The sequence below is a fragment of the Streptomyces sp. NPDC007164 genome, from assembly GCF_040634135.1.
GTDB lineage: Bacteria > Actinomycetota > Actinomycetes > Streptomycetales > Streptomycetaceae > Streptomyces > Streptomyces sanglieri.
In genome coordinates this window covers 56971-113505 of the sequence record NZ_JBEYFB010000020.1, presented here as the reverse complement: position 1 = coordinate 113505, position 56535 = coordinate 56971, and the positions used below count along the sequence as shown (strand labels likewise).

Annotated in this window: 48 protein-coding genes and 1 pseudogene (2 of these 49 cut by a window edge); 29 read left to right on the top strand and 20 right to left on the bottom strand. The window is 72.7% G+C overall.

Annotation, left to right across the window (positions count from 1 at the left end; translation table 11 throughout):
* Together ABZ622_RS24195 and ABZ622_RS24190 are read right to left on the bottom strand one after the other, a co-directional pair.
* A protein-coding gene (locus ABZ622_RS24195; RefSeq protein ID WP_360546399.1) for a MoxR family ATPase crosses the window boundary here: on the bottom strand, positions 1 to 1013 show its 5' portion. Its footprint begins 262 nt before the window's first position; the window shows 1013 of its 1275 coding nt (coding positions 1–1013); it begins with the start codon at positions 1011 to 1013; its stop codon lies beyond the left edge, outside the window.
* Positions 1014 to 1065: 52 nt separating this feature from the next.
* Positions 1066 to 2466, bottom strand: coding sequence for a hypothetical protein (locus ABZ622_RS24190; protein WP_360546397.1), 1401 nt, complete (start codon positions 2464 to 2466; stop codon positions 1066 to 1068).
* 211 nt (positions 2467 to 2677) lie between these two features.
* Between ABZ622_RS24190 and ABZ622_RS24185 the strand changes: the two genes are divergently transcribed.
* The gene (locus ABZ622_RS24185) at positions 2678 to 3718 is read left to right on the top strand and encodes a competence protein CoiA family protein (RefSeq protein ID WP_360546395.1); all 1041 of its coding nucleotides are present in this window, start codon (positions 2678 to 2680) and stop codon (positions 3716 to 3718) included.
* A 178-nt stretch (positions 3719 to 3896) separates the two neighbouring features.
* Here the strand turns inward: ABZ622_RS24185 and ABZ622_RS24180 are convergent, their stop codons facing one another.
* Complete coding sequence (locus ABZ622_RS24180; protein WP_360546393.1) at positions 3897 to 4937, bottom strand: DUF3533 domain-containing protein; 1041 nt, start codon at positions 4935 to 4937, stop codon at positions 3897 to 3899.
* A gap of 187 nt (positions 4938 to 5124) precedes the next feature.
* Between ABZ622_RS24180 and ABZ622_RS24175 the strand changes: the two genes are divergently transcribed.
* From ABZ622_RS24175 to ABZ622_RS24160, 4 genes are all read left to right on the top strand, one after another.
* Positions 5125 to 8616 carry a DNA polymerase III subunit alpha gene (locus ABZ622_RS24175; RefSeq protein WP_360546391.1) on the top strand — a complete coding sequence of 1164 codons (3492 nt, stop codon included), beginning with the start codon at positions 5125 to 5127 and terminating at the stop codon, positions 8614 to 8616.
* Positions 8613 to 9620, top strand: coding sequence for a hypothetical protein (locus ABZ622_RS24170; protein WP_360546389.1), 1008 nt, complete (start codon positions 8613 to 8615; stop codon positions 9618 to 9620). Before ABZ622_RS24175 ends, ABZ622_RS24170 begins: the two co-directional genes overlap by 4 nt.
* 182 nt (positions 9621 to 9802) lie before the next feature.
* Positions 9803 to 10696 (top strand): alpha/beta fold hydrolase, encoded by an 894-nt coding sequence (locus ABZ622_RS24165; RefSeq protein ID WP_360546387.1) that lies wholly within the window; start codon positions 9803 to 9805, stop codon positions 10694 to 10696.
* Positions 10697 to 10806: 110 nt separating this feature from the next.
* Complete coding sequence (locus ABZ622_RS24160; RefSeq protein ID WP_360546385.1) at positions 10807 to 12354, top strand: trifunctional class I SAM-dependent methyltransferase/NUDIX hydrolase/VOC family protein; 1548 nt, start codon at positions 10807 to 10809, stop codon at positions 12352 to 12354.
* A gap of 15 nt (positions 12355 to 12369) precedes the next feature.
* On the opposite strand, the gene ABZ622_RS24155 is transcribed toward ABZ622_RS24160, so the two are convergent.
* On the bottom strand, positions 12370 to 12798 hold the full coding sequence (locus ABZ622_RS24155) for a UTRA domain-containing protein (protein WP_360546383.1): 429 nt from the start codon (positions 12796 to 12798) through the stop codon (positions 12370 to 12372).
* Between the two features lie 6 nt (positions 12799 to 12804).
* On the opposite strand from ABZ622_RS24155, the gene ABZ622_RS24150 reads away from it, so the two are divergent.
* On the top strand, positions 12805 to 14346 hold the full coding sequence (locus ABZ622_RS24150) for a glycoside hydrolase family 3 N-terminal domain-containing protein (RefSeq protein ID WP_360546381.1): 1542 nt from the start codon (positions 12805 to 12807) through the stop codon (positions 14344 to 14346).
* Positions 14347 to 14423: 77 nt separating this feature from the next.
* On the opposite strand, the gene ABZ622_RS24145 is transcribed toward ABZ622_RS24150, so the two are convergent.
* Together ABZ622_RS24145 and ABZ622_RS24140 are read right to left on the bottom strand one after the other, a co-directional pair.
* Positions 14424 to 14918, bottom strand: a complete 495-nt coding sequence (locus ABZ622_RS24145) for a DUF402 domain-containing protein (protein WP_360546379.1) — start codon at positions 14916 to 14918, stop codon at positions 14424 to 14426.
* Complete coding sequence (locus ABZ622_RS24140; protein ID WP_360546377.1) at positions 14899 to 15819, bottom strand: GNAT family N-acetyltransferase; 921 nt, start codon at positions 15817 to 15819, stop codon at positions 14899 to 14901. The genes ABZ622_RS24145 and ABZ622_RS24140 overlap by 20 nt, the downstream gene beginning before the upstream one ends.
* A gap of 80 nt (positions 15820 to 15899) precedes the next feature.
* Here ABZ622_RS24140 and ABZ622_RS24135 point away from each other — a divergent pair, with 80 nt between their 5' ends.
* On the top strand, positions 15900 to 16277 hold the full coding sequence (locus ABZ622_RS24135) for a GntR family transcriptional regulator (RefSeq protein WP_360546375.1): 378 nt from the start codon (positions 15900 to 15902) through the stop codon (positions 16275 to 16277).
* 24 nt (positions 16278 to 16301) lie between these two features.
* Here ABZ622_RS24135 and ABZ622_RS24130 read toward each other — a convergent pair whose 3' ends face one another.
* Positions 16302 to 17405: a DUF5925 domain-containing protein gene (locus ABZ622_RS24130; protein ID WP_360546373.1), complete on the bottom strand. Its 1104-nt coding sequence runs from the start codon at positions 17403 to 17405 to the stop codon at positions 16302 to 16304.
* Between the two features lie 218 nt (positions 17406 to 17623).
* Between ABZ622_RS24130 and ABZ622_RS24125 the strand changes: the two genes are divergently transcribed.
* Complete coding sequence (locus tag ABZ622_RS24125; protein ID WP_360546371.1) at positions 17624 to 18433, top strand: SGNH/GDSL hydrolase family protein; 810 nt, start codon at positions 17624 to 17626, stop codon at positions 18431 to 18433.
* 302 nt (positions 18434 to 18735) lie between these two features.
* Positions 18736 to 18999, top strand: a complete 264-nt coding sequence (locus ABZ622_RS24120; protein WP_206433474.1) for a hypothetical protein — start codon at positions 18736 to 18738, stop codon at positions 18997 to 18999.
* 242 nt (positions 19000 to 19241) lie between these two features.
* Here ABZ622_RS24120 and ABZ622_RS24115 read toward each other — a convergent pair whose 3' ends face one another.
* On the bottom strand, positions 19242 to 20069 hold the full coding sequence (locus tag ABZ622_RS24115; protein ID WP_360546369.1) for an ABC transporter permease: 828 nt from the start codon (positions 20067 to 20069) through the stop codon (positions 19242 to 19244).
* On the bottom strand, positions 20066 to 21043 hold the full coding sequence (locus ABZ622_RS24110) for an ATP-binding cassette domain-containing protein (RefSeq protein ID WP_360546367.1): 978 nt from the start codon (positions 21041 to 21043) through the stop codon (positions 20066 to 20068). Before ABZ622_RS24110 ends, ABZ622_RS24115 begins: the two co-directional genes overlap by 4 nt.
* 64 nt (positions 21044 to 21107) lie before the next feature.
* Here ABZ622_RS24110 and ABZ622_RS24105 point away from each other — a divergent pair, with 64 nt between their 5' ends.
* Positions 21108 to 21815 carry a TetR/AcrR family transcriptional regulator gene (locus tag ABZ622_RS24105; protein WP_360546365.1) on the top strand — a complete coding sequence of 236 codons (708 nt, stop codon included), beginning with the start codon at positions 21108 to 21110 and terminating at the stop codon, positions 21813 to 21815.
* 17 nt (positions 21816 to 21832) lie between these two features.
* On the opposite strand, the gene ABZ622_RS24100 is transcribed toward ABZ622_RS24105, so the two are convergent.
* The 3 genes from ABZ622_RS24100 to hmgA are packed head-to-tail and all read right to left on the bottom strand — an operon-like array spanning position 21833 to position 25296.
* Positions 21833 to 23107 (bottom strand): type ISP restriction/modification enzyme, encoded by a 1275-nt coding sequence (locus tag ABZ622_RS24100; RefSeq protein ID WP_360546363.1) that lies wholly within the window; start codon positions 23105 to 23107, stop codon positions 21833 to 21835.
* A 33-nt stretch (positions 23108 to 23140) separates the two neighbouring features.
* Entirely contained in the window at positions 23141 to 23917 is a 777-nt protein-coding gene (locus ABZ622_RS24095) for a GntR family transcriptional regulator (RefSeq protein WP_266691738.1), read from the bottom strand.
* A gap of 50 nt (positions 23918 to 23967) precedes the next feature.
* Positions 23968 to 25296, bottom strand: coding sequence for a homogentisate 1,2-dioxygenase (gene hmgA, locus ABZ622_RS24090; RefSeq protein ID WP_360546361.1), 1329 nt, complete (start codon positions 25294 to 25296; stop codon positions 23968 to 23970).
* A gap of 155 nt (positions 25297 to 25451) precedes the next feature.
* On the opposite strand from hmgA, the gene ABZ622_RS24085 reads away from it, so the two are divergent.
* The 9 genes and pseudogenes from ABZ622_RS24085 to ABZ622_RS24045 all read left to right on the top strand — a co-directional run bounded on the left by ABZ622_RS24085 (position 25452) and on the right by ABZ622_RS24045 (position 38271).
* Positions 25452 to 27551: a right-handed parallel beta-helix repeat-containing protein gene (locus ABZ622_RS24085; RefSeq protein WP_360546359.1), complete on the top strand. Its 2100-nt coding sequence runs from the start codon at positions 25452 to 25454 to the stop codon at positions 27549 to 27551.
* A gap of 92 nt (positions 27552 to 27643) precedes the next feature.
* The gene (locus ABZ622_RS24080; RefSeq protein ID WP_360546449.1) at positions 27644 to 28447 is read left to right on the top strand and encodes a hypothetical protein; all 804 of its coding nucleotides are present in this window, start codon (positions 27644 to 27646) and stop codon (positions 28445 to 28447) included.
* Positions 28444 to 29727, top strand: coding sequence for a hypothetical protein (locus ABZ622_RS24075; protein ID WP_360546357.1), 1284 nt, complete (start codon positions 28444 to 28446; stop codon positions 29725 to 29727). Before ABZ622_RS24080 ends, ABZ622_RS24075 begins: the two co-directional genes overlap by 4 nt.
* 148 nt (positions 29728 to 29875) lie before the next feature.
* Positions 29876 to 30496 carry a TetR/AcrR family transcriptional regulator gene (locus ABZ622_RS24070; protein WP_360546355.1) on the top strand — a complete coding sequence of 207 codons (621 nt, stop codon included), beginning with the start codon at positions 29876 to 29878 and terminating at the stop codon, positions 30494 to 30496.
* A 281-nt stretch (positions 30497 to 30777) separates the two neighbouring features.
* Positions 30778 to 32205 (top strand): citrate:proton symporter, encoded by a 1428-nt coding sequence (locus tag ABZ622_RS24065; protein WP_360546353.1) that lies wholly within the window; start codon positions 30778 to 30780, stop codon positions 32203 to 32205.
* A gap of 35 nt (positions 32206 to 32240) precedes the next feature.
* Positions 32241 to 33590, top strand: a pseudogene (locus tag ABZ622_RS24060) (MFS transporter).
* A 104-nt stretch (positions 33591 to 33694) separates the two neighbouring features.
* Complete coding sequence (locus ABZ622_RS24055) at positions 33695 to 35596, top strand: ABC transporter ATP-binding protein (protein ID WP_360546351.1); 1902 nt, start codon at positions 33695 to 33697, stop codon at positions 35594 to 35596.
* A gap of 82 nt (positions 35597 to 35678) precedes the next feature.
* Positions 35679 to 37067, top strand: a complete 1389-nt coding sequence (locus tag ABZ622_RS24050; protein WP_360546349.1) for an aldehyde dehydrogenase family protein — start codon at positions 35679 to 35681, stop codon at positions 37065 to 37067.
* A gap of 121 nt (positions 37068 to 37188) precedes the next feature.
* Positions 37189 to 38271: a Zn-dependent alcohol dehydrogenase gene (locus ABZ622_RS24045; protein ID WP_360546347.1), complete on the top strand. Its 1083-nt coding sequence runs from the start codon at positions 37189 to 37191 to the stop codon at positions 38269 to 38271.
* Positions 38272 to 38299: 28 nt separating this feature from the next.
* Here ABZ622_RS24045 and ppk2 read toward each other — a convergent pair whose 3' ends face one another.
* Genes ppk2 through ABZ622_RS24025 form a run of 4 tightly spaced genes read right to left on the bottom strand, consistent with a single transcriptional unit; the run spans position 38300 to position 41731 of the window.
* Positions 38300 to 39340: a polyphosphate kinase 2 gene (gene ppk2 / locus ABZ622_RS24040; RefSeq protein ID WP_360546345.1), complete on the bottom strand. Its 1041-nt coding sequence runs from the start codon at positions 39338 to 39340 to the stop codon at positions 38300 to 38302.
* On the bottom strand, positions 39306 to 40286 hold the full coding sequence (locus ABZ622_RS24035; RefSeq protein ID WP_360546343.1) for a DMT family transporter: 981 nt from the start codon (positions 40284 to 40286) through the stop codon (positions 39306 to 39308). Before ABZ622_RS24035 ends, ppk2 begins: the two co-directional genes overlap by 35 nt.
* Before the next feature lie 33 nt (positions 40287 to 40319).
* On the bottom strand, positions 40320 to 41033 hold the full coding sequence (locus tag ABZ622_RS24030) for a winged helix-turn-helix domain-containing protein (RefSeq protein WP_360546447.1): 714 nt from the start codon (positions 41031 to 41033) through the stop codon (positions 40320 to 40322).
* 23 nt (positions 41034 to 41056) lie between these two features.
* Positions 41057 to 41731, bottom strand: coding sequence for a TetR/AcrR family transcriptional regulator C-terminal domain-containing protein (locus ABZ622_RS24025; RefSeq protein ID WP_360546341.1), 675 nt, complete (start codon positions 41729 to 41731; stop codon positions 41057 to 41059).
* A 65-nt stretch (positions 41732 to 41796) separates the two neighbouring features.
* On the opposite strand from ABZ622_RS24025, the gene ABZ622_RS24020 reads away from it, so the two are divergent.
* The 3 genes from ABZ622_RS24020 to ABZ622_RS24010 all read left to right on the top strand — a co-directional run bounded on the left by ABZ622_RS24020 (position 41797) and on the right by ABZ622_RS24010 (position 44032).
* Entirely contained in the window at positions 41797 to 42948 is a 1152-nt protein-coding gene (locus ABZ622_RS24020; protein WP_360546339.1) for an acyl-CoA dehydrogenase family protein, read from the top strand.
* 88 nt (positions 42949 to 43036) lie between these two features.
* Complete coding sequence (locus ABZ622_RS24015) at positions 43037 to 43327, top strand: YiaA/YiaB family inner membrane protein (RefSeq protein WP_360546337.1); 291 nt, start codon at positions 43037 to 43039, stop codon at positions 43325 to 43327.
* Positions 43328 to 43408: 81 nt separating this feature from the next.
* Complete coding sequence (locus ABZ622_RS24010) at positions 43409 to 44032, top strand: TetR/AcrR family transcriptional regulator (protein ID WP_266916958.1); 624 nt, start codon at positions 43409 to 43411, stop codon at positions 44030 to 44032.
* Between the two features lie 32 nt (positions 44033 to 44064).
* Here ABZ622_RS24010 and ABZ622_RS24005 read toward each other — a convergent pair whose 3' ends face one another.
* Positions 44065 to 44526, bottom strand: a complete 462-nt coding sequence (locus tag ABZ622_RS24005; RefSeq protein ID WP_360546335.1) for a MaoC family dehydratase — start codon at positions 44524 to 44526, stop codon at positions 44065 to 44067.
* A gap of 132 nt (positions 44527 to 44658) precedes the next feature.
* Here ABZ622_RS24005 and soxR point away from each other — a divergent pair, with 132 nt between their 5' ends.
* A complete protein-coding gene (soxR, locus tag ABZ622_RS24000) occupies positions 44659 to 45132 on the top strand; it encodes a redox-sensitive transcriptional activator SoxR (RefSeq protein WP_360546333.1) in 474 nt (157 codons plus the stop codon).
* A 216-nt stretch (positions 45133 to 45348) separates the two neighbouring features.
* On the opposite strand, the gene ABZ622_RS23995 is transcribed toward soxR, so the two are convergent.
* Positions 45349 to 45948: a hypothetical protein gene (locus ABZ622_RS23995; protein ID WP_360546331.1), complete on the bottom strand. Its 600-nt coding sequence runs from the start codon at positions 45946 to 45948 to the stop codon at positions 45349 to 45351.
* A 229-nt stretch (positions 45949 to 46177) separates the two neighbouring features.
* Between ABZ622_RS23995 and ABZ622_RS23990 the strand changes: the two genes are divergently transcribed.
* Positions 46178 to 49000, top strand: a complete 2823-nt coding sequence (locus ABZ622_RS23990; protein WP_360546329.1) for a penicillin acylase family protein — start codon at positions 46178 to 46180, stop codon at positions 48998 to 49000.
* 51 nt (positions 49001 to 49051) lie between these two features.
* On the opposite strand, the gene ABZ622_RS23985 is transcribed toward ABZ622_RS23990, so the two are convergent.
* Complete coding sequence (locus tag ABZ622_RS23985; protein WP_360546327.1) at positions 49052 to 50317, bottom strand: DUF1343 domain-containing protein; 1266 nt, start codon at positions 50315 to 50317, stop codon at positions 49052 to 49054.
* 185 nt (positions 50318 to 50502) lie between these two features.
* On the opposite strand from ABZ622_RS23985, the gene ABZ622_RS23980 reads away from it, so the two are divergent.
* Genes ABZ622_RS23980 through ABZ622_RS23970 form a run of 3 tightly spaced genes read left to right on the top strand, consistent with a single transcriptional unit; the run spans position 50503 to position 53554 of the window.
* Positions 50503 to 51267 (top strand): SDR family oxidoreductase, encoded by a 765-nt coding sequence (locus tag ABZ622_RS23980; RefSeq protein ID WP_360546325.1) that lies wholly within the window; start codon positions 50503 to 50505, stop codon positions 51265 to 51267.
* Complete coding sequence (locus tag ABZ622_RS23975; RefSeq protein WP_360546323.1) at positions 51264 to 52922, top strand: AMP-binding protein; 1659 nt, start codon at positions 51264 to 51266, stop codon at positions 52920 to 52922. The genes ABZ622_RS23980 and ABZ622_RS23975 overlap by 4 nt, the downstream gene beginning before the upstream one ends.
* Before the next feature lie 38 nt (positions 52923 to 52960).
* Positions 52961 to 53554, top strand: coding sequence for a TetR/AcrR family transcriptional regulator (locus ABZ622_RS23970; protein WP_093541408.1), 594 nt, complete (start codon positions 52961 to 52963; stop codon positions 53552 to 53554).
* A 36-nt stretch (positions 53555 to 53590) separates the two neighbouring features.
* On the opposite strand, the gene ABZ622_RS23965 is transcribed toward ABZ622_RS23970, so the two are convergent.
* Positions 53591 to 54469, bottom strand: a complete 879-nt coding sequence (locus ABZ622_RS23965; RefSeq protein ID WP_360546321.1) for a LysR family transcriptional regulator — start codon at positions 54467 to 54469, stop codon at positions 53591 to 53593.
* Positions 54470 to 54543: 74 nt separating this feature from the next.
* Between ABZ622_RS23965 and ABZ622_RS23960 the strand changes: the two genes are divergently transcribed.
* Both ABZ622_RS23960 and ABZ622_RS23955 read left to right on the top strand, forming a co-directional pair.
* Positions 54544 to 54708 (top strand): hypothetical protein, encoded by a 165-nt coding sequence (locus ABZ622_RS23960; RefSeq protein ID WP_164495241.1) that lies wholly within the window; start codon positions 54544 to 54546, stop codon positions 54706 to 54708.
* Between the two features lie 60 nt (positions 54709 to 54768).
* Positions 54769 to 56535, top strand: the beginning of a protein-coding gene (locus ABZ622_RS23955; RefSeq protein ID WP_360546319.1) for a HEAT repeat domain-containing protein. The gene runs 3039 nt beyond the window's last position; only the first 1767 of its 4806 coding nucleotides appear in the window; its start codon is at positions 54769 to 54771; its stop codon lies off the right edge, out of view.

The following is a 56535-nucleotide window of genomic DNA, read 5'->3' as shown; positions in this document are numbered from 1 at the left end:
CCGTCGAGCACCGCCTGACGCAGATCCCCCCGCTCGGGCAGGACCGCGCCCGCCGGGTCGGCGAGCAGCGTCTCGGGGTCCGGCAGGTCCATCCGGTCCAGGCTCGCCAGCAGCTCCAGCCCCGGACCGTCTCCCACCGTGCCCCGCACCAGCAGGGAGAGCACGTCCCTGGAGGAGCCGGCCGCGGTCGCGAACGCGATCAGACAGAGAGTCATGTCCCAGCTCCGGGGCGACGGCCAGGGACCGCCCCGGCGGGTCTCGCCGCTGGGCAGCCGGTGCACGAGCGCCGGGCGGGCGGCGAGGAGTCCGCACACCGCGCGGCGGGCGAAGTCCACGGCCTCCGGCAGCCGTTCGGGGTCGAGCCGGGGCAGTGTCGCCCGGGGCCAGGTACCGCCGAGGCCGCGCACCACCACCTCGTGGTCATGGGCCCACTGGAGGTGCACGAACCGGTTGGCCAGCGGCGGGCTCAGCTCCCAGCCGTCGGCCGCCGAGGAACGCGGATTGGCCGCGGCCACGATCCGTACCCCGGGCGGCAGTCGCAGGGCGCCGATCCGCCGCTCCAGTACGAGACGGAGCAGGGCGGCCTGAACGGCCGGCGGCGCGGTGGACAGCTCGTCCAGGAACAGCAGTCCCCGGCCGGCCCGCACCAGCCGCACCGCCCAGTCCGGCGGTGCCATCGGGACGCCCTGCTCCGCCGGATCGTCCCCCACGATGGGCAGCCCCGAGAAGTCGGACGGCTCATGGACGCTGGCGATGACCGTGGTCAGCGGGAGATCCAGGGACACGGCGAGCTGGGTGAGCGCGGCGGTCTTGCCGATGCCGGGCTCGCCCCACAGGAGTACCGGCAGATCGGCGGCCACGGCCAGGGTCAGGGCCTCCAACTGGGTGTCGGGGCGGGGTTCGGTGGTGGTGTCGCGCAGCAGGGCCGTCAGCGCACCGGCGATGTCGAGCTGGGTGGCGGGGGCCCGTTCGACGGGGGCTTCGGGCATGACGAAAGGGGTGCGTACAGGCATGAATGATCACCTTTGGGGTTCGTGGTGAGGCGTACGGGGATGGGGTTCCGGGTCAGCGGAAGACGGCGTCGCGCGGGCGCGAGCGGCGGCGACGGGGCCGGCCGCGGGACGGGTGGAGGCGGTCGGGTCCTTCGGTCAGGCCCGCCCGGAACAGCCCGTACGTGATCCGCCGCCGCGCTGCCGCCTCCAGCTCGTCCCGCAACTCGCCGCTGCGCAGCAGCGCACCGGGGCCGAGCAGGCCCTCGACGACGGCCAGCGCACCGGTGATGTCGCCGTGGTCCAGGCGTTCGCGCACACCGGTGAGGCAGTCCGGACGCCGGTGTGCCTCGTCGATGGCCTGGAGGCAGGGGAGCGGAGTGCCGGTCAGCGCGACCAGCAGCTCCTCCCGGCGGATCTCGGCGGGGTCGTGGTCCAGTGGTGCCAGCACCCCGTCGACCGGACCGATCCGGTGCAGGGCTCCCCGGCATTCCACGAGGCGTGGCCGGCCCACCGGGTCCGCGGGCCGTGGCGGAGCGGCCGCCGGGTGATCCGGCAGCAGGGCCGCGAGGACCAGCGGGTGCAGCCGTCCGGCCTCGATCGCCCCGGTACGGAGCAGACCGAGGTCGGGCAGTACCCAGGTCGCCGCGTCGGGCAGCACCGGCAGCGCGGAGGCACTGCCGTCCGTGGTCGTGGTCGCGGCCGCGATCCGCAGGGCGGACGGCCCGGGGCCGTCCCCCTCCGGCACCAGGTCCAGCAGCAACCGCCGCCGGGCCCCGAACCGGACGGCGACGGTCCCGGCGGACCGCCCACCGGCCCGGAGCAGGACGCCCGCCTCGTCCGCCCACCGGCCGACGGCGCAGTGGTGCCCCGGAGGCACCGCCTCCAGCACGTCCGGCGGCACCGCGGGCAACGGCACGGACAGGTCGGCCCCGGACCGGACCCGCAGCTCGTCGGAGCTGCGCGCATCCCACAGATGGCGGTGCAGGTCGACGCGGAACCGAGGGTTCGGGCGATGGTGCGGATGGCGGCGGACCGTGGCGCCGGAGTCCGATCCGTCCCACAGCGCCAGCTCGATCCGCTGCCCGGCGTCCGCCCAGGCGGGCGGGGTCCGGACCACCAGGTGTACCGGACGCACGCCGTCGGGCCCCTCGGTGTCGTACCGGGCCAGAGTGATCGTCAGTCCCGGGCGCAGCAGCCCGCGAGGAGCGATCCGTGGCAGGTGCCAGCGCAGCAGGTCAGGAGCCAGATGGCGGAGATCGTCCCGGATCCGGGACGCGAGTTCCCGGCCATGGGTGCGTGCCACGGACCGCGGGCCGAGATCGGTATCGACACCCGCGGCGGCGCAAGCCCCCGCCCAGTCGCCGACATGACGGCGGGCGGTCGCGGTCTCGATCATGGAGGGCGGCACGGCGAACTCTCGCACGCGCGCCCAGAAGGAAAGGCGGGAATCCCTGTTCGCGTCCTGAGTGAGCATCAGCACTCACCTTGCGCGGACGGGGCCCCCAATCTGTTGACAGAGTGAGTTGTCATCGCGGGGCAGCGTAGCTCCCGCCATCTCGATCCGCCAGGTGTTTCCGTCCGGCGCCGATGCGTTCACCGAGGCTGCCTCTGCTGTGAACTAAGTGCATGCTTCAATGATTGCGTTGTGGGAGTGGGTTGTGTGAGGTGTCAGGGGTAGGGGTGTCATGGCTGGACCGGATCGCCGGCTGGTGCAGACCGCGGTCATCGGGAGCGCCGCGTCCGGCTTGGGCATCGTGCTGCCGCAGGGGGCCGACGAGCTCCGGCGGCTGCGGCGGCGGCATCCCGCGTACACGTACTGGTGCGGCACTCAGCTCGGCGGCTGTGGCGGCAAATTGGCCGACCGGCTCTACGCGGACAAGGTCTGCCACTTCGCCCATGCGCCGAACGCCTCGTGCCACCGCAGGGCCAACGGCACGGACAGCGCGGACCACCTCTTCGTCAAGCAGGACCTCGCCCGCTGGGCCCGTGGCGGCGGCATCGACGCGCGGGCCGTGCTGCGTGATCTGGGCTCGGGCCCGGGCGACGCCGTCGACTTCCGGGTCCGCGCCGGCCGGCAGCGGGTGCGCTTCCAGTTCCGGAAGCTGTCGCACCCCGAATGGAGTTCGGCGTGCGAGGAGCTGGAACGGGATGCGGCAAGCCTGGACTGGGTCTTCGGGCCGGGTTCCGCCCATCCGGAGACGGTGCGGGAGATGCGCGAGGCATTCGGTCATGTGCTTCGCTTCCGCTTCGAGACACAGGGCGTTGCGCGGCATGTCCGGATCAGGGCGGAGGAAGCCCGGCGCAGCACCGACTGGGTGCCGCTCGATGCCTGTGCGATGACGCCCGAGGGGCTGCGGGTGCCCGGAGCGCGGAGGCTGACGGGTACGAGCCGCCGCCCCGTCGCCGTGGAGCCGCCGCCGGTGCCTTCGCCGGCCGCCCCCGCTCCCCGGCCCGCCGCCGGGGCGGACCGCCGGTCCGGACGGCGCACCAGCCCGCTGGTGCGGAAGGTCCAGCGCCTGGTGGACGAGGTGAACGCGCTCGCGGCATCGGCGGACGCCGACGTACGGACGACGGCGGAGCGGCTGGACCGCGAGGCCGCCTCGTGGGTCGAGCGGTACGGGCGGCTGACGGGCCCGGACTTCTGGTCCGGCAAGGCCACGAAGACGGCGGCCCAGGGGGACGGGCTCGCCGGCAGGCTGGAGAAGCTGGCGCGGCGGCTGGAGTGAGGGGACCGGGCCCCTGGAGCTTCACCGACGAGCGGGGCGCACGCCGCCCGGCGCAACATCGAGGCGGGAGTCCTGGTCCGTGGCGGTCGGGCACCGCAGCGGGCGGCCGGGCACATGGTGGAGCTCCAGCGGCGGGGGGTGCTCCGGCGTCTTTGCCTGTGAGGGGCGGGGTGGACGGTCAGGGCAGGGGCGTCGAGCCGAACGGCGGCCGCTCGCCGGTGAGTTCCTCCGGTGTGCGGCGCGCGGCGACCAGGAGGGTGATGGTCGTGCCCACCACCGCCCACGCGGACAGCACCAGCAGGGGGCCGGTGACCGCGTTGCCCCTGAAGTAGGCGATCGAGCGGGCCACCCAGGTGCCCGCCCCGGGCGGCAGCGCGGGACCGATCGCCCGCCAGAAGTCCGGGAGCATCGGCAGCGGGTAGGCGCCGCCGGCGCTCGGATTGCCCGCGATCACCACGATCAGGACGGCCAGGCCGATGCCGACGATGCCGGTGAGGGCCTGGAGGGCGAGGGTGATCATGCCGACCGCGAAGACGGTCAGCGCGCCCAGGCCCGACAGGCCCCAGAAGCTTCCGGGCAGGGCGCCGAGGATCGGGCCGATGATGATTGCGCCGCCGATGCCGCCCACGATCGAGTACAGCGCCATGACGCCGGTCCGGATCACCGCGCGCTGACGGTTGGCGGGCTTGGCGCCCGCGCTGATCGCCAGGATCGAGGCGCAGAGGTAGCCGCCGACGCACCAGCCGACGACCAGGTAGAACGACGAGATCCCGTTGAAGTCCTGGTCGGAGGCCGGGGCCAGGTCCACGGCCCGTACGGTGCGTTGCTGGGTCCGGTCGACCTCCGTGACGATCTTGGTCAGGGCGGTGGCCATCGAGGTGCCGCCGCCGGAGGCGACCAGCAGGGTGTCGGCGGTGCCCTTGGGGTTGACGATCAGGGCGCCGTCGATCTCGCGGTCGAGGATCTGCTCGCGGGCCGTGGCCGCGTCGGCGACCGTGCGGGGGTCCAGCGGGCCGCCGGGGAGGTTCTTCAGCTCGGTGAGGAGCTGTGCGGAGATCTGCTGCGGCGCGACGACGCCGAAGGGTACGTCCGTCGGCTTCGGCTTGTGCAGCGCCCCGACGTAGGACGCGATGAACAGCAGCTGCAGCCCGAGCACACCGATGACGAGCAGTGCGGCCCGTGGAGTGACGGCGTTCTTCACCTCGTCAGCGAAAGTCATGCCCCCACGCTCCGGGGTGCCGGTTGTTCGTGCAGGCGGGGCAGGGCCGAATGGCTGACCGGGCCCCTCGCGGGCCGCCGGTCCGGGGGCTGGAGGTTCCACGTCTCGGCTATCGCACGAATGTTCGAAACTTGGTCTATGGTGGAGGCAAGGGGGTGGTGAGTACGGATCGGTCCAGGAGGTGCAGATGCCCGGGTTCACGCATCTGCATACCGTTTCCGGGTTCTCCCTGCGGTACGGGGCCTCGCACCCGGAGCGGCTGGCGGAGCGCGCCGCCGAGCGGGGAATGGACGCGCTGGCGCTGACCGACCGGGACACCCTCGCGGGTGCGGTCCGCTTCGCCAAGGCCTGCGCGGAAGCCGGGATACGGCCGCTCTTCGGGGTGGAGCTCGCGGTGGGACCCGCGACGGCGGAGCATACGAGAACCGGCGGACCCGCGCAGCGGCCGCGGACCCCGGTCCGCGGCGGCGCCTTCATCGACGAATCCGCCCCCCGGGTCACCTTCCTCGCCCGGGACGGCGCCCGGGGCTGGGCGGAGCTGTGCCGTCTCGTCACCGCCGCCCACGCCCCCGCGCCCGGCGGTGCGGGACGGCCCCTGGCCGGCCGGGCCGACCTGCCCGCCCAAGGGCTCACCGTGCTGCTCGGCCCCGCCTCCGACGTCGGCAGGGCGCTGGCCGCCGGCCGCCCTGACCGGGCCGCGGCGCTGCTCGCCGGCTGGCGGGAGATCTACGGCGACGACCTGCGCCTGGAAGCCGTCCACCACGGGCGTGAGGGCACCGGGCCCGGCTCGCTGCGGCTCGCCGCCCGTACCGTCGGCCTCGCCGCCGAGCAGGGGGTGCGGGCCGTGCTGACCAACGCCGTGCGGTACGCCGACGCCGGGCAGGGCCCGGTCGCCGATGTGCTGGACGCGGCCCGTCGGCTGGTCCCCGTCGACCCCCGCCGGGCCCCGCTCGACAGCGGGGAGCGCTGGCTGAAGGACGCCCGCGCGATGGCGGAGACCGCCGGGCGGATCGCCTCCGCCGCCGGTCTGGGCGAGGACGCCGGGGCGCGGCTGCTCGCGGAGACCCGGCGCACCGCCGACGCCTGCGTCGTCGACCCCGAGCGCGACCTCGGTCTCGGCTCGGTCCACTTCCCCGAACCGGAACTCGTCGGCGCCGGGCGGCGCACCGCCCAGCGGGTGCTGGCCTCCCGGGCCGCCGCCGGCATGGTGCTGCGCGGCTACGACCGCAGGCGCGACTACTGGGAGCGGATGCACCACGAGCTGGACATCATCGCGTACCACGGCTTCGCCTCCTACTTCCTGACGGTCGCCCAAGTGGTGGACGACGTACGGGAGATGAAGGTGCGGGTGGCCGCCCGGGGCTCCGGCGCGGGATCCCTGGTCAACCACCTCCTCGGGATCGCGCACGCCGATCCGGTCGAGCACGGGCTGCTGATGGAGCGTTTCCTCTCCAGGCGCCGCTTCGTGCTGCCGGACATCGACATCGACGTGGAGTCCGCCCGCAGGCTCGACGTCTACCGCGCGATCATCGAACGCTTCGGCACCGAGCGGGTCGCGACCGTCGCCATGCCGGAGACCTACCGGGTGCGTCACGCCATCCGGGACGTGGGCGCCGCGCTCTCCATGGACCCGGCCGAGACCGACCGGCTCGCCAAGGCCTTCCCGCACATCCGGGCCCGCGACGCCCGCGCGGCCATGGAAGAACTGCCCGAACTGCGCGAGGTGGCACGGGAGAAGGACCGGTACGGACGGCTCTGGGAACTGGTGGAGGCGCTGGACGCACTGCCGCGCGGCATCGCCATGCACCCGTGCGGGGTACTCCTGTCGGATGCCACGCTGCTGCGCCGGGTGCCCACCGTTCCCACCAGTGGCGACGGTTTCCCGATGGTGCAGTTCGACAAGGAGGACGTGGAGGACCTGGGGCTGCTCAAGCTCGATGTGCTGGGTGTACGGATGCAGTCGGCGATGGCGCACGCGGTCACGGAGATCGGACGGGCCTCGGGGCAGACCGTGGACCTGGACGCCGTGGAGCCGGACGACCCGGAGACGTACCGGATGATCAGGAGCGCCGAGACGCTGGGCTGCTTCCAGATCGAGTCGCCGGGCCAGCGCGACCTGGTCGGCAGGCTCCAGCCGGCCGGCTTCCACGATCTGGTGGTCGACATCTCGCTGTTCCGCCCCGGACCGGTCGCCGCCGACATGGTGCGGCCGTTCATCGAGGCCCGGCACGGCCGGGCCCCCGTGCGCTACCCGCACCCCGATCTGGAAGGGCCGCTGCGCGAGACGTACGGGGTGGTCGTCTTCCATGAGCAGATCATCGAGATGGTCGACATCATGACCGGCTGCGGCCGGGACGAGGCCGACCGGGTGCGGCGAGGGCTCTCCGACCCAGAATCGCAGGACCGGATCAGGACGTGGTTCGCGCTGCGGGCCGCGGAGAAGGGGTACGACGCCGAAGTGACCGCCCGCACCTGGGAGATCATCGAGGCGTTCGGCAGTTACGGCTTCTGCAAGGCGCACGCGGTCGCCTTCGCCGTACCGACGTACCAGTCGGCCTGGCTCAAGGCGCACCACCCGGCGGCCTTCTACGCCGGGCTGCTCACCCACGACCCCGGGATGTACCCGAAGCGGCTGCTGCTCGCGGACGCGCGGCGGCGCGGGGTGCCGGTGCTGGGACTGGACGTGAACCGGTCGGCGGCCACCCATCGAATCGAACTGGTGTCTGATGTTGGGGGAGGGGAGGGCGTCTGGGGGGTGCGGCTCGCGCTCTCGGACGTCCACGGCATCGGTGCGGCCGAGGTCGCCCGGATCGAGGCCGGACAGCCCTACACCTCGCTGCTCGACTTCTGGCAGCGCGCCAGGCCGGGCAGGCCGGCCGCCGAACGGCTGGCCCGGGTGGGCGCGTTGGACGCGTTCGGCGCCAACCGGCGCGATCTGCTGCTGCACCTGTCCGAACTGCACCGCGCCCAGCGGGGCGCGGGCCCCGGCGGCGGACCGGGCGCGCAGCTGCCGCTCGGCGGCGGACACCGGACCGGCTCCATCGGCCTGCCCGACCTGGACGACGCGGAACGCCTCAGCGCCGAGCTGGGTGTCCTGAGCATGGATGTCTCCCGCCACCTGATGGACGATCACCACGCCTTCCTGAAGGAGCTCGGCACGGTCTCGGCCAAGCGGCTGCGCGAGGCACGGCACGGGGACACCGTGCTGGTCGCGGGCGCCAAGGCGGCGACCCAGACCCCGCCGGTCCGCTCCGGCCGCCGGGTGGTCTTCACCACCCTGGACGACGGCACGGGCCTGGTCGACCTGGCCTTCTTCGACGACAGCCACGCCGCCTGCGCGCACACCGTCTTCCACTCCTGGCTGCTGCTGGTGCGCGGAGTGGTGCAGCGACGCGGCCCGCGGAGCCTGAGCGTGGTCGGCGCGGCGGCCTGGAACCTGGCGGAGCTGGCCGAGCTGCGGCGCACCGGCGGACTCGACGCGGTCGCGGACCGGCTGGCGGAGGAACCCCCGGCCGGTGGGGCCGGTGGGGCCCGCGGGGCCGATCCCGCCGGCAACGGCCGTCGCATCCAGCTGCCCACCGGATACGAGATGAACCCCTGGTCCGACCTCCAGCCGCCCGGCGAAGGCGTCGCCACCGGCAGGAAGCTGTGGCACCAGAGCCCGGGGAGCGCGGGATGAGCACCGCACCCGAGGTGCCGGGCATCCTGTACCTGCGGTTCAGCAAGGTCGGCGGCGGCCTCCCGGACAGCGCGGGTCACGAGGGGCTGCTCGCCCTGCTCGGCGCGCTCACCCCGGTGGTCGAGGCGGTCCCGCCCGACGGGGCGCTCGCCGATGTGCGCGGCGCGCTGCGCTACTTCGGGCTGGACGTGCGGGGGCTGGCCTCGGTGATCCGGATCCGCGCGCTCGCCCTGCACGGCATGGACTGCGCCGTCGGGGCGGCGGAGAACCCGATGCTGGCCCGGATGGCGGCCCGGCGGGCCGTGCCCGGGACGACCTTCGTGGTGCCCGGGGGCGGGGCGGCGGAGTTCCTCGCGGACCGGCCGGCCGCGGCGCTGGACGGCGTCGGCGCGGCGACGGCCCGCACCCTGTGCGCCTACGGACTCGACTCCGTCGGCCGGATCGCGGCGGCCCCGCTCGGCACCCTCCAGCGGATCACCGGCGTCCGGACCGGGCGCGAACTGTGGGAGCGGGCCCGCGGCATCGACCGCACGGCGGTCCTGCCCGGCGCCGCGGCCCGGTCGATCGCCGCCGAACGGTCCTTCCCCCGCGACGAGCTGGACCGGGAGCGGCAGCGCCGCGCGCTCATGTCGCTCACCGAGGAGCTGGGGGCCAGGATGCGCGGGGACGGGCAGGTCTGCCGCGGCCTCGCGGTCAGCGTGCGCTACGCCGACCGGACCGGATACTCGACACTGACCCGCAGCCGTACGCTCCGGGAACCCACCGCCCACTCCGCGGCGCTCACCGCGCTCGCGTACCGGATCCATGACTCGTTCGCCCTGCAACGGGCCCGGGTGCGGGGGATCGGGCTGCGCGCGGAGGGGCTGATGGAGGGTGAGCGGGCCGCGCACCAGCTGTCGTTCGACCCGGTGGACGAGCGGGCGCGCCGGATCGAGGCGGTGGCGGACCGGCTGCGGGACAGGTTCGGCCCGCGGGCAGTGATGCCGGGGCGGCTCGCGGCCTGATCACCCCTTCGGGTTCGCCCGATCGACGGATCATCACTTTTTACCGACGCGTAACTTCCCAGGTCACCTTACTCACGCGTAATTTGGCCCGGGAACACGGATGAATCAGCAGTCAGAACTGTGGTCCGGGCCGCAGGGTGTACAGACATCGCAACTCCCTTGAGCCGCAAGGAGACCACACGATGCTGCCCTGGACACGTGCGTCGCGCACCCCACGCGCGCGGAGAACCCTCGCCGCACTGCTCCTCGCCGTCGCCGCAGCCGCCACCCCCACGGCCGCTGCCGCTGCAGCCGCCCCCACTGCCGCGACAGCCACCTCCCGTGGCTGGAACGACTACTCCTGCAAGCCCTCCGCAGCCCATCCCCGCCCCGTCGTCCTGGTCCACGGCACCTTCGGGAACTCGATCGACAACTGGCTGGTCCTCGCCCCCTATCTGGTCGACCGGGGCTACTGCGTCTACTCGCTCGACTACGGGCAGCTGCCCGGTGTGCCGCTCTTCAACGGACTCGGCCCGGTCGACAAGTCCGCCGGACAGCTCTCCGCGTTCGTCGACAAGGTGCTCGCCGCAACCGGCGCCGCCAAGGCCGACGTCGTGGGCCACTCGCAGGGCGGCATGATGCCGAACTACTACCTGAAGTTCCTCGGCGGGGCCGCCAAGGTGAACGCCATGATCGGGCTCGCGCCCGACAACCACGGCACCACCCTGCTCGGCCTGACGAAACTGCTGCCATACTTCCCGGGGGCCGAGGACCTGCTGAACGCCAACACCCCCGGTCTCGCCGACCAGGTGGCGGGCTCCCCGTTCATCACCAAGCTCAACTCGCTCCCCGACACCGTGCCCGGAGTGCACTACACCGTCATCGCGACCAGGTACGACGAGGTCGTGACCCCGTACCGCACACAGTTCCTGGACGGGCCGGACGTACGCAACGTCCTGCTTCAGAACCTGTGCCCGGTCGACTTCTCCGAGCACGTGGCGATCGGCACCGTCGACCGGGTCGCCTACCACGAGGTGGCGAACGCCCTGGACCCGGCGCACGCCACTCCCACCACCTGCGCCTCGGCCGTCGGATAGCACGGACGCGCAGGAAGCCGCGGCACGAGGGGTCCGGGGCGTCCCCGCCGACGGATCCTTCGTACCGCGGCCGGCGGCGGTCCGCTTCCAGCGCCTGGCACGATCTATCCATGACGACGATCGACTGGGACTCCGCCGCCGACTCCTTCGACGAGGAACCCGACCACGGGCTGCTCGACCCGGTGGTCCGGCACGCCTGGGCGCAGCGGCTGGAGAGCTGGCTGCCCGGCGAGCGCTCCGAGGTGCTCGACCTGGGGTGCGGCACCGGGAGCCTGGCCCTCCTCGTCGCCGGGCAGGGCCACCGGGTCACCGCCGTCGACCGCTCCCCGCGCATGGTGGAGCAGGCCCGGGCCAAGCTCGCCGGGACGGGCACCGCGGTCCTGCTCGGGGACGCGGCCCGACCGCCGGTCGGCAACCAGCAGTTCGACGTGGTCATGGTCAGACATGTGGTGTGGCTGCTGCCCGACCCGGCGGCGGCCCTGCGCCACTGGTTCACCCTGCTGCGGCCCGGCGGCCGGCTGATCCTGGTCGAAGGCGTCTGGGGCGGCGTCGGACTCTCCGCCGGGCAGCTGACCGGACTGCTCTCGGAACTCACCGAGCGAATCCACCACGAGCGGCTATCCGACGACCCGGACCTGTGGGGCAAGCGGGTCGACGACGAGCGCTACGCCCTGGTGGCCCGCGCCGAGCCGCCGTACCGGCACACCGAGGTCGTCGACGTCCATCTGATCCTCCGCCGGGGCCCCGATGTCCTGCTCGCCCGCCGGGCCGGCACGGGTTACGCGGACGGGCTGTTCAACGGCCCGTCCGGACACGTCGAGGACGGCGAGGACGTCCGCGAGGCGATGATCCGTGAGGCGGCCGAGGAGATCGGCGTCGAACTCGGGCCGGACGAGCTGCGGGTCGCCCTGGTCATGCAGCACCGCGGCCCCGGCGGCAGCCCCAGGACCGGCTGGTTCTTCGAGGCGGAGTACGACCCGGACCGTCCGCCGTACAACCGCGAACCGGACAAGTGCTCCGAGCTGGCCTGGTTCCCGCTGGACGCCCTCCCGGACGATGTCGTCGCCTACTGCCGGGCGGGTATCGAGGGCTACCGGGCGGGCGAGCACTTCCTGATCCACTGGCACGAGGACGGCGACACCGTGGCGTACGAGCCGGACGGCGTCCGCCGCGCCGTCCCGCTGCCCGCCGCCCGGTCCGGTACCGGCGAGGTGCACCACATCGAGCTGTGGGTGCCCGATCTGGCGGTGGCCGAGCAGGGGTGGGGCTGGCTCCTCGGCGAGCTGGGCCATGTCCCGTACCAGCGCTGGGAACACGGGCGGAGCTGGCGGCGCGGCGACAGCTATGTCGTGGTCGAGCAGTCGCCCGATCTGGCCCCGGGCCCGCACGACCGGCACCGCCCCGGGCTCAACCACCTCGCGTTCCACGTCCGCGACCGGGCCGCCCTCGACGCACTGGTGGCAAGGGCCCCGGAGCACGGCTGGCGGCCGCTCTTCGCGGACCGCTACCCGTACGCGGGCGGCGAGGGGCACATCGCCGCCTACCTGGAGGACGCCGCGGGGTACGAGGTGGAGCTGGTCGCCGGAGTCCACCAGCCGCGCCCGGCCCCTCAGGAACCGGCGCCGTACACCGATGTGTGGGCGCGGCACCGGGACTAGGGCCTCTCGTTCGGATCAGGCCGGGCTCGTGGGGGTCCGCGGCAGGGGCGGGCCGGGGTCGCGGAAGTTCAGTACGAAGCGGGCGCGTTCTCCCTGGATGCGCCGGCGGACGTAGAGCACCGGCTCGCCGTCGGGGGTGCAGCTGACGCCCTCGCGGACCAGCAGGGGGCTCCCGGCCGGTACGCCCAGGATGTCGGCGTCACCGATGTCGGCCCCGATGGCGCTGAAGGCGCGCCAGTCGTACTCCAGGGTGATGCCCGCGCTGTCGGCCAGGGTGCGGACCAGGTTCTCCACCGGTCCGGGTGCCGCGAGTTCCCGGGGCAGCAGGGCGGACGGCACCCAATAGGTGCTGATGCCCCAGGACTCCGGGCCGATGGAGAACACGCTCTCCACCCGGGAGAGGTCGGCGACGGGCCTGCCCAGAGCGAACGGCACATCAACCACTTCGCGATGATGCAGGTGCCCTCCCCGGGGGAGATGGCCCGCTGGAACAACCACGTCCAGGACCTCGCCGCGGCCACCCGCCTCGGGATACCGGTCACCCTCTCCTCCGACCCCCGGCACGGCGTCGTGCCCAACCCCGCCACCGCCCACACCGGCGGCGGGTTCAGTCCGGGCCCCGAGCCGGTCGGGCTCGCCGCGACCGACGACCCCGCCCTGGTCGAGGAGTTCGCCCGCGCCGTCGCCGGCGAACTGCGGGCCGTCGGGATCCGGCTGGCCCTGCACCCGATGGCGGACCTGGCCACCGAACCGCGCTGGGCCCGGATCAGCGGCACCTTCGGCGAGGACGCGGACCGCGCCGGACGGATGCTGGCCGCCTATGTCCGGGGCATGCAGGGCGACTCCCTCGCCTCCGGCGTCGCCTGCATGACCAAGCACTTCCCCGGGCACGGCCCCCAGGCGGACGGCGAGGACTCGCACTTCGCCCGCGGCAAGTGGCAGGCGTTCTCCGGCAACAACCTCGAACAGCACCTGAAGCCCTTCGAGGCGGCCCTGTCGGCCGGCACCGCACAGATGATGACCTGCTACTCGATCCCCGGCGGCAGCGGACTGCCGGAGGTCGGCGCGAGCTTCAGCCGGGAGGCGATCACCGGGCTGCTGCGCGAACGCCTCGGCTTCGACGGCGTGGTGTGCAGCGACTTCAACGTGCTCACCGGCCTGGACCTCCCGGGGCTGGGGGAACTGCCCCCGCGCAACTGGGGCGTGGAACACCTCTCCCTCGCTGAACAGCTGCTGAAGCTGCTGGACGCCGGGGTCGACCAGCTCGGCGGCGAGACCAGGACCGACCTGCTGATCGATGCCGCCCAGGACGGATCGGTGACCGAGTACCGCATCGACGCCTCCGCCCGCCGCATCCTGCGGGACAAGTTCCGGCTCGGTCTCTTCGAGGACCCCTACGTGGACCCGGGGGCCGCCGAGACGCTCGTCGGCAGCCCCGCGACCCGCGAGCTGGGCCGGCGGGCGCAGCGCCGCTCGCTGGTCCGGCTCACCCCCCGCCGCGGCCCGCTGAACCGGATTCCGGCCTCGCCCGCCGTGTACGTGGAGAACGTGGACCCGGCCGTGGCGGCCCGCTACGGCCGGGTCGTCGACCGCCCGGAGGAGGCCGACCTGGCCGTCGTACGGCTCCAGGCCCCCTACGAGCAGCGGGAGTCGCCGCTGGAGCGGCACTTCCACTCCGGCTCCCTGGAATTCCCGCCCGAGGAACTCCGGCGGCTGGAGGCACTGTGCGCCACGGTGCCCACCGCCGTCGACGTCTTCCTCGACCGCCCCGCCGTCCTCACCGGACTCTCCTCCGCCGCCGCCCTGCTGACCGGCAGCTTCGGGGCGTACGACGATCTGGTGCTGGACGTCGTGTTCGGGCGCTGCGACGCGGAGGGGGTGCTGCCCTTCGATCTGCCGTCCTCGATGGAGGAGGTCGAGGCATCCTTCGGGGACGTCCCGTTCAGCATGCCGAACCCGCTGTTCCGCTGCGGCCGTCGGGCCGGCGGCTGACCGGGGCGGTGGACCGGCTTCCGGGCGGACCGTGCGGCGGTCCGCCCGGAAGCCGGAACGCGCTCCGCCGCCCGCGGTCAGGCCAGCAGCGCCGCCAGCCCCTCGGCGCGGGCCAGCTGCTCCAGCTCGTCCAGGGCCCGCAGCGCCGCCCCGGCCGCCGCGGGGTCGCGCCCGGCAAGGCCGCTCTCCTCGAACTCGTCCTCGTCCAGCCGCAGTACGGACGAACCGTCCGCCGACACCCACAGATCCAGGTCCAGGTCCTCCACCAGCAGCTCCCCGTCCCGCAGCACCGCGGGGCGGGTGATGTCGCAGTACCAGCCCTTGAGCCCGCCCGCGCCGGTACGGACCTCCTTCACGGCGTACCAGCGGTCGCGCCAGTAGTGCTCGGTGAACACATCGCCCGGCTCGAACCGCACGAAGCCGAAGTCGCGGACCCCCGGCGCCGCCCACGGCGCGCGCACCGTCACCCGGACCCCGTCGTCGCGGATCACATCCGCCGGATACCGGATCTTGGTCCGCCCGGCCTTCACCAGGGCGACCACCACGGCGGCCTCAGCCGAGCTTGCGGACATGGCGCACATTCGTGGCACAGATTTCGTAGCCGAACCATCGGTTGATGGCCAGCATCGGTCCGTTGTCCGCGTCGTTGGCGGTGTACGCGTCCGTGCAACCGGCCGCGCGCGCCCGGTGCAGCGAGTCGTTCTTGGCCAGCCTGGCCAGGCCCCGGCCGCGGTACGCCCGGCGGGTGCCCGTCATCCCCGACCAGTAGCGGGTCAGACCGTCGGTCTCCGCCGCGCTGAACGCCGCCACTTCGCCGTCCGCCATCACGACCGAGGTGAGCTCGCGGTCGAGCCCGGGAGCACGCCAGGTGTGATTCAGCCAGTCCTCGTAGTCGTCCAGCAGGGCCGGAGTGTCGCTCGGCTCGTCGGCCGTGGTCTCGGCATCCGCCTCGAAGAGCGGGCGGGGATCGTCCGCGAAGTCCGCGGCGGTACGCAGCTCCACGCCCGGCGGCAGCTCCTGACGGGGCGGCAGCGACCCGTCCGTCAGCCGGAGCCGGGAGAAGTACGCCGGACGGCTCGGCACATAGCCGCGCTTCTCGGCGAAGGCCCTGTTCGACGGGGCATCGAGCACCCAGGTGTACACCGCGCTCGCACCCTCCCGTGCCAGATGCTCCTCGGCCGTGCGCACCAGCAGCGCACCCGCGCCGAGCCCGGCGCGCTCCGGATGCGTGTACGTGTTGCAGAATCCCTGGCCGGGTTCGGGGCTGTCGTGGGCGAGGCCGACCTGCGCGGTCGCGACGAGCTCCCCGTCCACCTCGGCGACCAGCAGCCGGTAGCGCTTGTCGGGGTGGGCGGAGGCCAGTTGGAAGATCACGGACTCGGGTGTCGTCACCACATAGGGCAGGGCGGCCCGCCGGACCCGTACCCAGCCTTCCGCGTCGGCCGGGAGAAAGTCGCGAACAATGACAGTCATGGGCCGGACGTTACGCGTGGGCCGCCACCGGCCGCCCCCGAATTTCCGGCGCCGCGGCGGACGTGGGGGAGAATCGGGGCGTGACCCTGAAGATCGTTCTTGATCCGGACGCCGGTACCGCCCCGTACGAGCAACTGCGCACGCAGCTCTCCGAACTGGCCCGCTCCGGCGCGCTGCCCGTCGGTTTCAGACTGCCGACGGTACGCGGCTTCGCCGAGGAGCTGGGCCTCGCCGCCAACACCGTCGCGAAGGCGTACCGCGCGCTGGAGGCCGACGGGGTGATCGAGACCCGCGGCCGCAACGGCACGTTCGTCGCCGCCGCCGGTGACGCGGCGGACCGTCACGCGGCCGCCGCGGCACAGGAGTACGCGGACCAGGCGCGACGGCTCGGCCTGTCCCGGGACGAGGCGCTGTCCCTGGTGCGCGACGCGGTACGCGCGGCGTACGGGACGGACTGAGCCGGGACGGGGCGGCGGGCCGGCTCAGAGGTACAGGCCCGCGTCCGCCCCGGACTCCTGCTTCGGCACCGAGGCGGGAGCGCTGCCGCGCCGCAGCGCGTACAGCTCGGCGAGCGTCGCGCCCTCGCGGCCGAGCCCGTCCTCCGTGCCCAGCCAGGACACCGCCTCGCCGCGGGTCAGTGATCCCACCTCGATCCTGGCGAGGCAGCGGCCGGGCCTGACCACGGCCGGATGGAGCCGCTCCAGGTCCTCGTTGGTGGTGACGCCCACCAGCACGTTGCGGCCCTGGCCGAGCAGCCCGTCGGTGAGGTTCAGCAGCCGCGACAGCGCCTGGCCCGCGGTGTGCTTGGCCTCGCCGCGGATCAGCTCGTCGCAGTCCTCCAGCAGCAGCAGCCGCCACCGGCCCTTGGCCGTGCCCTCGTCCTCGCCGATCGCGATGTCCATCAGATAGCCGACGTCGTTGAAGAGCCGCTCGGGGTCGAGCACGCAGTCGACCTGGCACCAGTCCCGCCACGAGCGCGCCAGGGTGCGCAGCGCGGACGTCTTGCCGGTGCCCGGCGGGCCGTGCAGCAGGAGCAGCCGGCCCGCGATGTCGTCGGGCGTCACCTTCATCAGCCGGTCCATGGCATCGGCCACCGGCGCCGTGTAGTTGCCCCGGACCTCGTCCCAGGTGCCGGCGGCGATCTGCCGGGTGGTGCGGTGCGGGCCGCGGCGCGGGGAGACGTACCAGAAGCCCATCGTCACGTTCTCGGGCTGGGGTTCCGGCTCGTCCAGGGCGCCGTCCGTCGCCCGTTCGAGGATCTGCTGGGCCAGCTCCGGGCTGGTCGCGGTGACGGTGACGTCGGCGCCGCGGTTCCACCGCGAGACGAGCAGCGTCCAGCCGTCGCCCTCGGCGAGGGTGGCGCTGCGGTCGTCGTCGCGGGCGGCGCGCAGCACCTTGGCGGCCGGCGGCAGCAACGTCGCCCCGGCCTTGACGCGTTCCAGTGAGGAGCTGTGCGAGTACGGCTGCTCGCCCGTCGCGAAACGGCCGAGGAACAGCGCGTCGACCACGTCGGACGGGGAATCGCTGTCGTCGACGGTGAGCCGGATCGGCAGAGCGGACTCAGGGTTGGCGGACATGGCGCCCATGATCCGGCACGGGGATAACCGGCGCACCCGGGTTTCGCTGTCTTCCTCCCCTTTTCCGGCAGCGGCAACGGGCATGACGGGCGCTCAAGGGGCGCGTGGGGGAGCTCGATCCTTGCGGGAAGAGTTGGCATGCACACTTCCGGCGAGGGGGTCGGTACTGCTACCACGGTCTCGGCAGACCGGGCGGAGATCCCACCGGTCGGTCCCAGGGAGGTTCCATGAAACTGTCCAGACTCGCGACGCTCTCGTCCTCGCTCCTGCTCGGTGCCGTACTCGCCCTGACCGGTGCGGCCACCGCCGGCGCCGCCACATCCGTCCAGGCCGTCGACTACGTCGCCCTCGGCGACTCGTACTCCTCGGGTGTCGGATCCGGCAGTTACGACAGTGCCAGCGGCGACTGCAGGCGCAGCACCAAGGCGTATCCCGCCCTCTGGGCCGCCGCCAACTCGCCCGCCTCGTTCTCCTTCGCCGCCTGCTCGGGCGCTCGTACGGGTGATGTGAAGGCCAATCAGCTCGGCCCGCTGACCTCCTCGACCGACCTGGTCTCGATCTCCATCGGCGGCAATGACGCGGGCTTCGCCGATGTCATGACGACCTGTGTCCTCCAGTCGGAGAGCACCTGCCTCAACCGGATCGCCACGGCCCGCGGCTACGTCGAGTCCACCCTGCCCGGCAACCTCGACTCGGTGTACGCGGCGATCCACGCCAAGGCACCGTCCGCCCGTGTCGTCGTGCTCGGCTACCCGCGCTTCTACAAGGTCGGCGGCAGCTGCGCCGTCGGCCTGAGCGACAAGGTGCGCACCGCGATCAACGGCGCGGCCGACCTCCTCAACTCGACGACCGCCAAGCGCGCGGCCGACCACGGCTTCGCCTTCTCCGACGTCGCGGGGAAGTTCACCGGCCACGAGATCTGCTCCGGCAGCGCCTGGCTGCACAGCGTCAACTGGCTCAACATCGGTGAGTCCTACCACCCCACCGCCGCCGGACAGTCGGGCGGATACCTGCCCGCATTCGACTCGGCGGCCTGATTCCGCCGGCGTGTGCGCCGGGCCCGTTCGGTCGTCCGACGGGCAGGAGACCCCCGTTCGCGGGGGGTCTCCGTCCGGCGTGGCGCCGGGGCGGCCCGTGGCCCCTGGGCGGGCCCGCGGGCGGAGTGCCTTCGTCCGTTTCCGTTCTGTCCAACTCGCCCTGAAATAGGGCGGATTCGTGAGTGAGGTGTCAACCTCCGTATGTGTGTGCGTAATCCTGCTACCGGGATACACGAGTGTCGTCGCGGGGCGATAGGGTTAACCTGCCCGGGCCGGGTGCCCTCGTACGGGTGGGGAGTGACATGGAACAGATAGCGATGCGGAGCAGGCCGCGTGTGCCTGCCATCACATGCGGAAGCGGTGCGACGAGTTCGCGCCTCGACCGCCATCTCGCGGTGCTCGGCGGACCCGCCGTGCCACAGCGGGAGGCTGCGGAGGCGACCCTGCTGATGCGTGAGCTCACCTCGCGCGATGCCGCCCACCGTCGTCGGAGCAAGAGCGCGCGGGTCTCGCTCTTCGCGCCGCTGCGACGGCTGAGGCGCTCGCTCTTCGGCAGCCGCCGCTGACCCGACGGCCCGTCACGACCGCTCGACCGGTCCACCGCCCGGGCTCCCCGGCCAGGGTCGGTCGCCCAGCCCCCCGCTCGGGGCCGCGGTGACCACACCGTCCCGGCGCTGCGCCGCTGTCCGCCCTCCTGTCATCCCCAGGGCCCACAGCGGCGCTTCGGTGTGTTCGCGGGGCATCGGAGGGTAAGTGGTCCGGACGGGCCCACCGACCGCCCGCTGGACGAGCTCTCCACCGGCGACGGTCACTCGCCGCCGCGTGCGTAACGCCGTACGGACAGCGGGACGAACACCGCGAGGAGCACCGCCGACCAGGCGAGCGTTCCGGCGACCGGGTGGGCGACCGGCCAGGCGGCGTCGGCGGCCGGGGACGCGTTGCCGAACAGGTCGCGGACGGCCGCGGCCACGGCGCTGATCGGGTTCCACTCCGCGACCGTCCGCAGCCAGCCCGGCAGATTGCCGGTCGGGATGTACGCGCTCGACAGCAGCGGCAGGATGAACGTGGCGCTGCCCAGCTGACCGGCGATCTCCTCGTTGCGGATCAGCAGGCCCAGCCAGCAGCCCAGCCACGACGTGGCGAACCGCAGGAGCAGCAGCAGCCCGAAGGCGCCCAGGGCCGCGAGCGGCCCGCCCTCGATCCGCCAGCCGACCGCGAGTCCGACGAGGGCCAGCGGGACCATGCCGACGGCCGTGGTCAGCAGATCGGCGGCGGTCTGGCCGAACGGCACGGCGGGCCGGCTCATCGGCAGCGTACGGAACCGGTCCATCACCCCGCGGTGGCAGTCCTGCGAGGCCTGGAACATGCCGACCATGATGCCGTTGGCCGCGGTGGCCGCCAGCAGGCCCGGCACCAGGAACGCGCGGTACTCCCGGCCGGGCATGGCCAGCGCGCTGCCGAAGACGTACCCGAAGAACAGCAGCATGGTGATCGGCATGGTCTGGGTCAGGATCACCACGCCCGGGGCCGCCTTGATCCGCTGGAGGTGGCGGCCCAATACGGCCAGGGCGTCGGCGACGGGGGTGCTCGCGGAGCTCGTGGCGGGCCGCTCGTGGATCAGTGTCGTGCTGCTCATGCTGCCGTCTCCTTCACGGGCGGGGAGGTGCGGCCGTCGCCGCGGTCGGTCAGGCGGAGGAAGACCTCGTCGAGCGTCGGCGGGCGCAGGCTCGCGTCGGCCAGCGGTACGCCCGCGGCGTCGAGTTCACGGACGATGCGGGGGAGGGTGAGCGTGGCGTCGGTCGCGATGGCGGCCACGGTGCGGCGCTCGTGGTCCAGCACCGGTTCGGCGCCGGTGAGCTGGTCGAGCACGCAGGCCGCCGGGACCAGCGCCGACTCATGGGTGACCACCACCTCGGCGTAGCTGCCGATGCGGGACTTCAGCTCGGCGGGGGTGCCGCGGTGGGCGGCCCGGCCACGGTCGATCAGCACGATGTCGTCGGCCAGCTGATCGGCCTCCTCCAGATACTGCGTGGTGAGCAGCACGGTCGTGCCCCGGCCGGCCAGCTCCCGTACCGCCGCCCAGATCTGGTTGCGGCTGTGCGGGTCGAGGCCGGTGGTCGGCTCGTCCAGGAAGAGCACCCGCGGGCGGGTCAGCAGACTGGCGGCGAGGTCGAGACGGCGGCGCATGCCGCCCGAGTAGGTGCGGGCCGGGCGGTCGGCCGCCCCGGCCAGCTCGAAGCGCTCCAGGAGTTCGTCGGCGCGGGTGCGTGCCGCGTCGCCGCGGAACCGTTGCAGCCTGGCGAAGAGCCGCAGGTTCTGCCGGCCGGACAGCTCGCCGTCGACCGAGGCGTCCTGCCCGGTGACCCCGATCGCGGCGCGCACCGCACCGGCCTCGCGCAGCACGTCGTGGCCGGCCACCCGGGCGCTGCCGCCGTCCGGCGCGGTCAGCGTGGTGAGCACCCGGACGGCGGTGGTCTTGCCCGCGCCGTTCGGCCCCAGCACTCCGCAGACGGTGCCCTCGGCGACCGCGAGATCGAGCCCCCGCAGCGCGTGGACATCGCCGTATCGCTTCTCCAGACCTTCACTAAGTACAGCGTACGTAGTTGTCATGCGGACCACCGTATCGCACTACGTACGGTGTACGTAACTACGATGGTGGGCGAGGTGATGACCGATGGTGGGGCGACCCGCTGTACCCGAAGTGATCTGGGCACGACCCGAGCGTGCGGGCCGGGGCCCCAGGCCCGCGTTCAGCCGGGCGGACATCGCGGCGGCCGCCGTCCGTATCGCCGATGCGGAGGGCTTCGACGCGGTGTCGATGCGCAAGGTCGCGGCGGAGCTCGGCTGCGGCACGATGTCGCTCTACAACTACGTGCCGCGCAAGGAGGACCTGCACGAGCTGATGCTCGACGCGGTCAGCGGCGGTTACGAGTTCCCCGAGCCGTCCGGCGACTGGCGCGCCGACCTCGTCGCGCTCGCCCACCAGGCCCGCGCGATGATGCACCGCCACACCTGGGTGCCCCGGCTGATGTCACCGGTGTACGGCTTCAGTCCGAACTCCCTGCGGTATCTGGAGTACTCGCTCAGCTGCCTGGACGGGGTGGACGCACGGTTCGGCGAGAAGATGGAACTCATCGCCATGGTCAACGGTGTGGTCACCACCTATGTGTCCAGCGAGATCGCCATGGCGGAGCGCAGCAGGTCGCTGCCCTGGTCCGAGGAGCAGGAGCACGCGGCCCGCACCGGCTATCTGGTCAGCCAGATCGCGACCGGGAAGTACCCCCGGATGGCGGCCGGGTTCGCCGAGGACCCCGGGCCGATCGACATGGACGGGGTCTTCGACCGGGCGCTCGGCCGGGTGCTGGACGCCTTCGACCGGTAGCCCTGCCCGGTGTCCACTCACAGCAGTGCGAACTGCCCGTCCGGGCCCTCCTCCTGATGACCGAGCACCGAGGCGGGCCGCCGGGCGGCGGCCGCGACGGGCAGCACGCCCGCCGCCCGGAGATCGGCGGCCGTGATCTGCGGCCCGTCGGCCAGGCCCTCCCGGCGGGGGCGGAGTCCGTCGAGCAGGGCGATCAGGGTGATCAGCTCCAGCAGCTGGGAGGTCCACTCCTGGGGCCAGGCGTGCGGCCGGACCGCCTCCAGGCCGTCCACGTCCTGCGCGCCGGCCGCCGACCGCCGCCCGAACCAGAGCTCCAGTATCCGGACCCCGCCCACCCGGAACTCCCACGCCCCGGGCGGCACGGGCGAGATGCGGCCCGTCCCCACCATGAGCGTCTCGCTGTCCGGGTCGTACGCCAGCCCGTCCGGCACAGGCGGAACCGCGGCCCGCACATAGGGCCGGCGCCCGCCGGGCAGCCGTGGGCGCTCCGCGCCGCGCGCCCCCCGCAGGTGCAGCCGCAACAGCTCCTGGCCCAGCTCCACCCCGGCCGTCCAGCGCGCGGTGTCGGCGGGCAGCGGGACCACGCAGCCGGCGGGCGAGTGGCGGGCCGCGGCGAGCGCCCAGGCCAGCACCGAACGGGCGGTCACCGAGTCCCCGTGGCGGGCGCGCAGCAGTGCCATCAGTCCCGGGGCCAGATTGGGTTCGCGGCCGTCGGGTCGCCGGAACAGCGGCCGGATCCGGCCGGGCCGGCCCGCGGGGGTGTGGCCGTCCGGCAGCAGCGCCGTCACCGACAGGGCGGGGCCGGTGTCCTGGGGCACGTACCCGTGCTCCACGGCGAAGAGCTGGTGCCCGTCGGCGACCCGCCACAGCTCGGGGCGGGCGGCGTCGATCAGCCGGTGGTCGGGGAGCAGCCACTGCTCGTCGAACGGGCCGTGCGCGATCCGTACCGGCTCCGGGCACGGCCCCTCCTCGCGGGCGAACCGGCCGGTGCCGGTGGCCTGTCCGGGCAGCGCCGCCACCGGGGTGTGCGGGGTACGGGAGCGGGTCGCCCGGAACAGCCGCTCGCGCTCGCCGGCCGGGGCCCGCACCAGCCGGTCCCAGCGGGCCCGGAGGGAGGCGGCGTCGGGGGCGATCACCCAGGGGCGGCCGGTGCGCAGTGGCCGTACGGACCAGGGCATCAGCTCGTCCAGGAGCGGGGCTCGCGTGCCCGGGGCATCACCGCAGCCGCCCGCCGCCCGTGCCGCCACCGTGTCGTCCTCCCCGTCGCCACGTCCGCCCGCCTTCCCGGGCATCGTAGCCGCGCCCCTGCGGCACGGGGCAGTGCGTCAGTGCGCTTCCACGGTGACCGAGAAGGAGAACCGGTCGCCCCGGTAGCGGATCCGCGCCACGTCGACCACCCGGCCGCTCTCGTCGTACGTCACGCCCGTGTAGAACAGGATCGGGCTCAGCAGCGGGACCTGGAGGAGTTCGGCGGTGGCCGGGTCGGCGAGGCGCGCCTCGACCGTGTCGGTGATGCGCGAGATCCGGACGCCGACCCGGTCGCGCAGCACCTTGGTCATCGGCCAGCGTTCGAGATCGGCGACGTCCAGACGGGCCGCGATGTCGGGACGCACCACGTTCTCCGCCCAGTTGGTGGGCTCGTCGCTGTCACCGTCGCGGCGCAGCCGGCGGTAGCTGACCAGTTCCGCGCAGTCGGGGAAGTACTCGGTGAGCTCGCCCGGCACGGCGACCGGGCCGTGGCCGAGCACCGCGGTCCGCTCGCCCGACTGCTGGGCCACGATCGCGTCGATCGAACCCAGCAGCCGGACCGGCGACACCCGGCGGGCACGCGGCTCGATGAACGTGCCGCGCCGCCGGTGCCTGCTGATCAGCCCTTCGGTCTCCAGCTCCTTGAGCGCCTGGCGCATCGTCAGGACGCTGACGCCGTAGTGCGCGGCGAGCTGCTCCTCGGTCGGCAGCCGCGCCGAGGCGTCCCTGGCGCGGCCCAGTATCGAGGCGCGCAACGACTGCGAGACCTGGTACCACAGGGGCAGCTTGCGGTTCAGGACCAGTGAGTCGGGGGCGAAGGCCGGCCCCGGGGGGATCTTGGGCGTCTGAGGCACCTGGGGGCCTTTCGTTCGGACCGGGCCGGATCGGGGAGCGGGCGGTTCGCCTACGGCCTGAAGTTGCGGCTCAGACCCTGCCACACGTCGTCGTAGCCGTGCTGGAGATGGTCGGCGCCGGCCGCCTGCTCCGTCGCCGTCACCGGCCAGCGGGTCTCGAACATGAAGGCGAGGCCGTCGTCGATCTTCTGCGGCTTCAGCTCCGCCTCGCTGGCCCGGTCGAAGGTCTCCCGGTCCGGGCCGTGCGCCGACATCATGTTGTGGAGCGAGCCGCCGCCCGGGACGAAGCCGCCCCTGCCGGCCGTCTTCGCGTCGTACGCGCCCTCGATCAGGCCCATGTACTCGCTCATCACATTGCGGTGGAAGTACGGCGGCCGGAAGGTGTCCTCGCCGACCAGCCAGCGCGGCGCGAAGACGACGAAGTCGACCCCGGCCAGACCGGGGGTGTCGGACGGCGACGTCAGCACCGTGAAGATCGACGGGTCGGGGTGGTCGTAGCTGATCGAGCCGATGACATTGAAGCGGTGCAGGTCGTAGACGTACGGGGTGTGGTTGCCGTGCCAAGCGACCACGTCGAGCGGGGAATGGCCGTACGTCGCCGACCAGAGGTTCCCGCAGAACTTGTTGATCACCTCCACCGGGCGGTCGTCGTCCTCGTACGCGGCGACGGGGGCGAGGAAGTCGCGGGCGTTCGCCAGGCCGTTGGCGCCGATCGGGCCGAGGTCGGGGAGAGTGAACGGCTGGCCGTAGTTCTCGCAGACGTAGCCGCGGGCGGTCGCGTCCAGCAGCTCCACGCGGAAACGGACGCCGCGCGGGATCAGGGCGACATGCCCCGGCTCGGCGCGCAGCAGGCCCAGTTCGGTACGGAGCAGCAGGCCGCCGTGCTCCGGGACGATCAGCAGCTCGCCGTCCGAATCGCTGAACACCCGGTCCGTCATGGACGAGTCGGCGTGGTAGAGATGCACGGCCATGCCGGTGCGCTGAGCCGCGTCGCCGTTGCCGCCGAGGGTCCACAGGCCGGCCAGGAAGTCCGTCCCGGCCGCGGGCTCGGGAAGCGGATCCCAGCGCAGCCGGTTGGGGTCGGGCACGGATTCGGTGAACGGGGCGGTCCGGATCGCCCCGTTGCCGACGCGGACGAACGGCGGATGCGCGGCCGACGGGCGGATCCGGTAGAGCCAGGAACGGCGGTTGTGGGCGCGCGGTTCGGTGAAGGCGGAGCCGCTCAGCTGCTCCGCGTAGAGCCCCAGCGGTGCCCGCTGGGGGGAGTTGCGGCCGTGCGGCAGTGCGCCCGCCACCGCCTCCGAGCTGTGCTGATTGCCGAAACCGGCGGAATGCTCCAGCGCTTCCGCCGTCTTCCTCGCCTGCTCGATGCCGCCCATGTGCGCTCCCGGTGCCGAAGGAATCCTATGGGTAACCGTAGGAATCGAATCGAGGCGAGTCAACGGCATCTGTGACGCACCCGGGTGCCCGGCGGTTCAAATGCGTGGTGCGCAGGGGGGTTCCAAAAGTTGAACAATGCTCTACTCTCCCGCACATGTCGTGGACACGAAGACTTCTGGTGGTCCTGGCGGCGCTGGCCGCCGCCCTCCTCGCGGCCCCTGCCGCCCAGGCGCACGAGGAACGTCCGGTCACCCTGCCCGACGGGACCGGCAGCGTCCCCGTGTACCGCACCGGCGAGCCCGATCTGCTGGTCTGCAAGAGCGACCGGGCGGACTTCGAGCGCCGCGTGTCCGGCTTCCCGGAGGCGCTGCGGACCCGGAACCTGAAGCTCTTCGAACGGTGCCGGAAGTCCGGCTACCGCCACTTGCAGCAGGCCGTCGACGCGGTGGACCGGCCCGGCATGAACATCGCCGTCCTGCCCGGCCTGTACGAGGAGGAGCCCTCGCTGCCGAAGCCGACGGGGGAGTGCACCCGGCTGAAGGCGCCCAACTCCCAGCTCGGCTACCAGATCCTGTCGTACGCCCAGCAGGCGCGGTGCCCGCACAACCAGAACCTGGTGGCGATCCTCGGCAAGAAGGACCTCCAGATCGAGGGCACCGGCGCCGAGCGCACGGACGTGGTCATCGACGCCAAGTACCAGAAGCTCAACGCGATCCGCGCGGACGGCTCCGACGGGATCTACTTCCGGAACTTCACCGCCCAGCGCACCACCTTCAACTCCCTGTACGTGCTGGCCCAGGACGGCTTCGTCATCGACTCCGTCCTCACCCGGTGGAACGACGAGTACGGCTTCCTGACCTTCGCCAGTGACCACGGGCTGTACAAGAACTGCGAGTCGTACGGAAACGGCGACTCGGGCATCTACCCCGGCAGCGCGTCGAACATCAACGACGACCACGGCTACGACGTGCCGCGCTACTCCATCGAGATCACCGGCTGCCGCAGCCACCACAACATGGTCGGCTACTCCGGCACCGCGGGCGACTCCGTCTACGTCCACGACAACGAGTTCGACCACAACATGGGCGGCGCCTCGATGGACAGCGCCTTCCCCGGCCACCCCGGACTGCCGCAGAACCACGCCCGCTTCGAACGCAACCTGATCCACGACAACAACGCCGACTACTACCCCTACGTCGCCGACGGAACCTGCGCCAAGCCGCCTGTGGACCGCGGCTACGAGGACGGCGTCGTCTGCCCGCAGATCTCCATGCCGCCCGGCTCCGGCATCATCACCGCGGGCGGCAACTGGAACCTGTACGAGAACAACTGGATCTACGGGCAGCAGCGCGCCGCCTTCGTCCTGACCGCCGTCCCCGCCTTCATCCGCGGTGAGGACGCGCTGTCCAAGCAGACCGACACCTCGCACCACAACCGCTACGCGGGCAACCGCCTCGGCAAGGACAAGGCGGGCAACTCCCGGCCCAACCGCACCGATGTGTGGTGGGACGGCCAGGGCGAGGGCAACTGCTGGCAGTCGGACGCCGGCCCGTCCTCCCCGCGCGCCCTGCCCGCCTGCGGCGCCGGGCGCGGCTCGGTGACCGGGAGCACCGACCGGCTCGTCGGCGAACCGGTCAAGCTCGCTCAACTGCTGGTCTGCGCCGACTACAACGTGCAGGCGCGCCGGCTGCCGGCCGGCTGCGACTGGTACGGGGCGCGGGGCATCGAGCGCATCGAGGTGCAGGTGGCGCTGACGGTCGCGGTGGTGCTCGCGCTGGTCGGCGGGGTGCTGTGGTGGCGCAGACTGCGCGGCAGCCGGCTCGCCACGGTGGTCACCGGGCTCGGCGTGATCGGCCTCGGGCTCGATGTGGCCGGATCGACGATGGGGCTGGCCGCCTCCTACGTGCCCGCGCTGGCGCTGCTGCTGACCGGGGTGTGGTGGACCGGGACCGGTCTGGTGCTCCGGAGGGAGCGGCCCTGGCTGGGCTGGACCACGGTGGTGCTGGGCGGGCTCACGCTGCTGGACGCCGTGGACAAGGCCGTGTTCATGATCCCGTGGATTCCGCTCAGCCCGGCCTGGGTGCGTGGACTGCTCGGCGTGGTCTGGGTGGTGTGGGCCGTGATCGCCGCCGCCCGGCACGGCGAGCGCGACGCCTCGGACGCGCCCGATGCCCCGGACTCCTCGCCGGCTTCCGCTTCCGCCGCCACCTCTGCCTCTGCCCCTGCACCCGCCCCGGAAGGAGACGCGTCGTGAAGCGTTCCCACAGGCCCTTGCGGACCACCCGGCCGCACCGGACCGCCGGACCGCACCGGACCGCCCGATCCCGCCGGACCGCCCGGCCGGTCGTGGCCGCGGTCACCGCGCTCACCGCGGCCGCCCTCGTGTTCGGGGCGAGCGCCTGCGGCGGGCGGGCCACCACCCACCACAAGCCCGGCACCAGCCATGAGCAGGCCGGCGGCAGCGTCGGCCGGCTGCTCACCACCGACGACGGCTCCGGCAACCGGCTGCGCCAGGTCGACGCCGAGGGTGCCCCCTCGGTGACGGTCGCCGTGCGGCCGGACTCGGAGGACGGCTGGAACGTCCACCTCACCGTACGGAACTTCCGGTTCACCCCGGACAGCGTGGGCGGCGCCGCGCTCCTCGGGCGCGGCCACGCCCGGCTGTTCCTCGACGGCCACCCCCTCGCCCGGGTGTACGGCTCCTGGTACCACCTCCCCGCCGCCCTCGTCCGCGGCGCGGGGAAGGGCGGCACCGAACTCACCGCACGGCTCTACGCCGACGACCACACCGCCTGGGCCGTGAACTCCGCACCCGTCCAGGCCACCACCTCCCTCTCCGGGGCCACAACCGCCCCCGAGAAGACCGCGGCCGCAACACCCCGGCCCGACACGGCACTTGTCGAGATCGTCGTCTCCCACGGCAAGGTCAGCCCCGACCCCGGCCGCACCGAGATCAAGAAGGGCCGGACCGTCGAGCTCCGGGTGCGCAGCGACCGCGCCGACCACCTCCACGTCCACGGCTACGACAAGGAGGCCGCCCTGCCCGCGGGCAGAACCGTCACCCTGACCTTCACCGCCGACCGCAGCGGGCTCTTCGAGGTCGAGACCCACGAGTCCGACCTGCTGCTGACCCAACTCGTCGTGCGGTGAGCGTCCTCGCCCACGGCATCGGCGCCCAGCACGACCTTCCGCTGTCCCCCTTCTACGCCTTCGCCGGTGCCTTCGCCGCGCTCTTCGTCTCCTTCCTCGCGCTCGGCCTGCTCTGGTCCGCCTCCCGGTTCCGCGGCGACCGGGCGGGCCTCCCGGTCCCGGCCGCCCTCCAGCGCCTCGCCGACGCCCGCCCCACCCGTATCGCCCTGCGGGCACTCGGCCTTGCCGCCGCCTTGTACGTCGTGCTCCAGCTCCTCCTCGGCCCCGACGACCCGGGCCGCAACCCGGCCCCCGGCGCCGTATACGTACTCCTGTGGGTCGGGCTGGTCCCCGCCTCGCTCCTCCTCGGTCCCGTCTGGCGGCTGATCAATCCGCTGCGCACCGTCCACCTCCTCGTCAGCCGTGCTCTGGGACGCGACCCCGCCAGGGGCCGCCCCCTTCCCGTACGGCTCGGTCTGTGGCCCGCCGCTGCCGGGCTCCTCGCCTTCACCTGGCTCGAACTCGTCGCCCCCGATCCCGCGTCGGCCACCGCCCTGCTGGTCTTCCTCGGCGGCTACAGCGGCGTCCACCTCGCGGGCGCCGCCCGGTACGGCGCCGGATGGTTCGACCGGGGCGATGCCTTCGAGGTCTACTCGGGGCTGCTCGCCCGGCTCTCCCCGCTCGGCCGCCGCCCTGCCGACCACCGCCTCGTGTTCCGCTCCCCGTTCAACGGACTCGACGCCACCCCGCAGACCCCCGGACTCGTCGCCACCGTCTGCGTCATGCTCGGATCCACCGCCTACGACGGCTTCTCCGACGCCCCGTCCTGGATCACCACCGTCCAGACCTCGTCCCTGGGCCGCACCACCACCGCCGGCCTGGGACTCCTGGGCGCCGTCGCCCTCGTCGCCGTCCTGTACGCCCTGTGCGCCGGCGCCGTCCGGCTGATCTCCGGCCAACTGCGCCACCCCCTCACCGCCTTCGCCCACTCGCTCGTCCCGATCGCCCTCGGCTATCTGATCGCCCACTACTTCACACTCTTCGTCACCGAAGGTCCACGTACGGTCATGGTGGCACTCGGCACCGACAGCCCGGCCCCGCCCGAGCCGCCCCTGGGCCCCGGCGGTGTCGCCACGCTCCAGGTCGCCGCGATCGTCCTCGGCCACGTACTCGGCGTCATCGCCGCCCACGACCGCTCCGTACGCCTCTTCCCGCCCGGCCGCGCCGTCGCGGGACAACTCCCGCTGCTGGTCCTGATGATCACGTACACCATCGGCGGTCTGTCACTGCTCATCGCATGAGAGCGGTCCGCCACCGCTCATCGCACGGGGACCGCGCCGGAAACCGGGCGGCCACCCGCCCGCCGGACATCCGGAGAACCGGCGTCCACCCGCCCGCCGGGCACGCGGAAGCCACCGGCCACCCGCCGCAGAGGAGACCCACGGCATCATGGAGTCCGTGCCCCATGCGAACACGAACCTCCGCCGCGCCCCCGTACAGCAGCGCAGCGCCGAGCGCCTCGCCCGGATACTCGACGCCTGCGCCGAACTCCTCGACGAGACCGGCTACGAGCAGCTGTCCACCCGCGCCGTGGCCCTCCGTGCCGGGGTGCCCATCGGCTCCGTGTACCGGTTCTTCTCCAACAAGCGAGCGCTGACCGATGCGCTGGCCCAGCGCAATCTGGAGAGCTACGCCGAACGCATCACCGGCCGCCTGGCCGTCATCCCGGCCACGGACTGGCGCACCGCCATCGATGCCGTGCTGGACGAATACCTGGCGATGAAGCGCTCCGTGGCCGGATTCGCCCTGGTCGACTTCGGCGCGGTGGCCCCCGAGGAGGACCCCGCCAACGCCGCGAACCAGCGGGTCGCCGGCCGGCTCGTCGAACTGCTCGCCGGACATCTGGGCGGCGCCCCCGACGAGGACCTGTCGCGCACCGTCCTGGTCTGCGTCGAGGCCGCCGACGCCCTCCTCCAACTCGCCTTCCGCACCGACCCGGCGGGCGACCGGGCCATCGTCGCCGAGACCCGCGTCATGCTGCGGGCCTATCTGGCACGCGTACTGGAGTGACGGCGGGGGCACCGGCCACCCGCCCCGGTGCCGGCGTCCATCGGCTGCTCGACGGCACCCGGCGCGACCCGCTCCCCGGCACCGCCGTGCCCAACGGGTTCCCGGTGACCGTGACCCCCGCCGCGACGCCGGTTGTGCCCCAGTCATGATCACCGCGTTGACCTGGGGTTTTGCTCGTATTGCTCGCATGTCAACGTCTTGTTAACGCTTCGAGTCGCGCCCTAACGTCATCCGCACCGCCGAGTCCGGTGGGAGTTCAAGGGTGAGCGATAGGTGTCCACATGCTGACAATCCTCGGCTTCGCCATGATTGCGACCTTCCTGGTCCTGATCATGCTGAAGAAGATGTCGCCGATCGCGGCGTTGGTCCTGATCCCCGCGCTGTTCTGCGTCGCGGTCGGACAGGGCGCGAAGCTCGGTGACTACGTCATCGACGGCGTCGGCAATCTGGCCCCGACCGCCGCGATGCTGATGTTCGCCATCGTCTACTTCGGCGTGATGATCGACGTCGGCCTCTTCGACCCGATCGTGCGGGGCATCCTGCGCTTCTGCAAGGCCGACCCGATGCGGATCGTCGTCGGTACGGCCGTACTCGCCGCCATCGTCTCCCTCGACGGTGACGGCTCCACCACCTTCATGATCACCGTCTCGGCGATGTATCCGCTCTACAAGCGCCTCAAGATGAGCCTGGTCGTGATGACCGGCGTCGCCGCCACGGCGAACGGCGTCATGAACACCCTTCCCTGGGGCGGCCCCACCGCCCGCGCCGCCACCGCGCTCAAGCTGGACGCGGGCGACATCTTCGTACCGATGATCCCGGCGCTCGGTATCGGCCTGGTCGCCGTCCTCCTCCTCGCCGTCGTCCTGGGCCGGCGCGAGCGCAAGCGGCTCGGCATGCTCACCCTCGACGAGGCGCTGGCCACCGAGACGGCCATGGAGCCGGAGACCGTGCTGGTCGGGGCGGGCGGCGGCAGCGACCGCACCCGCAAGAACTCCGGCGGAGCCGGTACGGGCGCCGGCGGCGACGCGGCGGAGCACCCGGCCACGGACGAGGGCGCGGACGAGGGCTTCAAGGGCCTGGACCCGGACCGGACCACCCTGCGCCCGAAGCTCTACTGGTTCAACGCCGGCCTCACCATCGCCCTGCTCACCGCGATGATCATGGAACTGATGCCGATCCCGGTGCTCTTCCTGCTCGGCGCGGCCCTCGCGCTCACCGTCAACTTCCCCCACATGCCCGACCAGCGGGCCCGGATCGCCGCCCACGCCGACAACGTCCTCAACGTCTCCGGCATGGTCTTCGCCGCCGCCGTCTTCACCGGCGTCCTCTCCGGCACGGGCATGGTCGAGCACATGGCCGACTGGCTCGTCGGCGCGATCCCCGACGGCATGGGCCCGCACATGGCGATCGTCACCGGCATCCTCAGCATCCCGCTGACGTACTTCATGTCGAACGACGGCTTCTACTTCGGTGTCGTCCCGGTGCTCGCCGAGGCGGGCGCCGCCCACGGTGTCTCCCCGCTGGAGATCGCCCGCGCCTCCCTGGTCGGCCAGCCCCTGCACATGTCGTCCCCGCTGGTCCCGGCCGTCTACGTACTCGTCGGCATGGCGAAGGTCGAATTCGGCGACCACACCAGGTTCACCGTCAAGTGGGCGGCGCTCACCTCGCTGGTGGTGCTCTGCGCCGGACTCCTGTTCGGCATCATCTGACCGTGCGCACCCTTCAGGAGCCCGGCAGGGGCTGGCTGCTGCGCCTTCGCCTTCGCCTTCGCCTTCGCCTTCGCCTTCGCCTTCGCGCAGGGGGCGGTGTCGATGGCGCGGCCCGCCGTCTCCTACCGGGCTCTTTCGCTCGGCGGATGGGGTCTCCCCTGCTCGAACGGAGTTGAGAGCTGGGGGAAGAGCGCGCCATCGGCGTGATCACCGGGGTGTACGCCCTCCTCCCGCTCTTCGCCGCCGTCCCGCTCGGGCGCGCACCGACCACGGCCGGTGCGCGCCCCTGCTGCCCTTCGGCGTCGTACTGATCGCGGGCGGCTGCGCCCTGAGCGGCCGGGCCGGCTCGCTGACCGCGATGGCGGCCTGGAGCGGGGTGATGGGCCTGGGCCATCTCTGCTTCGTCATCGGTGCCCAGCCGATCGTCGCCCGTCAGTCCGGCCCGGCCGAACAGGACCGCAACTTCGGGCACTTCACCATCGGCGCGTCCCTCGGCCAGCTCATCGGCCCGATCGCCGCCGGGTATCTGATCTCCGAGCGGGACGGCGCCATGGCCCGTACCAGCGCACTCGCCCTGATCGTCGCGGCGGCCGTCGCCACCGTCTCCCTCGGCCCGCTCCGGCGCATCGAGCACCGTTCCGCGCCCGCCGCCCGGCGGGCGGAGCCGGCCGCGAAGGTCCCCGTCGGCCGCGTCCTGCGGGCCCGCGGGGTTCCGGCCGGGATCTTCATCAGCCTCGCCGTGCTCTCCGCGACCGACATCCTCACCGCGTACCTGCCCGTCGTCGGTGAACACCGGGGCATCGCCCCCGCCACCATCGGACTGCTGCTCAGTCTGCGCGCCGCCGCCACCATCGCCTGCCGGCTGGTGATGACCCCGATGCTCCGGGCCCTCGGCCGCACCGCGCTGCTCACCACCACCTGCCTGCCGGCCGGGGTGCTCTGCGCGGGCATCGCCCTGCCCGTCCCCGTGGCGGTACTGGCCGCGATGCTCGCCGTGCTCGGCTTCTGCCTCGGCGTCGGACAGCCGCTCTCGATGACCACCGTCGTCCGGGCCGCCCCGCCGGAGGCCCGCTCCGCCGCGCTCGCCCCTCCGCCTCACCGGGAACCGCCTGGGGCAGGTCGCGGCCCCCGCCTCGGCCGGACTGATCGCCGGGGCGGCGGGCACCGCGGCCCCCTTCGTCATGCTCGGTGCCCTCCTCCTCACGGCCTCGGGGCTCGGCGTACGGGCGGGCGGCGGGACCGGCGGGCCGGTGCCGCCCCGGCCGTCCCGGCACCACGGCCACCCCGGCGCCCCACCGACCGCCACCGCGCCTGACACCCCGGCGCCCCATCGGCCGCCACCGCGCCTGACACCCTGGCGCCCCACCGGTCGCCACCGCGCCTGACACCCCGGCGCCCCACCGGCCGCCACCGCGCCGCCCCGGACGTCTCGCTGCCGGCTGAACCCGTTCGTTGACCTCAAGCCCACTGGAGGTCGTACGTTCCTCCCATGAGCATGGAAACCACCGCGTGGACACAGCTCCACAACGTCATGAACGCGCAAGCGGACCGACGCCCCTTCGACCGGACCACCCTGCGGCGCATCGCCGCGTTCGCCCGCCCGCACCGGCGCCGGGTCGCCCTGTTCCTGATCCTCAGCGTGGCGACGGCGCTGCTCGCGGTCGCCACCCCGGTACTCGCCGGCCGGGTCGTCAACGCCATCGTCACCGGCAAGGAATCCGGCACCGTCACCCGGCTGTCCCTCCTGATCGCCGTGATCGCCGTCGCGGAGGCCGCACTCGGTCTGGTCAGCCGCTGGCTCTCGGCCAATCTCGGCGAGGGCCTGATCCTCGACCTGCGGACCGCCGTCTTCGACCATGTGCAGCGCATGCCGGTCGCGTTCTTCACCCGGACCCGCACCGGCGCGCTCGTCAGCCGCCTCAACAACGATGTCATCGGCGCCCAGCGCGCCTTCAGCAACACCCTGTCCGGCGTCGTCAGCAACGTCGTGACGCTGCTGCTCACGCTCGGCGTGATGCTCTCCATCTCCTGGCAGATCACCGTGCTCGCACTGGTGCTGCTGCCGGTGTTCGTACTGCCGGCCCGCCGGATGGGCTCCCGGATGGCGAGACTCCAGCGGGAGGCCGCAGCCCACAACGCCGCGATGGGAACCCGGATGACCGAGCGCTTCTCCGCACCCGGCGCCACCCTGATCAAGCTCTTCGGCCGCCCCGCCGACGAGTCCGCCGAATTCGCCGTCCGGGCCGGCCGGGTGCGCGACATCGGGGTACGCACGGCGATGGCCCAGTCCGCGTTCATCACCGCCCTCACCTTGGTGTCCGCGCTGGCGCTCGCCCTGGTCTACGGACTCGGCGGGTACTACGCACTGCACGGGCGGCTCGACGCGGGCGCGGTGGTGGCCCTGGCCCTCCTGCTGACCCGGCTGTACGCACCGCTCACCGCCCTCGCCGGGGCGCGGGTCGAGGTGATGAGCGCGCTCGTCAGCTTCGAGCGGGTCTTCGAGGTGCTCGACCTCAAGCCCCTCATCGACCAGAAGCCGGACGCACGGGCGGTCCCGGACGGCCCGGTGTCCGTCGAGTTCGACCAGGTGCGGTTCGGCTACCCCTCCGCCGACAAGGTCTCGCTCGCCTCCCTGGAGGACGTCGCGAGCCTCGACACCCGGGGCGGCGACGAGGTGCTGCGCGGCATCTCCTTCCGCGCCGAACCCGGCCAGACCGTCGCCCTCGTCGGCTCCTCCGGCGCCGGCAAGTCGACCATCGCCCAACTGCTGCCCCGGCTGTACGACACCGACGAGGGTTCGGTACGCATCGGCGGCGTCGACGTACGCGACCTGACCTCCGACACCCTGCGCGACACCCTCGGCATGGTCACCCAGGACGGCCACCTCTTCCACGAGTCGGTACGCGCCAACCTGCTGCTCGCCCGCCCCGACGCCGCCGAGGAGGACCTCTGGGACGCACTGCGCCGCTCCCGCCTGGACGGACTCGTCGCCTCGCTGCCCGACGGGCTCGACACCGTCGTCGGCGAACGCGGCTACCGGCTCTCCGGCGGCGAACGCCAGCGCCTGACCATCGCCCGGCTGCTGCTGGCCCGCCAGCGCGTCGTCATCCTCGACGAGGCCACCGCCCACCTCGACAACACCTCCGAGGCGGCCGTCCAGGAGGCGCTCACCGAGGCGCTCGCCGACCGCACCGCCGTCGTGATCGCCCACCGGCTCTCCACCGTACGGGCGGCCGACCTCATCCTGGTCGTGGAGAGCGGGCGGATCGTGGAGCGGGGCACGCACGAGGAACTTCTCGCGACGGGCGGCCGGTACGAGGAGCTCTACCGCACCCAGTTCGAGAACCCCGGTACCGAACACGGGCAGCTCGACGCGCAGCCCTCGGCGTGACGGGCGTCTCTGGCGCCCCAAAACTAACAGCGCTAGTTTGGGGGTGGACGCCCGTCCGCAACCGTGTCCGGGAGGAATAGCGATGAAGGCCCACGACGGCATGTACATCGACGGAGCCTGGCGGCCCGCCGCGGGACGGGACACGATCGCGGTGGTGAACCCCGCGGACGAACAGGTCATCGCCGAGGTCCCGGCCGGCGGGGCCGAGGACGTCGACGCCGCGGTGCGGGCCGCCCGCGCCGCGCTCCCGGCCTGGGCGGCCACCGCCGCCGCCGAGCGGGCCGCGCGGATCGCCGCCCTGCGTGATGTGCTCGTCGCCCGCAAGGACGAGATCGCCGGGACCGTCACCGCCGAACTCGGCGCGCCGCTGCCGTTCTCGCAGGCGGTGCACGCGGGCGTGCCGATCCTGGTGGCCGGTTCGTACGCCGAGCTCGCCGCCTCGTACGCCTTCGAGGAGAAGGTCGGCAACTCCACCGTGTACGCCGAGCCGGTCGGCGTGGTCGGCGCGATCACCCCGTGGAACTACCCGCTGCACCAGATCGTCGCCAAGGTCGCCCCGGCACTCGCGGCGGGCTGCACGATCGTCCTCAAGCCCGCCGAGGACACCCCGCTGACCGCCCAGCTCTTCGCCGAGGCCGTCCACGAAGCGGGCGTCCCCGCGGGCGTGTTCAACCTGGTCACCGGCCTCGGCCCGGTCGCCGGGCAGGCCCTGGCCGAGCACGAAGGCGTCGACCTGGTCTCGTTCACCGGTTCCACCGCGGTCGGCAGGAAGATCGGCGCCACGGCCGGCGCGGCCGTCAAGCGCGTCGCCCTCGAACTGGGCGGCAAGTCCGCCAACGTCATCCTGCCGAGCGCGGACCTGGCCAGGGCGGTCGGCGTCGGCGTCGCGAACGTCATGGGCAACTCCGGCCAGACGTGCAGCGCCTGGACCCGGATGCTGGTGCACACCTCGCAGTACGACGAGGCGGTCGCGCTCGCCGCGGAGGCGGCCGCCAAGTACGGCGACCGCATCGGCCCCCTCGTCAACGCCAAGCAGCACGCACGGGTGCGCGGCTACATCGAGAAGGGCGTGGCGCAGGGTGCCCGACTGGTCGCCGGCGGCCCCGAAGCCCCGCGCGAACAGGGCTACTTCGTCAGCCCGACCGTGTTCGCCGATGTCACCCCGGAGATGGCCATCGCCCAGGAGGAGATCTTCGGCCCGGTCGTCTCGCTCATCCGTTACGAGGACGAGGACGACGCCCTGCGCATCGCCAACGGCACCGTGTACGGCCTCGCGGGCGCGGTCTGGGCGGGCGACGAGGCCGAGGCGGTGGCGTTCGCCCGGCGGATGGACACCGGGCAGGTCGACATCAACGGGGGCCGGTTCAACCCGCTCGCCCCGTTCGGCGGCTACAAGCAGTCCGGCGTCGGCCGCGAACTCGGCTCCCACGGGCTCGCGGAGTACCTCCAGACCAAGTCCCTCCAGTTCTGACCGTTCCGCACGCCCTGTCTCTCCGAACCGACTCGTTCCTCCGAACCGACTCGTTCCTCCGAACCGACTCGTTCCTCCCCACCGCCCCGTTCCTCCGTCGCCCACCGTCAGGAGCCTGTTCGTGGTCCGCGCCGCCGTACTGCCCGCCGTCGGAGCTCCCCTGGAGATCACCGGCATCGAACTCCCGGAGCCCGGCCCCGGCCGGGTGCGGGTCGCACTCGCCGCCGCCGGCGTCTGCCACTCCGACCTCTCGCTGTCCAACGGCACCATGCGGGTGCCCGTTCCCGCCGTCCTCGGCCATGAGGGCGCCGGCACCGTCACCGCGGTCGGCGAGGGCGTCACCCAGGTGGCACCGGGCGACGGAGTCGTCCTCAACTGGGCCCCCTCCTGCGGGAGTTGTCACGCCTGCGCGCTGGGAGAGGTCTGGCTCTGCGCGAACGCCCTGAACGGCGCGGGCGCCGTGCACGCCCGGCGTGCGGACGACGACAGCGAACTGCACCCCGGTCTCAACGTCGCCGCGTTCGCCGAGGAGACGGTGGTCGCCGCCGACTGCGTACTGCCCGTTCCGGACGGCATCCCGCTCACCGACGCGGCCCTCCTGGGCTGCGCCGTCCTCACCGGCTACGGCGCCGTGCACCACTCGGCGAAGCTGCGCGAGGGCGAGACGGTCGCGGTGTTCGGCGCCGGGGGAGTGGGGCTGGCCGCGCTCCAGGCCGCCCGCATCGCCGGTGCCGCACGCATCGTCGCGGTCGACGTCTCCCCGCAGAAGGAGGAGCTGGCCCGCCGGGCCGGTGCCACCGACTACGTGGTCGCCTCGGAGCACACCGCCCGTGAGATCCGGGCCCTCACCGGCAAGCAGGGGGTGGACGCCGCCATCGAGTGCGTGGGCCGCGCCACCACCATCCGTACCGCCTGGGAGTCCACCCGCCGCGGTGGCCGGACCACGGTCGTCGGCATCGGTGGCAAGGACCAGCAGGTCACCTTCAACGCCCTGGAACTCTTCCACTGGGGGCGCACCCTCTCCGGCTGCGTCTACGGCAACTCCGATCCGGCGCGGGACCTGCCGGTCCTGGCCGGCCACGTCCGGGAGGGCCGGCTCGACCTGGGCGCCCTGGTGACGGAGCGCATCACCCTGGACGGCATCCCGGCGGCGTTCGACAACATGATCGCGGGCAGGGGCGGACGGGCCCTGGTGGTGTTCTGACGGCCCGTCCCGTGATCCCTCGCCGGGCTCAGCCCGTGGGCCCGGCGACCGCCCGGTCCGTGGTGAGCAGCCGGGCGTCCATCTCGCCCTGCTCGAAGAGCCGGGAGGCCGGACCCACGATCAGCGGGTCCGGTTCATGGGCCACCGCCGTGTCCTTGTCCGGGTAGTCGAAGCGGTGCAGCACGTGCCGGATCGCCTCCAGCCTGGCCCGCTTCTTGTCGTTGCTCTTCACCACGGTCCAGGGCGCGTCCGCCGTGTCCGTGTGGAACAGCATCAGCTCCTTGGCCTCCGTGTACGCGTCCCACTTGTCCAGCGAGGCGAGGTCGACCGGGCTGAGCTTCCACTGCCGCACCGGATCGATCTGGCGGATCATGAACCGGTTGCGCTGCTCGTTGCGGGAGACGGAGAACCAGAACTTCACCAGATGGATGCCGTCCCGGGCGAGCATCCGCTCGAAGCCCGGTGCCTGGTGCATGAATTCGAGGTACTCGCGGCTGGAGCAGAACCCCATCACCCGCTCCACACCGGCCCGGTTGTACCAGGACCGGTCGAAGAGCACGATCTCGCCGGCGGACGGCAGATGCGCCGTGTACCGCTGGAAGTACCACTGGGTGCGCTCGCGTTCGGTGGGTTTCTCCAGCGCCACCACCCGCGCGCCACGGGGGTTGAGGTGCTCGGTGAACCGCTTGATCGTGCCGCCCTTGCCGGCCGCGTCCCGCCCCTCGAAGAGGATGACGAGGCGTTCGTCGCGCTCCTTCACCCAGTGCTGGAGCTTGAGCAGTTCGATCTGCAGGGCGCGCTTGGACTTCTCGTACGCCTTCCGGCCGAGCTTGTGGTCGTACGGGTAGTCCTCCCGCCAGGCGTCCCGCGCCCGGCCCTCGGGCGTCACCAGGACCGGATCGTCGTCGCCGCTGTCGGACACCCGGAAGCCGTCGAGTCCGGGGCCGCCGTGCCGGGCCGCCTCGGTGGGATTGGCCGGCCCGGATTCCCGGGCCCCGGCCGGCTTCTCCTTCGGGCTCTTCTTCCCCGTCCGCTCAGCGCCGCTCGGTTTCCGGGTGTTCCGCGTCATGTCGGCGTCCCTCCACCGGCCGTGCCGGATTCTTCCGCGTCAGGCCAGTGTGCGGACGCATCCGGGAGACCGCCACCCCGGCCAGGCAGAGCAGCCCGCCGCCGACGGTGAGCGGCGCGGGCACCTCGTCCAGCACCAGCCAGGACATCAGTACCACCAGCGCCGGTACCGCGTACGTGGTGGCGCCCATCCGCCCCGCGGTGGTCCGGGCCAGCGCGTAGGCCCAGGTGGTGAAGGCCAGCGCGGTCGGGAAGAGGCCCAGATAGACCATGTTCAGGGTGGCGGACAGCGGTGCGTCGGCGGCGTCGGAGATCAGCGCTCCGGAGAACGGCAGACAGGCGGCGGTGCCGACCAGGCAGCCGAAGGTGGTGATCTGCAGCGCGGAGCCGTGCCGCAGCGCGGGCTTCTGGCGTACCACCCCGGTCGCGTACGCGACGGCGGCCAGCAGGCACAGCAGCACGCCGAGCACCGAGGCGCCGCCGTCCCCCGACATCGAGAGCCCCACCACCGCGGCGCCCGCGAACGACACGGCCATGCCCGCCAGCAGCCTGCCGGGCAGCGCCTCGCCCAGTATCCGGGCACCGAGCAGCGCGATCAGCAGCGGGCCGATGTTCACCACCATTGCGGCGGTGCCCGCGTCGACCTGCTGCTCACCCCAGTTGAGCACCACCATGTACAGCCCGAACCAGAGCAGCCCGGACCAGGTGATCCCCGGCCAGGCGGCCCGCGAGGGCAGTCCCTCGCGCCGCACCAGCAGCAGCGCGCCGAGCGCCAGCGAGCCGGCGAGCAGCCGGCCGAGGGCGAGCGCACCGGGCGAGTAGGCCGCACCGGCGCTGCGGATGGAGACGAAGGCGGAGGCCCACAGCAGCACGGTGGTGCAGGCCGCTGCGGTGGCCCGCCAGTCACGGTGCGCGGCGGGGGAGGAGGAGGCCGGGGGCGTAGTCATGGCTCCGACGGTACGGCCGCGACCGTTCGGCCCCTACCGAATTGTCTCCGGCTCGATGCCGAGGCGCTCGTACAGGGCCCGCTCCCCGGCCGGGGTGGCCTTCACCGCTCGTCCGGACCCGATCCGTACGCACCACCCGGTGTCCAGCACGTGGCGGCACAGCGCGGCGCCCGCGACCCCGGCCAGGTGCGGCCTGCGCTCCGTCCAGTCCAGACAGCTCCGTACCAGCGGACGCCGCGAGCCGGTCTCCAGGGCGATGCCCAGCTCGTCGAACCAGTGCAGCCCCTCGCCGGTGAGCGCGAAGCCGGTGTCCCGCTCCAGCAGCCCCCGTACGGTCATGGCGTCGGCGATCGTGATGCCGATCCGCCCCGCGAGATGGTCGTAACAGGTGCGGCCGCGGGCCATCGCGCTGCCCGCGCTCACCGCGCCCAGGGTGCGCGGCCGCTCGGGGGCGGAGCCGGGGACGACGTGGGCCGCCAGGTCCTCGACGAGGTGTGCGATCCGTTCGTCGGCCAGCCGCAGATAGCGGTGGCGGCCCTGCCGCTCCTCCGCCAGCAGTCCGCCCGCGACGAGCTTGCCGAGGTGTTCGCTGGCGGTGGACGGCGCCACGGAGGCGTACCGGGCCAGTTCGCCCGCGGTCCAGGCGCGGCCGTCGAGCAGGGCCAGGCAGAAGGCGGCGCGGGTCTCGTCGGCGAGGAGCGTGGCCAGGGCGGCGAGCCGGGGCGCGGCCGGGTCGGGGTGTGCCATGCGTGCCATGTGACCAGGATGCGTCAGGAACGCTTCGGCGCGGGCCGAACCGTCCCGGCCGGTGCCAGCAGCTCGTACTGGAGCGAGAGGCCGTCGACCAGGGCCCGCAGTCCGGTCTCGAAGGCCCCCTCGTCGACCTTCTGGCGGCGCTCGGCCAGCAGATGGGCCTGGCCGAGGTGCGGGTAGTCGGCGGGGTCGTACGCCGTCTCGTCGTCGACGAAGCCGCGGGCGAAGGAGCCCAGTGCCGAACCGGTGATGAAGTAGCGCATCAGCGCCCCGATGTACGTGGCCTGGGCGGGCGGCCAGCCGGCCCTGACCATCGCGCCGAACACCGCGTCGGCGACCCGGAGACCGGCCGGCCGGCGCCCCGGGCCCTGGGCCAGCACCGGAACGATGTGCGGGTGCTCGGTGAGCGCCGCACGATAGGAGGCGGCCCAGTCGTGCAGGGCGGCGCGCCAGTCGCGGGTGTCCGACTCGTCGAACATCGACAGATCGACCTGCGCGGACACGGCGTCCGCGACGGCGTCCAGGATCTCGTCCTTGTTGCGGAAGTGGTTGTAGAGCGAGGGCCCGCTGACCCCGAGTTCGGCCGCGAGGCGGCGGGTGGAGACGGCGTCGAGCCCCTCGGAGTCCACGAGCGCGCTCGCCGTCTCGACGATGCGGTCTCTGCTGAGGAGGGGCTTGCGCGGTCGGGCCATGCGGCACATAGTAGGGCCTGCGAACATAAAACTAGCAGTGCTAATTAAAGTGTGGGAGTCGAAGGATGAACCTGGAGCTCAGCGAGGAGCAGGAAGCCGTCCGGCAGCTCGCCAAGGACTTCGTCGCCCGTGAGATCGCTCCGCATGTCGTGGCGTGGGACCGGGCCGAGAACGTCGACAAGTCGATCGTGAAGAAGCTGGGCGCGGTCGGCTTCCTCGGGCTGACCGTCCCCGAGGAGTACGGCGGCTCCGGCGGCGACCACCTCGCCTACTGCCTGGTCACCGAGGAGCTCGGGCGCGGTGACTCCTCGGTCCGTGGCATCGTCTCCGTCTCCCTCGGCCTGGTCACCAAGACCATCGCCGCCTGGGGCGGCGAGGAGCAGAAGCGGCACTGGCTGCCGAGGCTCACCGCGGGCGAGGCGATCGGCTGCTTCGGCCTCACCGAGCCCGGCACCGGTTCGGACGCCGGGAATCTGACGACCAGGGCCGTCCGCGACGGCGACCACTACGTCATCAACGGCAGCAAGATGTTCATCACCAACGGCACCTGGGCCGATGTGGTGCTGCTCTTCGCCCGTACCAACGACACCCCCGGCCACAGGGGCATATCCGCCTTCCTGGTCCCCACCGACACCCCCGGTCTCGGCCGCCGCACCATCCACGGCAAGCTCGGCCTGCGCGGCCAGGCCACCGCCGAGGTCGTCCTGGAGGACGTCCGGGTGCCCGCCTCCGCGCTCATCGGGCCGGAGGGCAAGGGCTTCTCCATCGCGATGTCCGCCCTCGCCAAGGGGCGGATGTCGGTCGCGGCCGGCTGTGTCGGCATCGCCCAGGCGGCCCTGGACGCCGCCGTGGGCTACGCGGGCGAGCGTGAACAGTTCGGCAAGTCCATCGCGAGTTACCAGCTCGTCCAGGAACTCATCAGCGACATCGCCGTGGACGTGGACGCCGCCCGGCTGCTGACCTGGCGGGTGGCCGACCTCGTCGACCGCGGCGAGGACTTCGCCACCGCCGCCTCCAAGGCGAAGCTCTTCGCGTCCGAGGCCGCCGTCCGCGCCGCCAACAACGCGCTCCAGGTCTTCGGCGGCTACGGCTACATCGACGAGTACCCGGTCGGCAAGCTGCTGCGCGACGCCCGGGTGATGACCTTGTACGAGGGCACCAGCCAGATCCAGAAGCTGATCATCGGCCGCGCGCTCACCGGGGTCTCCGCCTTCTGAACCGGCGGTCGATCGAACGGGCGTCTGAGTACCGGGCTGAGTAGCAGAGCGGATGTGGCGCACGCCACGTCGGTCGATGCTGGGCGCCATGAGTGAGACAGCACCGGTCAAGCAGCAGAGCACCGCCGCCTTCTACGGCCAGGCCGTCGCCTCCTTCGGGGTGGCGATGGGCGCGGTGGCTCTCGGTATCTACTTCCTCGACGCCGACGCCTGGGTCCGCGGATTCCTCGCGATCGGTGTCCTCTACCTCGTCACGTCCTGCTTCACCCTGGCCAAGGTCATCCGCGACCGCCAGGAGGCGGGCCAGATCGTCAGCCGGGTCGACCAGGCCCGGCTGGAGAAGATCCTCGCCGAGCACGACCCCTTCCAGAAGCTCTGACGATCCCGCCGGACGGACCCTAAGCGCTTGCTCAGGTTCGGGGTATGGTGTTCGTCCTGCTGACGAGAGGGGCGAGTGACGATGAGCACGGCGGAGGAGACCGACGGCGACAGTGCGCCGTGGGCCGAGGTGACGCCCGAGGCGGCCAGGCGGCTGCTCGTCGCCGCCGTCGACGCCTTCGCCGAGCGCGGGTACCACGCCACCACCACCCGCGACATCGCGGGCCGGGCCGGGATGAGTCCCGCCGCGCTCTACATCCACTACAAGACGAAGGAAGAACTGCTCCACCGGATCAGCCGGATCGGCCACGACCGCGCCCTGTTCGTCCTGGAGGCGGCCGCCGACGGCGGGGGCACGGCGGCCGAGCGGCTGGCCGAGGCAGTACGGTCCTTCGTCCGCTGGCACGCCGAGCGGCACACCACCGCCCGCGTGGTCCAGTACGAACTCGACGCCCTCGGTGAGGAGCACCGCACCGAGATCGTCGAACTGCGGCGCAGGAGCGACGCGGTGGTGCGCCGGATCATCGGCGAGGGCGTGCAGGCGGGGGAGTTCGACGTCCCCGACGTGCCGGGCACCACGCTCGCCGTGCTCTCGCTCTGCATCGACGTGGCGCGCTGGTTCAACGCGCAGGGCAGCCGGACGCCGGACGAGGTCGGCGAGCTCTACGCCGACCTCGTGCTGCGCATGGTCGCGGCCAAGCGGTAGCGGGCCGCGTCCCCGGAAGCGGCGGCGCGTCCTCAGAAGTAGTAGCGCGACACCGACTCGGCCACGCAGACCGGCTTGTCGCCGCCCTCGCGCTCCACCGTGACGACGGCGGTGACCTGCACCCCGCCGCCGGCCTCCTCGACGCTCTTCAGGACGGCCGACGCGCGCAGCCGCGAGCCCACCGGCACGGCGGACGGGAAACGGACCTTGTTCGTCCCGTAGTTGATGCCCATCTTCATGCCCTCGACCCGCATGATCTGCGGTACGAGCGCCGGCAGCAGCGAGAGCGTGAGATAGCCGTGCGCGATCGTCCTGCCGAACGGTCCGGCGGCGGCCCGCTCCGGGTCCACGTGGATCCACTGGTGGTCACCGGTGGCCTCGGCGAAGAGGTCGATCCGCTTCTGCTCGATCTCCAGCCAGTCGCTGTGCCCCAGCTGCTCGCCCACTCCGTCGCGCAGCTCCTGCGCGGACGTGAAGATCCTCGGCTCTGCCATGTCCCTGGTCCCTGCCTTTCCAGCTCCGGGCCGTCCCTCATCACGCTGTCTAAGCGCTTGCTCAGCATGGTTGGCGGGTGCGTTCCTGTCAACGACGGACCCGGTCCGAGGCGGGCCAGTAGGGTTGGAGGGGTGCCCCAGATCCCACAGACGCTCCATGAACTCACGGTCGGACAGCTCTCCGCGCGCAGCGGCGCCGCTGTTTCCGCGCTGCACTTCTACGAGGCCAAGGGCCTGATCAGCAGCCGCCGTACCAGCGGCAACCAGCGCCGCTACACCAGGGACGCGCTGCGCAGGGTGGCGTTCATCCGCGCGGCGCAGCGGGTCGGCATCCCGCTCGCCACCATCCGGGACGCCCTCGGCGAACTCCCCGAGGAGCGCACCCCCAACCGCGACGACTGGGCACGGCTCTCCGAGGCCTGGCGCTCCGAACTGGACGACCGCATCGCGCGGCTGGCGCGGCTGCGGGACCATCTCACCGACTGCATCGGCTGCGGCTGCCTGTCGCTGGAGAACTGTGTGCTCTCCAACCCGGACGACGTCTCCGGCCGGCAGATCAGCGGCTCGCGCCTGATGCCGGAGCGCCCGTCGGCCGGGCGCCCGTAGACCGGGCGCCCGTAGACCGGGCGTCTGTGGACCGGGCGTCTGTGGACCGGGCGTCTGTGGACCGGGCGTCCGTGGGCAGGGTGTCCGTAGGTCGGGCGTCCGTGGCCCGAGCCTCCGTGGGTCGGGGGTCTGTAGGCCGAGCCTCCGTGGACCGGTGTGCGCCGGGCGTCCGTGGGCCGGTCCCCCCTTGGGCCCGTCGGCCCGTCCCGGCCCGGGTCACGCCGCCGAGGCCAGATCCCGTCGTCCCGCGTTGCGGGCCTTGGCCAGCGCCGCCGGGGTGAGTACCGGCTGCGGCACCACGATCCCGCAGTCCGTGCAGACCGGGCCCGACCACGGCTCGTGGAGCCAGCGGAGGCCGGCGCCCGCGCACACCGGGCAGGCCGTGCCGGGGGCCGACTCCAGCGCCGCGATCAGCCGGCGCAGCACCTCGGCGAGCGGCCGGGAGGGATGCACCGCCGGGTCCTCGCAGCGGGCGACCCCGTTGCCGCCCCAGGTGCGCCGGTGCCAGTCGTCGAACGCGCCGGGCCGGCGCAGCCCGTCGTGCTTCTCCCGCCTGCGGCGCTCGGCGAACCCGGTCTCGTAACCCAGCCAGACCGCCCGCGCCGCCTCCAGTTCGTCCAGTGCGCGCATCAGCCGCGCCGGATCGGGGGACCGGTCCTCGGGCCCGATGCCGTGCCGCACACACAGATGGTCCCAGGTCGCTCGATGTCCGTAAGGGGCGAACCTCTCCAGGCACTTGCGCAGCGAATACCGCCGCAGTGCCAGATCGCTCCGTGGATCGCGGACCTGTCTCGCAAGACTCCGGAATCCCGCCACCGCACCGTCACCTCCGTCGCTCGTACTTCGGCGTCGTGGAATGGACGTACGGCCGCCCCGTTCGGATCCCGCGAAGGCCGATGTTGTCCGGAATTCGGCGCGGTCCAACACCGCGGCGCCAGGGCGGACGTCGCCATGTGACGATTCGGAAAAGGTGACGGTTGCTCACCTTACCGACGGGTCATACCGCCAGTAACCTCCGGCGCACAGGCCTCTCGGAGGAGCACGCATGCCCCCACGCACCGTCAAGTCCAGAGCCGCCGCCGTCGCGGCGGTTCTCGCGCTCGGCACCACCCTGCTCGCGGCCTCGCCGCAGGCCGGCGCCACGGAACCCGGCCCCGTCACCGACTACTGCCAGGGGCAGTGCGACGACATTCTGCCGCCCGGCGAGAACGGGAACGCCACCCTCGTCGACATCCTCGGCAACAAGGCGTTCGGTACACACCCGGCCCACAGCGACGACCAACTCGACCGCTACAACGGCCTGGTGGCCGGGCACTCGGGTCTCACCGACCAGAAGCTGACCGATTTCTTCAACGACGCCTCGTTCGGTGTGCCGAAGGACCGGATCGAGTCCGTCGTCTCGCCCCGCGACGACGTCACCATCACCCGTGACAAGGCGTCCGGTGTCCCGCACATCAAGGGCACCACCCGCTATGGCACCGAGTTCGGCGCCGGATTCGCCGCCGGGCAGGACCGGCTCTGGCTGATGGACCTCTTCCGCCACATCGGACGCGGCGAGCTGACCTCGTTCGCCGGCGGCGCCCTCGCCAACCAGGGCCTGGAGCAGCAGTTCTGGCCGCAGGCCCCGTACACCGAGGAAGACCTCGAAGCCCAGGTCGAGCAGATCAGGACCCACGAGGGCGCCCGCGGCGAACAGGCCATGGCCGATGCCCAGGCGTATGTCGACGGCATCAACGCCTACCGGGAGAAGTCCAAGAAGGGCCGCTACTTCCCGGGCGAGTACGTCCTCACCGGAAAGATCGACGCCATCACCAACGCCGGTGAGATCCAGCCGTTCGAGCTGACCGACCTGATCTCCATCGCCTCGGTCGTCGGCGGCCAGTTCGGCGGCGGCGGTGGCGGGGAGGTGCAGGCGGCGCTCTCACTGCTCGCGGCCCAGCAGAAGTACGGCGTCGCCGAAGGCACCAAGGTCTGGGAGTCCTTCCGCCAGCGCGAGGACCCCGAGGCCGTACTGACGATCCATGACGGCACCTCGTTCCCCTACGCGGGCAAGCCCGACAAGGCGCGCGGCACCGCGCTGCCCGACGCCGGATCCGTCACCGCGGAACCCCTGATCCACGACCGCACCGGCTCCGCGGGTACCGACAGGAAGGCACCGGTCAAGGCCCCGGGCGCGCTCAAGAAGGCGCAGGGGATCTACGACGACGGCGTCATACCCGAGGGCTCACTTCCGGGTTCCGGCTCCGGCGCCCAGAAGCGCGGCATGTCCAACGCCCTGCTGGTCTCCGGGAAGCACACCGCGAGCGGAAACCCCGTCGCCGTGTTCGGGCCGCAGACCGGCTACTTCGCCCCGCAGCTGATGATGCTCCAGGAACTCCAGGGGCCGGGCATCAGCGCCCGCGGCGTCTCCTTCGCCGGTGTCGGCATGTACATCCAGATGGGCCGTGGCCAGGACTACGCCTGGAGTGCCACCTCGGCGGGTCAGGACATCACCGACACCTACGCCGTCGAGCTGTGCGAGCCCGACGGCACCAGGCCCACCAAGGACTCCACGCACTACCTCTACCGCGGCAGCTGCACCGCCATGGAGACCCTGGAGCACACCAACTCCTGGAAGCCGACCGTCGCCGACTCCACCGCGAAGGGCTCCTACCGGATGCAGGTCCGGCGCACCGGCTACGGCATCGTCACCCACCGCGCCACCGTGGGCGGCAAGCCCGTCGCGTACACCTCGCTGCGCACCACCTACCGGCACGAGGCCGACTCGATCATCGGCTTCCAGATGCTCAACGACCCGTCGTACGTCAAGGACGCCGCCACCTTCCAGCAAGCGGCGAGCAACATCGACTACGCCTTCAACTGGTTCTACGCCGACTCCCGCACCGCCGCCTACTACAACAGCGGCATGAACCCGGTGCGCGCGCCGGGCGTCGACCCGGCGCTGCCGGTGCGGGCCGAGCGGGCCTACGAATGGCAGGGGTACGAGCCGGCCGCCAACACCGCCGCGTACACCCCGTTCGCCGAACACCCGCACTCCAGCGGGCAGGACTACTACATCTCCTGGAACAACCGGCAGGCCAAGGGGTACGCCGCCGCCGGCTTCGGTCTCGGTGCCGTGCACCGGGGCGATCTGCTGGACGACCGGGTGGCGAAGCTGGTCGAGGAGGGCGGGGTGACCCGGGCGTCCCTCACCCGGGCGATGGCCGAGGCCGCCGTCACCGATCTGCGCGGCGAGCAGCTGCTGCCCGAACTGCTGAAGGTGATCCGCTCCCGTCCGGTGACCGATCCCGAACTGAACAGCGCCGTCCAGCAGTTGGAGTCCTGGCGGGCTGCGGGCTCGGAGCGCAGGGAGAGCAGTCCCGGCTCGCACACGTACACCCACGCCGACGCGGTGCGGCTCATGGACGCGTGGTGGCCGAAGCTGGTCGAGGCCGAGTTCAGGCCGGGGCTCGGCGACGGCCTGTACGGAGCGCTGACCGACAGCCTCGCCACCGACGAGTCCCCGGCGGCGAGCCACGGGCCGAGCGGGGCGCACAGCGGATCCGCGTTCCAGTACGGCTGGTGGGGCTTCGTGGACAAGGACCTGCGCCAGGTCCTGGGGCAGCCGGTCAAGGGGCCGCTGGCCAGGACGTACTGCGGCAACGGCGATCCGGACAGCTGCCGCGACGCACTGCTCGCGTCGCTGAAGCAGGCCGTGGCCCAGCCGGCCACGGAGGTCTATCCCGGGGACGACAACTGCGAGGCGGGCGCGCAGTGGTGCTCCGACTCGATCGTCCACCGGCCGCTCGGCGGGATCGGACAGAAGGCGATCCACTGGCAGAACCGGCCGACGTACCAGCAGGTGGTGGAGTTCCCGGCGCACCGCTAGGAACCGGCCGGCCGGGCGGGCCCGCACTCGACGGGCCCGCCCGGCCCCACCTCACCGGTACTGGAGGTACCGCTTGCGCACGGCCCGGAACGCGGCCAGGTCCTGCGCCCAGGCGCCGACGACCTCATCCGTGTCCGCGCCCGCGTCGATCATCGTGCGGACCCGGGTGTTGCCGGTGAGCTTGTCGATCCAGTTGTCCGCGCGCCACTCGAACCCGCTCCAGGTCCGCTTCGCCGTCACCAGCAGCGCGATGCCGGTGCGTACCGGGTCGAAGACCTCGCGGTCCTGGACGTGCAGTTGCACCCCGCCGACGGTCTTTCCCTGGAACTTGGAGAACGTCGGCGCGAAGTACGCCTCGCGGAACGCGACCCCGGGCAGGTCCAGCGCGTTCGCGGCCGCCGCCCAGCGGTGGTCGATGCCCTCGGCGCCGAGCAGTTCGAACGGGCGGGTGGTGCCGCGCCCCTCGGAGAGGTTGGTGCCCTCGAACAGGCAGGTCCCCGAGTAGACCAGCGCCGTGTCCGGCGTCGGCATGTTGGGGCTCGGCGGCACCCAGGGCAGTCCGGTCGTGTCGAAGAAGCCCGAGCGCTTCCAGCCGGACATCTTCACGATGCGCAGGTCCACCGGCCGTTCGGCCAGGAATTGGGCGTTGAAGAGCAGGGCCAGCTCGGTGACGGTCATGCCGTGCGCCTGCGCGATCTCCCGGCGGCCGACGAAGGTGCCGAACGCCGGGTCGAGCACCGGACCGAGCGCCGCCCGCCCGGTCACCGGGTTCGGCCGGTCCAGGACGACGAACCGCTTCCCCGCGAGAGCGGCCGCCTCCATGCAGTCGTACAGCGTCCAGATGTACGTGTAGAAGCGGGCGCCCGCGTCCTGGATGTCGAAGACCACAGTGTCCACGCCGGACGCGGTGAAGACGTCGGCGAGCGGCTGCCCGCTCTTCAAGTACGTGTCGTAGACCGGGAGTCCGGTCGCCGGGTCGTCGTAGCGCCCCTCCGAACCGCCCGCCTGCGCGGTGCCGCGGAAACCGTGCTCGGGCCCGAAGACGGCGATCAGCTCCACCCGCTCGTCCGGGTGCATCACATCGACGATGTGGCGGACGTCGGAGGTGATCCCGGTCGGATTGGTGACGATCCCGACCTTCTCGCCCTTCAGCAGTGCGTAGCCGTCCGCCGCCAGCCGGTCGAAGCCGGTACGGACCCGGCGGTTCCCGTTGTTCCGGGCGGGCGCTGCGGTCGCGGCCCCGGTCCCGGCGGCCGTCGCCGCGAGGGCCCCCACCGCACCGCCGGCGGCCAGCAAACCACGTCTGGACAGGCTCATCGGGCTACCTCCATGATCGCGACGTCTGTCATGGTCACGCACGCTAGCGCGCGTTCGGGCCATACGGAACGAGCCGGACGGGACGGTTGCGACAGGAGTGGCGCCGGGGCGGTGTCCACCCCTTCCGCTCCGGCATACCGACTGGTTAGTCTGCCAGGGCAGTCGGCTGAGAGAGGCGGGACCCGATGAGTGCGGTGCAGGGCGCGGGCGTGGTGGTCACAGGGGCCGGAGGCGGCATCGGAGCCGCGCTGGCCCGCCGGTTCGCCGCGGAGGGTGCGCGGGTCGTGGTCAACGACCTCGACGAGGCGAGGATCAAGACGCTGGCCGAGGAGATCGGCGCCGTCGCCGTCGCCGGAGACGCCTCGCGGATCGTGGACGCCGCCAGGGACGCGCTCGACGGCACCGTCGACATCTACTGCGCCAACGCCGGCCTCGCCTCGCCCGGCGACGTCTTCGCGGACGAGGAGGTCTGGGCCGCCGCCTGGGACGTCAATGTGATGGCCCATGTCCGCGCGGCCAGGGCGCTGCTGCCCGACTGGCTGGAGCGCGGCAGCGGCCGCTTCGTCTCGACCGCGTCCGCCGCCGGGCTGCTGACGATGATCGGCGCGGCCCCGTACAGCGTCACCAAGCACGGCGTCGTCGCCTTCGCCGAATGGCTCTCGCTCACCTACCGCCACCGCGGCGTCAAGGTCCACGCGATCTGCCCGCAGGGTGTGCGTACGGACATGCTCACCGCCGCCGGATCGGCCGGGGAACTGGTCCTCGCCCCCAGCGCCATCGAGCCCGAGGCGGTCGCCGACGCGCTCTTCGACGCCATGGCCGAGGACCGGTTCCTCGTCCTGCCGCACCCCGAGGTCGCCGGGTACTACCGGGCCCGGAGCAAGGACACCGACCAGTGGCTCGGCAGCATGAACCACCTTCAGCAGAAGTGGGAGGAGACCGGCGCATGACCGATTCCATCTACGCGGCCAGGCCCTGGACCGCCTTGCTCAGCGAGGCCCAGCGGGCCCCCGTCCACCCGGCCGCGAGCCTCGTGCACGCCTTCCGGGACTCGGTCGCCCGCAGCCCCGGGCACCCCGCGCTCGCCTACTTCGACGGACGCCTGAGCTACCGCGAGACCGACGCGCTCTCCGACTCGGTGGCCGGCCATCTCGCCGCCGAGGGGCTGGAGCGCGGCGCCCGGGTCGCGATCATGCTGCAGAACACCCCGCAGTTCGTGATCGCGCTGCTCGGCGCCTGGAAGGCCGGCGCCACGGTCGTCCCGCTCAACCCGATGTACAAGTCCGGCGAGGTCGGCCACGTACTGAAGGACGCCGAGGTCGCCGCACTGATCTGCGCGGACTCGGCCTGGGAGGCCTATCTGCGGGACACCGCGGCCGGTGCCCCGACGGTACGGACCGTCCTCACCACCAGCGAGCTGGACCTCCAGACGCAGAACGACGCACGCGTGCTCGGCTTCGAGCGGCTGCCCGTGCCGGGTGACGCCGACGACCTGGTCGCCGTCGCCCGCCGGGGCATCAGGGCCCCCGAGGGCCGCGAACCCGCCGCCGCCGACGTGGCGCTGATCAGCTACACCTCCGGGACCAGCGGCACCCCCAAGGGCGCCATGAACTCCCACGGCAACATCATGGTCAACGCCGAGCGCCAGCGGACCGGGCACCCCGTCGCCGAGGGCTCCTCCTACTTCGCGCTCGCCCCGCTCTTCCACATCACCGGCATGGTGTGCCAGCTGGCCGCCTGCCTCACCAACGCGGGCACCCTCGTCCTCGCGTACCGCTTCCACCCGGGCGCCGTCCTCGAAGCCTTCGCCGAGCACCGCCCCGCCTACACCGTGGGCCCGTCCACCGCCTTCATGGCCCTCGCCGCCCACCCGGACGCCACCCCCGAGCACTTCGCCTCCTTCCGGGTGATCTCCTCGGGCGGGGCGCCGCTGCCGCCCGCGCTGGTGGAGAAATTCCGGGCGGGCTTCGGCCCGTACATCCGCAACGGCTACGGCCTCACGGAGTGCACCGCCCCGTGCGCCTCCGTGCCGCCGGAGCGCGAAGCCCCCGTCGACCCGGTCTCCGGGACGCTGTCGGTCGGTGTCCCGGGCCCCGACACGGTGGTCCGGATCCTCGACGAGAGCGGCGCGGAGGTCCCCTTCGGCGAGCAGGGCGAGATCGCGGTCCGCGGCCCGCAGGTCGTGTCCGGCTACTGGCGGCTGCCCGAGGCCACCGCCGCCGCCTTCCCGGACGGCGAGCTGCGCACCGGCGACATCGGCTTCATGGACAGCGCGGGCTGGCTCTACGTCGTCGACCGCAAGAAGGACATGATCAACGCCTCCGGCTTCAAGGTCTGGCCGCGCGAGGTGGAGGACGTCCTCTACACCCATCCGGCGGTCCGGGAGGCGGCCGTTGTCGGCGTCCCCGACCCCTACCGCGGCGAGACCGTCCGCGCCTACGTCAGCCTGCGGCCAGGCGCCTCGGCCGGGCCGGAGGAGCTGAGCGCGTACTGCAAGGAACGGCTCGCCGCGTACAAGTACCCGCGTGAGGTCGAGATCCTGACCGAACTCCCGAAGACGGCGAGTGGGAAGATCCTCAGGCGGGAACTGCGTTCCCCCAGCTAGACCGGATCACGCACAGTACTGAGGGAAGGTGGCGGCACATGGCCAAGGCGACGGACGGGGACACGGCTCCCGTCCCTCAGCGGCTGCTGGCCGCCGCCACCCGGCTCTTCGCCGAGCAGGGCTACGACCGCACCTCGGTCCAGGAGATCGTCGAGGCGGCAGGCGTCACCAAGGGGGCGCTCTACCACTACTTCGGCTCCAAGGAAGACCTCCTCCAGGAGGTCTACGCCCGGGTGCTGCGCCTCCAGCAGGAGCGCCTCGACGCCTTCGCCGACGCCGACGCCCCGGTCGAGCAGCGGCTGCGCGACGCCGCGGCGGACGTGGTCGTCACCACCATCGAGAACCTCGACGACGCCTCGATCTTCTTCCGGTCCATGCACCACCTGAGCCCGGAGAAGAACAAACAGGTCCGGGTGGAGCGGCGCCGCTACCACGAGCGTTTCCGGGCCCTGGTGGAGGAGGGGCAGCGCAGCGGAGTGTTCTCCACCGCCACCCCGGCCGACCTGATCGTCGACTACCACTTCGGTTCGGTCCACCACCTGTCCACCTGGTACCGGCCCGACGGCCCGCTCAGCCAGCAGGAGGTCGCCGACCACCTGGCCGACCTGCTGCTGCGCGCGCTGCGCCCCTGATCCGGCTCCGAGCGGCTCCGCCCCCCTCCGCCGTCGTTACGGGGCACCGCCCGTCAGCCGGTCCAGGAGCGCTTCCGCCGCAGGGTTGCGGGGCCGGGGCGCACGCCCGGCCAGAACCACGGTCCGGCCCGGCTCCGGCCGGCGGATGCGCACGCACGGCAGCCCCGCGTCCTCGCCGATCCGCCGGGGCACGATCGCCACGCCGATGCCGGCCCGTACGAGATCGACGAGCAGCCGGATCTGGGTGACGTCGCAGGTGATCCGGCGCTCCAGCCCGCAGTGCGCGGCCAGTCTCCGCACCGCGGTCTCCAGTCCGGTGCCCGCCCGGAAGTCCACGAACGGCTCGTCGCGCAGGTCCTGGACCAGGGTGCGCCCGGCGGTCGCCAGCCGGTGGCCCGGCGCGGTGATCAGCACCAGCTCCTCGTGCCAGGTCGCGAACCCGGCGATGCCGTCGGGGAGTTCGGCGGCATCCGGCGCGAGATAGGCGAGATCCAGCTCACCGGCCCGCAGCTCCGCGACCAGCTCCGGTGTCGTCGCCTCGCGCAGCGAGATCTGCACCCCGGGCCACAGCCGGTGGTACGCGGCCAGCTCGGCCGCCAGATCCACGCAGGTCAGAGTCTGTATGGTGCCGATCCTGACCCGGCCGGTCACCAGCCCCGCCACGGCCGCCACCGCGTCCCGTGCCGCCTCGGTCCCGGCGAGCACCGACCGGGCGGCCGGCAGCAGTGCCCGGCCCGCCTCGGTGAGGATCACCCGCCGGCCGGTCCGGTCGAACAGCTCGGCCCCCAGCTCCCGTTCGAGATTGCGCACCGAGGTGCTCAGCGCGGACTGCACGATCAGCTCGGCACGGGCGGCGGCGGTGAAACCGCCGTGCGTGACGACCGCCAGGAAGTGGCGGAGTTGGCGTAGCTCCATCCATCCACGTTATCGATCGCAGCCAGCTGATCCATCTGTTGGACCGATCACGGATGCGGGCCGAAGCTGGAGGTATGACTCACATCCAGCCGTCCGCACATGTCCCCGCGCTCTGGACCGCGGCGTACGGTCCGCACCACTCGCCGGCCGTACGGTTCGCCGCCCGGTGCCTGCTGCGGGTGAGGGCCTTCGTCCGGGAGCTGGCGCTGGCGGACCACGTGGGGTTCGGCGGCTACTGAGAGCGGGCCCGGGGCCGAACCCGTTGGTGGGGCCGGAGCGCGCGCGGTTAGCATCCGACGATGCAGACACCGGCCGACGAACAGTTGCACGACGCCTCGGGCCGGGCCGCAGCAGCCCTGCCCGGCGGGCTCCCGGACGCGCGGGACCGCACACCGGAGAGACTGCGGCATCTGCTCGGGCACGAGGACCCCGGGCAGCGTCAGCTGGGGCTGGTCCTGCTCACCGAGCGCGTCGCGGAGTACCCCCCGTCCGACGACGTGGAGCCGGCCGACCTCGCCCGGCTGCTGCCCCGGTCGCTGACGGGACTGCCGGAGGCGGATCTCCTCCTGGCCGGGCTGTACGAGGAACTCGGCCACCACCTGAGGGGCCGTCCCCGGCCGGCTTGGCGCACGGCCGGGCCACTGCCGGTGCGGGTACGGATCGCGTGGCTGCGCGCCGATCTGCTCCACGACCCCGCGGTGCTCCGCGACGAGACCCCCGGTGAACTCCTGTACCAGGCCGTGCGGGAGCTGAGCATCACCGCCGCGCACCGGCCGGCGCAGCTCGTGGACGAACTGGCGGACAGCGGCGACCCGGTGCTCCAGGCCGAGGCGGTACGGCTGGCCCGGCAGGGGCTGCACGCCGCACTGCTGGCCCCGACGCTGGTCCGGGAGGACCTGATCGGCCTGCTGGGAGCCGACAGCGCCCCGGTGGTCGCCGGCGCGCTGGGCGAACTCGCCGAACCGTGGGCGGCGACGGATCCCTTGCCGCCCGGCCTCCTCGCCCCGTTCCTCGCCGCCGCCCCGGCCCGGGAGCCGGGCGGGGCACGCGAGGAGGGTGCTGTGCGGGCACGCGAGGAGGGTGCTGTGCGGGAACGGGCAGAGGGTGCTGTGCGGGATCCGGCAGAGGGTGCTGTGCGGGATCCGGGCGAGGAAGCCGCGGAGGAGGGCGTGGTGCGGGTGTGGCCCGCGGTGGTCGACGCCGCCCTCGCGGCCGCCGCGCGCCATGGCCACCGGGACCTGCTGCGCCGGGTCGTCGACGACCCCGGACTTCCGCCGGGTCCTCGCCGACGCGGGATGGAACTGCTCGGCGACCTGGCGGACCGCGACGACATCGGCGAGCTCACGGCCGTCGCCGCACGCGATCCCCTGCTGTTCGGCGGTCCGGCCGTGACCTGTCTGCGCGGTCTCCACCGGCGCGGGCACTTTCCGGACGATCCGGACGTCCCCGCCGTCATCGGCCTGGCCCTGTCCGACCACTCGATTCCGCCCCGCGACGTGGCGACGGTCCTCTTCACCTCCCGGAAGGAAACGTTCCGCGTACTGACGGAGGCGCCGGCCGACGATCCCGGCTGGCCGCGACGGCTCGCCCTGCTGGTCGCCCTGGCCGGGCAGGGGGCCGGCGAGCTCCCGATCGGGGACGCGATCGCACACCTGCTTCCCTCCGCACCGGCACCCGGACCGTTCCTCGACGCGATCCGCGAACTGCGTCACGAGGACGCCGAAGAGGCCGTGATCGCCCTGCTGCCCACCGCCCCGGCCGCGGCCCTGGACACGCTGGAGGCGATCGGCGGGGACCGGACGGTACTGGCCCTGCGCGAGGGGCTGGGCCTCACCACGGACGGGACGGCGCCCCATCTGCGCCCCGTACGGAGCCGCGCCCTCGAACTGCTGTGGCTGCTGAACCGCGATCCGGCGCTCCGCCACGAGCTCCTCGTACGGCTCGACCCCGTCGAGCTGCCGCCGCGCATCGCCGCCGACCTCGGCGGCCCGGACGAGCGGGAACTGGCCCTGCTCCGCTCCCACCTGGACCCGGACGAGCCGGTGGCGGCGCTGTGCCGGCTGGCG

Excerpts from the sequence above, each read along its gene's own strand:
- ABZ622_RS24190 (WP_360546397.1), bottom strand. The coding sequence starts at position 2,466 with ATGCTCACTCAGGACGCGAACAGGGATTCCCGCCTTTCCTTCTGGGCG.
- ABZ622_RS24185 (WP_360546395.1), top strand. The coding sequence starts at position 2,678 with ATGGCTGGACCGGATCGCCGGCTGGTGCAGACCGCGGTCATCGGGAGC.
- ABZ622_RS24180 (WP_360546393.1), bottom strand. The coding sequence starts at position 4,937 with ATGACTTTCGCTGACGAGGTGAAGAACGCCGTCACTCCACGGGCCGCA.
- ABZ622_RS24175 (WP_360546391.1), top strand. The coding sequence starts at position 5,125 with ATGCCCGGGTTCACGCATCTGCATACCGTTTCCGGGTTCTCCCTGCGG.
- ABZ622_RS24170 (WP_360546389.1), top strand. The coding sequence starts at position 8,613 with ATGAGCACCGCACCCGAGGTGCCGGGCATCCTGTACCTGCGGTTCAGC.
- ABZ622_RS24165 (WP_360546387.1), top strand. The coding sequence starts at position 9,803 with ATGCTGCCCTGGACACGTGCGTCGCGCACCCCACGCGCGCGGAGAACC.
- ABZ622_RS24160 (WP_360546385.1), top strand. The coding sequence starts at position 10,807 with ATGACGACGATCGACTGGGACTCCGCCGCCGACTCCTTCGACGAGGAA.
- ABZ622_RS24150 (WP_360546381.1), top strand. The coding sequence starts at position 12,805 with ATGATGCAGGTGCCCTCCCCGGGGGAGATGGCCCGCTGGAACAACCAC.
- ABZ622_RS24145 (WP_360546379.1), bottom strand. The coding sequence starts at position 14,918 with ATGTCCGCAAGCTCGGCTGAGGCCGCCGTGGTGGTCGCCCTGGTGAAG.
- ABZ622_RS24140 (WP_360546377.1), bottom strand. The coding sequence starts at position 15,819 with ATGACTGTCATTGTTCGCGACTTTCTCCCGGCCGACGCGGAAGGCTGG.
- ABZ622_RS24130 (WP_360546373.1), bottom strand. The coding sequence starts at position 17,405 with ATGGGCGCCATGTCCGCCAACCCTGAGTCCGCTCTGCCGATCCGGCTC.
- ABZ622_RS24125 (WP_360546371.1), top strand. The coding sequence starts at position 17,624 with ATGAAACTGTCCAGACTCGCGACGCTCTCGTCCTCGCTCCTGCTCGGT.
- ABZ622_RS24120 (WP_206433474.1), top strand. The coding sequence starts at position 18,736 with ATGGAACAGATAGCGATGCGGAGCAGGCCGCGTGTGCCTGCCATCACA.
- ABZ622_RS24115 (WP_360546369.1), bottom strand. The coding sequence starts at position 20,069 with ATGAGCAGCACGACACTGATCCACGAGCGGCCCGCCACGAGCTCCGCG.
- ABZ622_RS24110 (WP_360546367.1), bottom strand. The coding sequence starts at position 21,043 with ATGACAACTACGTACGCTGTACTTAGTGAAGGTCTGGAGAAGCGATAC.
- ABZ622_RS24105 (WP_360546365.1), top strand. The coding sequence starts at position 21,108 with ATGGTGGGGCGACCCGCTGTACCCGAAGTGATCTGGGCACGACCCGAG.
- ABZ622_RS24100 (WP_360546363.1), bottom strand. The coding sequence starts at position 23,107 with ATGCCCGGGAAGGCGGGCGGACGTGGCGACGGGGAGGACGACACGGTG.
- hmgA (WP_360546361.1), bottom strand. The coding sequence starts at position 25,296 with ATGGGCGGCATCGAGCAGGCGAGGAAGACGGCGGAAGCGCTGGAGCAT.
- ABZ622_RS24085 (WP_360546359.1), top strand. The coding sequence starts at position 25,452 with ATGTCGTGGACACGAAGACTTCTGGTGGTCCTGGCGGCGCTGGCCGCC.
- ABZ622_RS24070 (WP_360546355.1), top strand. The coding sequence starts at position 29,876 with ATGGAGTCCGTGCCCCATGCGAACACGAACCTCCGCCGCGCCCCCGTA.
- ABZ622_RS24065 (WP_360546353.1), top strand. The coding sequence starts at position 30,778 with ATGCTGACAATCCTCGGCTTCGCCATGATTGCGACCTTCCTGGTCCTG.
- ABZ622_RS24055 (WP_360546351.1), top strand. The coding sequence starts at position 33,695 with ATGAGCATGGAAACCACCGCGTGGACACAGCTCCACAACGTCATGAAC.
- ABZ622_RS24050 (WP_360546349.1), top strand. The coding sequence starts at position 35,679 with ATGAAGGCCCACGACGGCATGTACATCGACGGAGCCTGGCGGCCCGCC.
- ppk2 (WP_360546345.1), bottom strand. The coding sequence starts at position 39,340 with ATGACGCGGAACACCCGGAAACCGAGCGGCGCTGAGCGGACGGGGAAG.
- ABZ622_RS24035 (WP_360546343.1), bottom strand. The coding sequence starts at position 40,286 with ATGACTACGCCCCCGGCCTCCTCCTCCCCCGCCGCGCACCGTGACTGG.
- ABZ622_RS24030 (WP_360546447.1), bottom strand. The coding sequence starts at position 41,033 with ATGGCACACCCCGACCCGGCCGCGCCCCGGCTCGCCGCCCTGGCCACG.
- ABZ622_RS24025 (WP_360546341.1), bottom strand. The coding sequence starts at position 41,731 with ATGGCCCGACCGCGCAAGCCCCTCCTCAGCAGAGACCGCATCGTCGAG.
- ABZ622_RS24020 (WP_360546339.1), top strand. The coding sequence starts at position 41,797 with ATGAACCTGGAGCTCAGCGAGGAGCAGGAAGCCGTCCGGCAGCTCGCC.
- ABZ622_RS24015 (WP_360546337.1), top strand. The coding sequence starts at position 43,037 with ATGAGTGAGACAGCACCGGTCAAGCAGCAGAGCACCGCCGCCTTCTAC.
- ABZ622_RS24010 (WP_266916958.1), top strand. The coding sequence starts at position 43,409 with ATGAGCACGGCGGAGGAGACCGACGGCGACAGTGCGCCGTGGGCCGAG.
- ABZ622_RS24005 (WP_360546335.1), bottom strand. The coding sequence starts at position 44,526 with ATGGCAGAGCCGAGGATCTTCACGTCCGCGCAGGAGCTGCGCGACGGA.
- ABZ622_RS23990 (WP_360546329.1), top strand. The coding sequence starts at position 46,178 with ATGCCCCCACGCACCGTCAAGTCCAGAGCCGCCGCCGTCGCGGCGGTT.
- ABZ622_RS23985 (WP_360546327.1), bottom strand. The coding sequence starts at position 50,317 with ATGAGCCTGTCCAGACGTGGTTTGCTGGCCGCCGGCGGTGCGGTGGGG.
- ABZ622_RS23980 (WP_360546325.1), top strand. The coding sequence starts at position 50,503 with ATGAGTGCGGTGCAGGGCGCGGGCGTGGTGGTCACAGGGGCCGGAGGC.
- ABZ622_RS23975 (WP_360546323.1), top strand. The coding sequence starts at position 51,264 with ATGACCGATTCCATCTACGCGGCCAGGCCCTGGACCGCCTTGCTCAGC.
- ABZ622_RS23970 (WP_093541408.1), top strand. The coding sequence starts at position 52,961 with ATGGCCAAGGCGACGGACGGGGACACGGCTCCCGTCCCTCAGCGGCTG.
- ABZ622_RS23965 (WP_360546321.1), bottom strand. The coding sequence starts at position 54,469 with ATGGAGCTACGCCAACTCCGCCACTTCCTGGCGGTCGTCACGCACGGC.
- ABZ622_RS23960 (WP_164495241.1), top strand. The coding sequence starts at position 54,544 with ATGACTCACATCCAGCCGTCCGCACATGTCCCCGCGCTCTGGACCGCG.